Below are 56255 nucleotides of genomic sequence, written 5' to 3' on the forward strand. Positions count from 1 at the left end.
CGCGCGAGACGAGGTCGCCGGTGCGCCGCGCGTCGTACTCCTGCACCGGCAGGTGCAGGAGCTTCGCGATCAGACGTCGCCGGCTCGAGTAGACGACCGCGGTGCCGGTGCGCTGCAGGAGGTAGTGCTGGAACCCGCCGATGAGGGACGAGACGACCACGAGGCCCACGAGGACCCAGACGAGGATGCCGAGGGCCTGGCCGGCCTGCACGCGCCCGATGACGTCGCCGACGAGGAGCGGCTGCACGAGGGTGGCGACCGCCTCGAGGACGCTCAGGACGGCGACGACGACGAGGACGCCCTTGTGCTCGAGCAGGAACGGGAGGAGCTGGCGGAGGCTGGCGCGGGGGCCGTCGTCCTTCGAGGGGCGACGCAGACCGCGGCGGGGCGTGGACATCCCTCTATCTTCCCCCTCGCGGCTGAGGGGATGTCCGGTGCCGTCGGTAGGGTGGTGCGGTGCCAGAAGCCGTGATCCGCGCCGAGCGCCTCGTGAAGGCCTACAAGACCAAGGGCAAGCCCGACTTCGTCGCCGTCGACGGCCTGTCGTTCGAGGTCGCGCCGGGCGAGTCGTTCGGACTCCTCGGCCCCAACGGCGCGGGCAAGTCGACGACGATGAAGATGATCGGCGCCGTCTCGACCCGCACGAGCGGCGATCTCTCGATCCTCGGGCTCGATCCCGACCGGTACGGACCCGAGATCCGGTCCCGGCTCGGCGTGGTCCCGCAGCAGGACAACCTCGACGGTGAGCTCAACGCCCGCGAGAACCTCTACATCTACGGCCGGTACTTCGGGCTTCCCGGCAGGGTGTGTGCCGAGAAGGCCGACGAGCTGCTCGCCTTCGCGCAGCTCGAGGACAAAGCCAAGAGCAAGGTCGACCAGCTCTCCGGCGGCATGAAGCGTCGCCTCACGATCGCCCGCGGACTCATCAACGACCCCCGCATCCTGCTCCTCGACGAGCCGACGACGGGGCTCGACCCGCAGGCGCGGCACGTCCTGTGGGATCGCTTGTTCCGCCTCAAGGAGCGCGGGACGACCCTCGTCCTCACGACGCACTACATGGACGAGGCCGAGCAGCTCTGCGACCGGCTCGTCGTCGTCGACAAGGGGCGCATCATGGCCGAGGGAAGCCCGGCCTCCCTCATCCGCGAGCACTCCAGCCGCGAAGTCCTCGAGGTGCGCTTCGGGTCCGACCGCAACGAGCAGGTCGCGGCGCAGCTGCAGGGGGTCGGCGATCGCATCGAGGTGCTGCCCGACCGCATCCTCGTGTACGCGCACGACGGCGAGGCCGCGCTCGAGCGTGTCGCCACGGCGGGCCTGCAGCCTCTCACGAGCCTCGTGCGCCGCTCGAGTCTCGAGGACGTCTTCCTCCGTCTCACCGGACGGTCGCTGATCGAATGAGTGAGACGACCCCGTCGGTGCAGCCGACGCTCGACGAGTTGCGCGCCGAGGCCCTGGAGTGGGGCCGCAAGCCGCGCCGGCACGGCAGCTGGTACGTGACCGAGCACATGGTCCGCGCGATGCGCGCGTATGGCTGGACGATCGTCGTCGGCGCCCTCGGACAGCCGGTGCTGTATCTCCTGGGCCTCGCGGCGGGTCTCGCCGCCCTCATCCAGGCGCCCATCGACGACCGCGGCGTGCAGGTGGACTACCTCGTGTTCGTCGCCCCTGCTCTCCTCGTCACTGCGGCGATCTCGGTCGCCTCCGAGGAGATGACCTACCCCGTCATGGCCGGGTTCAAGTGGCGGCGCTACTTCTTCGGGTTCAACGCGTCCGCCCTGTCGAGCCCGCAGATCGCGAACGGCGTGGTCATCGGCGCCGCCGCGCGCATGGCGTTCGCGGTCGCGGCGTACTACCTCTTCATCTGGCTTCTGGGCGCCCTCGGCATCGGGTGGACGACCGTGCCCCATCCCGAGACCGGCTGGCTCGCGATCCCGGCGGGACTGCTCGCGGGCCTCGCCTTCGGCATCCCGCTCATGGCGTACGCGGGGTCGATCGAAGACGACAAGGGGCAGTTCGCGCTCGTGCAGCGGTTCATCTTCATGCCGATGTTCCTGTTCTCGGGCACCTTTTACCCGCTCGAGACCCTGCCGGTCTGGCTGCAGTGGATCGGCTGGGTCTCGCCCCTCTGGCACGGCGCCGAGCTCGGCCGACTGGCGACGTACGGTGCCGCCGTGCCGCCGGCGATGATCGCCGCCCACCTCGCGTACCTCGTCGTGCTCGCGGGCGTCGGCTACCTGTGGGGCCGCAAGGTCTTCGTCGAGAGGCTCGCGAAGTGAGCGCCGCGACCGTCGAGGCCACCGCGCGTCGCGGGGGAGTGCGGGCGCTGTGGGCGGGCAACCCCGGCGCGGTCGTGCAGCGCGGCTTCCTCGCCGCCCGGTCGTCGAGCTGGGCGGTCGTCCTCTCCGGCTTCTTCGAGCCGGTGTTCTACCTCGCGTCGATGGGGCTGGGGCTCGGCGCGCTCATCGGCGACGTCGAGACCTCCCAGGGAGTCCCGGTCAGCTACGCCGCATTCATCGCTCCCGCCCTTCTCGCCGTCTCGGCGATGAACGGCGCGATCTACGACTCCACCTGGAACGTCTTCTTCAAGCTCAACTACGGCAAGCTCTACGAGGGCATGCTGGCGACCTCGCTCGGTCCGCTCGACGTGGCCCTCGGCGAGATCCTCTACGCGCTCCTGCGCGGTCTGCTCTACGCGACCGGGTTCATGATCGTCATGCAGATCCTCGGGCTGAACCTGGCGTGGACGGCGATCCTCGCGATCCCGGCGGTGCTGCTCATCGCGTTCGGCTTCGCCAGTCTCGGCATGGCCGTCACGAGCTACATGAAGACGTTCCAGCACATGGACTGGATCAACTTCGTCCTGCTGCCCATGTTCTTGTTCTCGGCGACGTTCTACCCGATCACCGTTTACCCCGAGTGGGTGCAGTCGATCGTCATGGCGCTGCCGCTCTGGCACGGCGTCGAACTGATCCGCGGGCTGACCACCGGCATCCTGTCGGCGGGCATGCTGTGGCACGTCCTGTACTACGTCGTGATGATCGCGGTCGGACTCGTCTTCACGACGAAGCGCCTGCGCGCGCTGTTCCTCGACTGAGGGTCATCGTCCCGATTCCATGACCTCGCGCGCCTTGCGGATGGGGCGGGGGTTGACCGGATGCGTCGCGAGCACGACCTTGCCGCGCGAGTGCAGCTTCTGCAGGTCGTCGTATGCTTCGGCGACGTCGGCGAGCGGGTAGAAGCCCGACACGAGGACGTTGACCGCCCGCTTCTCGGCGAGCTCGACGACCTTGCGCAGCTGGTCGGTGCCATGGGCGACGGCCGCGGGGTCGTCCGACAGCAGGGCGACCTCGCGATCGCGACGGTCGGCGCTCGAGCGGAACTTGCTCGCGGGGACGCCGAGGGCTTCGGCGATCTCGTGTCCGTCCTGCCCGAAGTTGTCGATGTACGCGCTGACCCCGTCGGGGGCGAGGGCGCGGATCCGGTCGACGATCCCCTCGCCGTAGCGCACCGGCTTCACACCGAGCTGACGCAGGTAGTCGAAGTTGCGGTCGCCGCACGTCCCGATCACGCGAGCACCGCGGTGCATGGCGATCTGCGCCTCGACGCTGCCGACACCGCCCGCCGCGGCTGAGACGACCACCGTGTCGCCGGCGCCCACCTTGAGTTCGTCGAGGATGTCGAGGGCCGTCGTGCCGGCCAGGTACAGACCGCCCGCGGTCTCGAACGTGACGTTCTTGGGCTTGCGCACGAGCCGGTCGGTCGACACCGTGAGGTGGCTGGCCTGCGCTCCCGAGCGGACGTGACCGACGACGTCGCTGCCGACGGGGAAGCCCGCCGTGTCGGGGCCCACGGCGATCACGGTGCCGGCGAAGCAGCTGCCTGATCGGCGGGGGAACGGGTCGTCCCATTCCTTCTCGGCGCCCGAGCGGACGAAGCCGTCGATGTGGTTGAGGCCCATCGTCATGACCTCGACGGTCACCTCGCCCGGGCCGGGCTCCGGAAGCGGGCGGGTGACGAGGTGGAGCACCTCGGGTCCGCCGGTCTCGTCGTACTCGACGACCGATGCCTGTGTAACTTTCTTGCTGGCCATCGTCCACTCCTCACGTGCCTGTGGGGCCGACGATAGCCCTGCGCCCGCACGGAGGGGAGCTCTTGACAGACGGATGCCGCGACCCTCCCGGTGGGGTGGGGCGCGGCATCCGCTCGTCAGGGTCAGGTCAGCGTGCGCCGAGGTCGACGTGTCCGATGTTCGTCTCGTACTCGACGTCCTTCGTCTCCTTCGACAGCCACAGGGCGATGAAGGTGAGGACGGCCGAGCCCGACAGGTAAACGCCGACGAGCCACGGCGATCCGCCGGCGGCGGCCCAGAGGGCGGTCGCGACGATCGGGGCGAGCGCGGCGCCGAGGATCGACGACACGTTGTAGGAGATCGCCGACCCGGTGTACCGGACGTTCGTCGGGAACAGCTCGGGGAGCAGGGCACCCATCGGACCGAACGTCGCACCCATGAGCATGAACCCGAAGATCAGGAAGGCCTGCACGAGGGCGCCGCTGAACTTGGGGTCGAGCTGGGGCAGGAGGAAGACGTTGAAGAGCAGACCGAAGACGGCGATCGCCCCTGTGATCCACAGCAGCAGGCGGCGACGGCCGATCGTGTCGGCGACGGGGCCCGAGAGCAGCGTGAAAACGCCGAAGAAGACGACACCGACGATCTGCATGATGACGAAGTCGGTATACCCGAACCCGAGGCCCGGCACGTAGGTGGCCGCGTCGAACGCCGCGCCCGCAGCCTCTGCCGCGGCGGCGGCTCCCTCGGTCGTCGCCTTCGTGCCGTAGGCGAGGGTGAAGCTCGTCATCAGGTAGAAGAGCACGTACGTGGCGAGCATGATGAACGTACCGAGGATCAGCTGCTTCCAGTGGCGACGGACGACCTCGCCGAGGGGGAACTTGCGGATCGCGCCCGTCTTCTCGGCCTTGGCGAACGTCTCGGACTCGACGAGCTTGAGACGCACGTACAGGCCGACGATCACCATGACCGCCGAGAACAGGAACGGCACGCGCCAGCCCCAGGCGAGGAACTCCTCGCTGCGCTGCGCGGGGCCGTCGGGGTGCGGCAGCAGGAAGTAGATCACCAGGAACACCGTGTTGGCGATGATGAAGCCGATCGGCGCGCCGAGCTGCGGGAACGTGCCGTACCAGGCGCGCCTGCCCTTCGGGGCGTTCTCGGTCGCGACGAGTGCGGCACCCGACCACTCGCCGCCGAGGGCGAAGCCCTGCGCGAGGCGGAGGACGAGCAGCAGGATCGGGGCGAGCACGCCGACCTGGTCGAACGTCGGCAGGAGGCCGATGAGGAAGGTGGCGACACCCATCGTGAGCAGCGACCCGACGAGGGTCGCCTTGCGTCCGAACTTGTCGCCGAAGTGGCCGAAGACGACGGCGCCGACGGGGCGGGCGACCATGGCGGCGCCGAAGATGCTGAACGACAGCAGCAGGTTCGTGGTGTCGTTGCCGGCGGGGAAGAACAGGATGGGGAAGACGAGGACGGCGGCGGTCGCGTAGACGTAGAAGTCGTAGAACTCGATCGTGGTGCCGATGAGGCTCGCCGTGATGACGCGGGAGCGGGGATTGGCGGGTGCGGTGGATGCCGCGGGTGCTGCGGATGACATGCGGGGGACCTTCGGAACGAAGCGGTGGGTCCTCATGGGACGCGTCGGCGGCGGACGTCCTCGCAGGGGTGATGCGAGGGCGTCACAGCTCTGGGATCACCGAGGCGCCGACGGAGTCGCCGGCGCCAAAGCTCCACCCTACTCCCGCGTCATCCGGCGGGATCGGCCGGTCAGCGCCAGATGACCGCGAGCCCCGCGTTGAGGAGGGTGAGGATGCCGATGGGCCAGAAGATCCCGGCGGGCACCGACCCCGACTTCCGCAGGCGTCCCGCGCCGGCGCCGAGGAGGCCGCCGATGAGGACGAGGACGACGAGCTTGATGCCGATCTTGGCGTAGTTCAGGTCGTGGTCGAGACCCCACGGCGCCGAGAGCGCGAGGCCCGCGACGAGCGCGATGCCGAGGCCCCAGTGCATGATGCGCGTCACTCGGCGCTGTCCGACGAGTTCGACCACCCAGGCCCCGAAGAGCGTCGCGAAACCGACGAGGTGGACGAGGACGACGACGCTGCGCAGGATCTCCATGCCCTCAGGCTACCTGAAGGTCGAGACCCCCCGCAGCATCTCGCGATGGTGTGCGCGTCGCGCGTCAGCCGCGGAGGTCCCGCAGGGCGAGCGCGGTGCGGATGGCGGCATCCGCTGCTTCTGCGCCCTTGTCCTCCTTCGAGCCGTCGAGGCCTGCGCGGTCGAGGCCCTGCTGCTCGTCGTCCAGTGTGAGCACGCCGAAGCCGACGGGCTTGCCGGTGTCGAGGGCGACGCGGGTGAGTCCGTCCGTCGCGGCCGACGAGACGAAGTCGAAGTGCGGGGTGCCGCCGCGGATGATGACGCCCAGCGCGACGGCCGCGTCGGCGCCGGCGTCGAGCGCGGCCTTGGCGACGACGGGCAGCTCGAACGAGCCAGGAACGCGCACGAGGCGCCACGTGGCGCCCGAGGCGTCGAGGATGCGCTTCGCGCCCGCGATCAGGCCGTCGGTGATCGTGTCGTGCCACTGCCCCGCGATCACGACGACGGACAAGCCGCTCGCGTCGACCGCTTCGGCCCGGGGTGCTCCGTGTCCGCTCATGCGGTGTGCTCCTCACTGTGCGCGAGGGCCTCGCGCAGTTCGTCGGCGTCGATGATGTGGCCCATGCGGTCGGCCTTCGTCGCCAGGTACTGATGGTTGTTCGCGCCGACCCCGACCAGCAGGGGCACCTGGTCGACGATGGTGAGACCGAGGGCACGCAGCTGCGCGACCTTGTCGGTGTTGTTGGTCAGCAGACGGATCTGCTTCACGCCGAGGTCGGACAGGATGCCGCCGGCCGCCGCGTAGTCGCGGGCGTCGGCCGGCAGGCCGAGCGCGAGGTTCGCGTCGACGGTGTCGAGCCCCCGCTCCTGCAGGCTGTACGCGCGCAGCTTGTTGATGAGGCCGATGCCGCGGCCCTCGTGGCCGCGCATGTAGATGACGACGCCGCCGTCCTGCTCGATCGCGTCGAGCGCCGCCTCGAGCTGCGGTCCGCACTCGCACTTGAGCGAGCCGAACGCCTCACCCGTGAGGCACTCGGAGTGCACGCGCACGAGCGGTGCCTCCTCGGTGAGGTCGCCCGAGACGACGGCGATGTGGTCGGTGCCGGTGATCCGGTCCTTGTAGGCGAGGAAGCGGAACTGGCCGTGCGAGGTGGGGACCGTCGCCTCGGCGCGCAGGCTCACGCGGCGCTTGGCGGTGTGGTCGGCGTGGGCGGCGGTGCCGTCGCCGTCGGCCGCGCTGACGTGCGCGATGAGCTGCTCGATCGTGATGACGGGGATGCCTTCGCGCTCGCCCATCTCGAGGAGTCCCGGCATCCGCATCATGCTGCCGTCGTCGGCGACGACCTCGCCGATCACGGCGACCGGCTGCAGGCCCGCGAGCTGCATGAGCTCGACGGCGGCCTCGGTGTGGCCGGCGCGCTCGCGCACGCCGCCGTCGACGGCGCGCAAGGGGAGTACGTGCCCCGGGCGGATGAGTGAGGACGGCACCGAGTCCGGGTCGGCCAGCACGTTGGCCGTGCGGGCGCGGTCCGAGGCGCTGATGCCGGTCGTGACGCCCTCCGCGGCGTCGACGCTCACCGTGTACGCCGTGCTCCGAGCATCCTGGTTCTGCTCGACCATGGGAGGCAGGTCGAGGCGGTCGGCCCAGTCGGCCGGCATCGGGGCGCACAGGAACCCGCTGGACCAGCGGATGGTCCACGCGAGCCACTCCGGCGAGGCGAGCTCGGCGGACAGGACGATGTCGCCCTCGTTCTCGCGGCTCTCGTCGTCGGCGACCAGGATCGGTCGGCCTTCCTTGAGGGCTGCCAGGGCGTCGGGGATGGACGAAAGGCTCATCGGGAGCCTCCTTCTTCTGCGGACGGGATGCCGTCGGTTGAGGCGAATCGGAGCAGGCGCTGCACGTGCCGCGCCAGGATGTCGGTTTCGAGGTTGACGCGGTCGCCGGGGGCGAGCGTGCCGAGGGTGGTCACCTCGAGCGTCTCGGGGATGAGGGAGATCTCGAACCAGTGCGACGCGGCGTCGGGCTCGGACACGTCCGAGACGGTGAGCGAGACGCCCTGGACCGTGATGGACCCCTTGTCGACGACGAGCGGGGCGAGGTCGGCCGGCAGCGAGACGCGGATGACGCGCCACTGCTCGCCGGGGCGGACCTCGAGGACCTCGCCCGTGCCGTCGACGTGTCCCTGCACGATGTGCCCGCCGAGGCGCGTGTGCGCGGCGAGGGCACGCTCGACGTTCACTCGGGAGTCGACCCCGAGGGTGCCGAGCGTCGACATGTCGAGCGTCTGCTTCATGACGTCGGCCGTGAACCCCTCAGAGGTCTGGTCGGTGACCGTCAGGCAGACGCCGCTGATCGAGATCGAGTCGCCGCGCTGCGCGTCCGAGACGGCGAGGGGCGCGCGCACGGTGAGTCGCACGCCGTCGCCGGAGGGCTCGATCGCCGTGATGACGCCCTGTTCTTCGATGATGCCGGTGAACATCAGGCCTCCTGGGGGGTGAGGGTGACGAGGATGTCGTCGCCGAGTCGGTCGACGCCCGTGATGTCGAGGCGTCGCTGCTGGGAGATGGTCGCGACGCCGATGTCTCCGACCGCGAGGCGGTCGCCGCCGATCAGCGTCGGTGCGATGTAGACGAGGAGCTCGTCGACGAGCCCCTGGCGCAGGAAGGATGCCGCCAGTGTCGGGCCGCCTTCGATGAACACACGCTGGGCGCCGAGCTCGCGGAGGCGGTCCAGCAGGTCCCGCAGGTCCTCGCCCTCGTCCTGCATGAACGGCCGCGGGTGCTTGCGCAATCGCGCCTCCTGCGGCACGGCGCGGACGCCGACCACGACGGGTCGGGGCTGGTCTTCGTAGAGTCCGCCGTCCTCGCGCCGCGCGGTCAGTGCGGGATCGTCCGCGAGGACGGTTCCCGTCCCCACCACGATCGCGTCCGCCAGCGAGCGTCGGCGGTGCACGTCGGCGCGGGCCTCGGGTCCCGTGATCCACTGGCTGGTGCCGTCGGATGCCGCGGCCCGCCCGTCCAGCGACTGCGCCCACTTTAGCGTCACGTGGGGCCGCCCGAGACGCTGCACGGTCAGCCACGACGCGATGAGCGTCTCGCCCTCGTCGCGCAGCACGCCGCCCTCGACCTCGACGCCGGCGTCGCGGAGCCGCGCGGCGCCCCCGGAGGACACCTCGCCCGGGTCGTCGACGGCGTACACGACGCGGGCGACGCCGGCCTCGATGAGCGCGACCGCGCAGGGGCCGGTGCGCCCGGTGTGGTTGCACGGCTCGAGGGTCACGACGGCCGTCGCGCCGCGCGCGGCATCCGGTCCGAGCTTCGAGAGGGCGTCGATCTCGGCGTGCGGCGTCCCCGCGCCGTGATGCCAGCCCTCGGCGAGCACCTCACCCGCGGGGGAGAGGATGACCGCGCCGACCTGCGGGTTGACCCCCCGCGGTCCACGCTGAGCGAGCGCGAAAGCGTGGCGGAGCGCGGCGCGCTCTGCGTCGGTGGCACTCATCCGGATCCTCACGATGGGGTGCTCCGGGGTGCGGGCGCGTCAGGCGGTCCCGCAGGGTCGCTGCGGGCGCCCGTGCTGCCTCCCATCCGGACTAGCGACTCGCGTCGCATCACCGTCGGTTCCGGATTTCCACCGGATCAGCAGGACCTCGGGTCCCGCTCGCGGACTGTCACCGCCGGTTCGGATTCCCACCGACCCCGGAGCACGTTTCTTGCTCTCGAGTGTAGTCAACCGGCGGATCGTGGTTTCATTCCCACGGATCGGTACCGGGCGCAGCGCCGGCTGCTGAGCGCACCAGCATCCGTGCGGCGGACTCCTCGATGACGAGATCGGTGATGAGTTCGGCCGCGAGGGCGCCGCGGAGCGCCGCGAGCTTCGAGCCGCTCGAGATCACGCAGATGCGGTGCGCGGCCGCACGCAGCGTGTCGAACGAGGGACCGCTCGAACGCTCGTTGAGCGGGATGTCGTCGGTGGAGCCGTCGGCGCGGAAGAACACTGTGGCGCAGTCGCCCACGACGCCGTGTGTGCTGAGCTCCGCCAGGTCGCGCGGTGACAGGTACTCGCCGGAGTAGACGTGTGAGGGCACTTCGGCGCGGGGCGAGCCGAGCCCGAAAATGATGACGCTTGCGCGTGCTTGCACGTCCAGCACGGATCGCACGGCTCGCTCGCGCCACATCGCGCGCTTGGTCTGCGGGTCGTCGAACAGTGCGGGCACCGGGAAGAGGTCGGTAGTCGCGCCGAACGCTTCGGCGAACGCTTGCAGGATGCTGGATGAGTACGGCACGCCCGACGTCGATTCGTTCGCGGCCCCGTTCAGCTGCACGACACGGGTGCCGTGGAGTGGCTTCTTCGGCAGGTGCCGTGACACCGCCGAGAGTGTCGCGCCCCACGCGATCCCGATCACCGTGTTGGTTTCGGTGTGGAGCGCCACCAGCCGGGCAGCGCTCCGCGCCGTGCGGTCCAGGCGCTCGGCGGCGTTGACGTGACTCGGCGTCGGGACGATGTGCACGCGCACGCCGTAGGTGTGGGCGATGCGGCCGGCCACCTGGTCGCGGTCCTCCTGCGGTGAATGGACGGTGATCTCGACGAGCCCGCTGTCGCGCGCATACGCGAGCAGCCGCGACACGGAGGAGCGTGAGATGCGCATCTCGTCGGCGATCGCGGCCATGCCGGCGCCCTGCACGTAGTAGAGCTGTGCGGCTCGCAGCGCCTCGGCGGCTTTGTCCATGCGTACGCATCCGTTCAGTCCGGGTGGGCGGCGCGACGTCGCCGCTGTGGTTTTCGCACCGATTCTCGTCGAATCGTGCACATATGTGCAATCGGGTTGCGCATGCGTGCGTTCGCGCGTGAGCATGGGCGCACGTTCCAAGGAAGGACCCTCGTCACCATGAGCACACGGCAGCAGCACACCCGTCCGCAGGTCGAGGCATTGCGCGCACGTCCGCATGCCCAGGTGCTCGTGATCGGCGGCGGCATCAACGGCATCGCCACCTTCCGAGACCTCGCGCTGCAGGGCGTCGACGTGGCCCTCGTCGAGCGCGGCGACTACGTCTCCGGCGCGTCGTCGGCATCGAGCCACATGGTCCACGGCGGTGTGCGATACCTCGAGAATGGCGAGTTCCGACTCGTGCAGGAGGCCGTCACCGAGCGCAACGCGCTGCTGCGCACGGCGCCGCACTACGTCCGTCCGCTCGAGACCACCATCCCGATCTTCAAGACCTTCTCCGGCATCCTCACGGCGCCCTTCCGCTTGCTGTTCACGCACGGCACCGGCAAGCCCAACGAGCGCGGGGCGCTGCTGATCAAGGTCGGCCTCATGATCTACGACACCTTCTCGCGCGATGGCGGCTCGGTGCCGCGCCACGTCTTCCGCCGCGCCAAGCGCTCGCTCCAGGCCTTCCCGCAGATGAACAAGGACGTCGCCTACACCGCGAGCTACTACGACGCCTCGATGCACGACCCGGAGCGCCTCGCGCTCGACGTGCTCTTCGACGGCGTCCGTGCCGGCGGCGAGCAGGCCCGCCCCGCCAACTACCTCTCCGTCGACGGCGTCGACGGAGACCAGGTCACCCTGCTGGATGAGACCACGGGCGAGCGCTTCGGCTTCACGGCAGACGTCATCGTCAACACCAGCGGCCCCTGGACCGACCTCACGAACGACGCGCTCGGCCAGCCGACCACCTTCATGGGCGGCACCAAGGGCTCGCACATCGTGCTCGAGAACGACGAGCTCCTGGCCGCCACCGGCGGCAACGAGATCTTCTTCGAGCACTCCGACGGCCGCATCGTGCTCATCTACCCGCTCAAGGGCCGTGTCATGGTCGGCACCACCGACATCGACGCCGACCCGCGCGAGCGCACGGTGTGCACCGACGACGAGATCGACTACTTCTTCGACCTCATCGGTCATGTCTTCCCCGACATCACCGTCGATCGCGCGCAGATCCGCTACACGTTCTCCGGCATCCGCCCGCTGCCGCGCCACGACGACATGGCGCCGGGCTTCGTCTCCCGCGACTACCGCATCGAGCGCGGCGACGCCGCGGGCACGCCCGTGCTCAGCCTCGTCGGCGGCAAGTGGACCACCTTCCGCGCGGTCGCCGAGCACGTCGCCTCCGACACCCTCGCGCTGCTCGGCCGCGCCCGCACCGTCTCCACCGCCGATCTCGCGATCGGCGGCGGCGCCGACTACCCGCGCACACCCCGTGACCGCGCCCGGTGGATCGAGCAGCACCGGGGCGTGCACACCGCTGCACTGGCCGACCGGATGCTGGAGCGCTACGGCACGCGCGCAGGCGACGTGCTCGCCGCCGTCCCGGAGGGCGCCGAGGAGCTGGCCGCCGTGCCCGGCTACTTCGCCGAGGAGATCGCCCACCTCGCCCGCACCGAGGACGTCGTGACGCTCACCGACGTGCTGCTGCGGCGCACCTCCGTCGCCTTCGTCGGCGGCGCGACGATCGACGGCCTCCGTCAGCTCGCCGCCGCCGCCGCAGACGCGCTCGGCTGGGACGACGACGCGCAGGCGGCCCAGGTCGATGAGGCCGTCCGCGTGCTCCGCGAGCATCACCGGATCGCGGTCGACGAGGACCGGCACGCCGCGCTGGTCTGACACTTCGGCGCGCCCGGCGTCGAAGCACGCACATGCACCGGGCACCAACGAGTCGATGACGACGGTCGTCATCGAGCATGTATCGAAGGGTCAATGACGACACATGAACGACATCAACTTGTGGCTCTACTTCGTCTCCGAGACGGTCGGCACTGGGCTGCTGACCCTGCTCGGCTGCGGTGTGGTCGCCAATGTGCTCCTCGCGAAGTCCAAGGGCTTCGGCGGCGGCACGCTGATGATCAACTGGGGCTGGGGTCTGGCGGTGTTCATCGGTGTGCTCGGCTCCGCCTACTCGGGAGCGCAGCTCAACCCCGCCGTGTCGCTCGGGCTGCTGCTTGCCGGCGACCTCGAGGTGACCCTGTTTTTCGTCGCCGTGGCGGGTCAGTTCGTGGGCGCCTTCCTCGGTGCCGTGCTCTGCTGGCTCACCTACAAGCAGCACTTCGACGGTGAGGCCGACGCGGCCACCAAGCTCGGCGTGTTCTCCACGGGCCCGGCGATCCGCTCGTACGGCTGGAACCTCGTCACCGAGATCATCGGCACCTTCGTGCTCGTCTTCACGATCTTCGCGTTCGCGGATTACGGCGACATCGAGATCGGCACCCCCGGCGGTCTCGGCCCGCTGACCGCCCTACCCGTCGCGCTGCTCGTCGTCGGTATCGGCGCCTCGCTCGGCGGACCGACCGGCTACGCCATCAACCCGGCCCGCGACCTCGGTCCGCGTATCGCCCACGCCGTGCTCCCCATCAAGGGCAAGGGTGCGAGCGACTGGTCGTACGCGTGGGTCCCCGTCGTCGGTCCGCTCATCGGCGGCGCGATCGCCGCGGTCGCCGCCCCCGCACTGCTCTCGATGGTCTGACGACCAGCATCCGCGCGTTCAACAACACACGAAAGACGAGGAAGTCCCATGGCTGACTACATCATCGCAATCGATCAGGGCACCACATCCAGCCGCGCCATCATCTTCGACCACGGTGGCTCGATCATCGCCACCGGCCAGAAGGAGCACGAGCAGATCCTGCCGCGCGCCGGCTGGGTCGAGCACGACGCGATGGAGATCTGGCGGAACGTCCAGGAGGTGATCGGCGTGGCGCTCGCCAAGGCCGATCTCACCCGCCACGACATCGCCGCCGTCGGCATCACCAACCAGCGCGAGACCGCCGTCGTGTGGGACAAGCACACCGGTGAGCCCGTCTACAACGCCATCGTCTGGCAGGACACCCGCACGCAGTCCATCGTCGACCGCCTCGCCACCGAGGGGCTCGGCACCGAGCGATACAAGGGCATCGTCGGTCTGCCGCTGGCGACCTACTTCTCGGGCACGAAGATCGCCTGGATCCTCGAGAACGTCGACGGCGCCCGCGAGCGCGCGGAAGCCGGCGACCTCATCTTCGGCACCACCGACACCTGGGTGCTGTGGAACCTCACCGGCGGCACCGACGGCGGCGTCCACGTCACCGACGTCACCAACGCCTCGCGCACCCTCTTCATGGACCTCGAGACGCTCGAGTGGCGTGAGGACATCCTCCAGGACTTCGGCGTCCCGCTGTCGATGATGCCCGAGATCCGCTCCTCCTCCGAGGTGTACGGGTACGCGGAGGACTCGTCACTGCTGCGCGAGACCCCCGTCGCCGGCATCCTGGGCGACCAGCAGGCCGCCACGTTCGGCCAGGCCGCGTTCGAGAAGGGCGAGAGCAAGAACACCTACGGCACCGGCAACTTCCTGATCTTCCAGACCGGTGAAGAGATCGTTCACTCCCGCAACGGACTGCTGACGACCGTCGGCTACAAGCTCGGCGACCAGCCCACTCGGTACGCACTGGAAGGATCGATCGCCGTGACCGGATCGCTCATCCAGTGGTTGCGCGACCAGGTCGGCTTGATCTCATCGGCGCCCGAGGTTGAGAAGCTCGCGGCATCCGTCGAAGACAACGGCGGCGTCTACGTCGTTCCCGCGTTCTCGGGGCTGTTCGCGCCCTACTGGCGCCCCGAGGCGCGCGGCGCGATCGTCGGCCTCACCCGGTTCGCGAACCGCGGGCACATCGCCCGCGCCGCGCTCGAGGCGACCGCGTTCCAGACGCGTGAGGTTCTCGACGCCGTCAATGCGGACTCCGGCGTCGACCTCGAAGAGCTCAAGGTCGACGGCGGCATGACGGCCAACGACACCCTCATGCAGTTCCAGGCCGACATGCTCGGTGTGCCCGTCGTCCGCCCGGTCGTCGCGGAGACGACGGCACTCGGCGCCGCGTACGCTGCCGGTCTCGCCGTCGGCTTCTGGTCTGACCTCGATGAGTTGCGCGCCAACTGGCAGGAGGACGCTCGCTGGGAGCCCAGCGACGACGTCGCTGAGCGCGAGCGTCAGCTGCGGCTGTGGAAGAAGGCCGTCACCAAGTCGTTCGACTGGGTCGACGACGACGTCAACTGAGCCCACCCGCGAGCGAACGCCCCGCCGCCCGGTTTCGACCGGCGGTGGGGCGTCGCAGCGTCCGCCGCTACTTGAGCAGCCGCGACAGCCGGCGGTCGGCGAGGATCTTGCCGCCCGTCTGGCACGTCGGGCAGTACTCGAGGCTGTTGTCGGCGAAGAAGACCGACCGCACCTCGTCGCCGCACACCGGGCACGCCTCGCCGCGGCGGCCGTGGACGGCCATCCCGCGCCGTTTGGCGTCCTTGAGGTCGGCGGGCGGTTTGCCGGATGCCGCGGCCACCGCCTCGGCGAGCGTCTGCTGCATCGCCGCGTAGAGCCGATCGATCTCGGCATCCGTCAGCGTTGCCGCCAGGGCATAGGGAGACATCTTTGCGGCGTGGAGGATCTCGTCGGAGTAGGCGTTGCCGATGCCGGCGATGATCGACTGGTCGCGCAGGACGCCCTTGATCTGCGTCCGGCGTCCGGCGAGGAGCTGCGCGAGCGTGTCGCGGGTGAATCCGTCGTCGAGCGGATCGGCACCGAGGCGTGCGATCCCCGGAATGTCGGCGGGGGAGCGCGCCGCGTAGTACGCGAGCGACTTCTTGGTGCCGGCCTCCGTCAGGTCGAACCCGGAGCCGTCGTCGAAACCCACCCGCAGCGCGATCGGGGTCTTACCCGGCCGGATGACCGTCGCCGGCAGTTGGTCGTACCACCGCAACCAGCCCGCCTTGGCGAGATGGAAGATGAGGTGGGCACCGGCATCCGTCTCGACGTCGACGAACTTGCCGTGCCGCTGCGCACCCGTCACCGTCGTGCCCGTCATCGCGTCGATCGGAGGGTCGTACGTCTTCAGCGCGGCGATGTTCGCGACCGACACCTTCGTGACGGTCAGTCCCGTCGCGCGCTCGCGGAGGAAGTCGACCAGTCCCTGCACCTCGGGCATCTCAGGCATGCGGTCATCCTGCCACCCCGGTCCGACGGCGGTGAGGGGGTTGTCAGATCACCGGCCAGGGCACCGGTATGCGGTCGTCGGTCGGCAGGAGCCCTGCGATCCAGCCGTCGTGGCGTCCGCGGGGGTCGTTCAGATCCTGCCGGAGGAGGCCCTCGTACCGGAAGCCGAGCTTCTGAGCGACGCGCGCCGACGGGACGTTGCCGACGATCGCGCGCCACTGGATGCGCGCGAGCCGGAGCGGTTCGGCGAACCCCGCGTCGATCACGGCGGTCGCCGCCTCGGTGAGGTAGCCGTGGCCGCGGGCCGAGGCATCCATCCAGAACCCGATCTCGGCGGACCCCTGCTTCTCGAACCGGTGCAGCCCGATCATGCCGATCCAGCGGCCCTCGAGGCGGATGCCCCAGGTGAGTTCGGTCTCCTCGTCCCACCAGGCGGCCGCCTTGGCGATGAACTCCTCGGCGTGGTGACGCTCGTACGGCGCAGGGAGCGTCGTCCACCGCGGCACCTCGAGGTCCTGCGCCGCGGCGGTGATCGCGTCGACGTCGTCCGCCGTCGGCACCGACAGCTCGAGCCGTGCGGTCCGCAGGGTCACCGGTTCCATCCTCCGACCCTATCCACGCACGTGCCGTTCTCCGGAGGAAAAGGCGAACGCCACCTGCCGCGGCTCCTTGGACACACTCTCTCCGGAGTTCGGTTCGCGCTCACGGGGGCCGTCTGCTGACCGCGTCGACAGGGCTTCGCGACCGACGACGTGCCGTTCTCCGGAAGCATTCTCGGATCGCCTCAGCCGGAGCCGTGTCGGCGGCATCTTTCCGGAGAACCGTTCGGAACTCCTGCACATCGCTGACGGACGTCGTCGCATCCACAGGCCGTGGCCGAGGCCGCTGGGGCATTCTCCGATCGGCGAGGGTGGGCCCCATGTGGGAGAGCGAACGTCGCGCGTTCCAGCAGCGGGCGTCCGACATCATCGAGACTCCTGTATGGGCCGCGACCGAGCTGCGCGCCGCAGGCATGAGCAAGCGCCGCATCGCGGCCGCGGTGGGGGACGGAGAACTCATCCGAGCACGGCGCGACAGCTACCTCGCGGCTGGCACTCATCCGGAGTTGATCGCCGCGGTCGTCGCGGGTGGTGTCCTCACGTGCGTGAGCGCGCTTCGTCTTCTCGGCGTCTTCGTCCTCGAGCGATCGAAGCTCCACGTTCTCGTTCCGCCGCATGCGACTCGGTTGTCTCGTGATTCGAAAGACGTCGTCCGCCATTGGCAGGAACCGTTCGAGACGCCGACGACGCGACGCGCGTGTGCGCTCCCGGTGGACATGCTCGTGCACGCGGTGCGTTGCCAACTCCCGAGACCAGCGATCGCAACCTTGGACAGCGCGATCCACACCGGGCTCATCCGGGCCAGCGACATCCCCGCGGTCTTCCGGGCGCTGCCGAAACGCTACTCACGGCTGGAAGGCCTGGTCGACGGACGTGCGGAATCCGGGCCGGAGACTCTCGTGCGGCTGCTCCTGCGAGGTCTGTGCTCCGACGTGCAGGTGCAGGTGCGCATCGCCGGCGTCGGCAGGGTGGATCTCTTGGTGGACGGGTGGCTCGTGATCGAGTGCGACAGCGAGGCATACCACCTCGGACCAGAGGCGTACCGGATCGACCGTGCGCGAGACCTCGCGTTGGCAGAGCTCGGTTTCACGACCCTCCGGGTCTCGGCCGTCGACATCATGTGGCATCCCGAGCGCGTGGTGGCGGCCGTCCGCGGGCTGCTTCGAGCCCGGCGTCGTCGGGTATGACGTCGACGTCGTGCCGTTCTCCGGATGGATGGGCCCCAGGCCACGTTCGTGCATCCGGTGGTGGCGTCCACCCGGAGAACGGCACGCGACCGGTACGCGCAAGCCTCCTGCGGCGTCAGCCCTCGGGGTGCTGCTGGATCCAGACCGCCATCGCGGCCAGGTTCGCCAGCGGGGCCATGGCGCCGATCGCGGGGGCGTCGAACACCATCGAGGCGACGCCGGCCTCGGCGTAGGAGGCGACCCATCCGGCGGCATCCGGCAACGGCACGGCCAGCAGCCTGCCGGTCTCCTCGGGCGGGATGCCGAAGCCCGCCGCAGCGGCCTGTGCACGCTCCGGTGTCGAGAAGGCGAAGATCGCCGGACCTGCTCGGTCGAGGCGGCGAACGGCGTGGGCTCCTGGTCGGTGCCGCGGGCGATGAAGATCCACTTCTCGAGCGCGAACACCGCCCGCCACAGGCGTTCCTGTGCGGCGCGGTCGTCGGGCGCGGCCATGGACGGGCCGGCCGCCGCGTCGATCGCGGCGACGAGCTCCGGCGCGGGGCTGAGCCTCGGTTCCTCAGACACGTCGCAGCAGTCCGAGCTTGTCGTACACGTCGTTGAGGGTGCGGTCGGCGACCTCGTCGGCGCGCGCGGCGTTGGCGGCGAGCACCCGGTCGAGCTCCGCCGGGTCGTCGAGCAGTTCGAGCGCCCGCTCGCGCACGGGACCGAACTCCGACACCACGACCTCGGCGAGGCCCTTCTTGAAGTCGCCGTAGCCGCGGCCGGCGTACTCGTCCTCGATCGAGGGGATCTGCCGCCCCGTCAGGGCGGCGTAGATCACGAGCAGGTTCGACACGCCGGGCTTGGCCTCGCGGTCGTACCGGACGACACCCTCCGAGTCCGTGACGGCGCGCATGACCTTCTTCGCCGACTTCGACGGGTCGTCCAGGAGCCAGAGCACACCGGCATCCGATTCGGCGGACTTCGACATCTTGGACGTCGGGTTCTGCAGGTCGTAGATGCGGGCGGTGTCCTTCTGGATCACCGGCATCGGCACGCGGAACGCCTCGCCGTAGCGTCCGTTGAAGCGCTCCGCCAGCGTGCGGGTCAGTTCGACGTGCTGCTTCTGGTCGTCGCCGACGGGCACGATGTCGGTCTGGTACAGCAGGATGTCGGCGGCCATGAGGATCGGATAGGTGAACAGGCCGACGTTCGTGGCGTCGGTGCCGTAGCGGGCCGACTTGTCCTTGAACTGGGTCATCCGGTTCGCCTCGCCGAAGCCGGTGACGGTCGACAGAACCCAGGCGAGCTCGGCGTGCGCACGCACGTGCGACTGCACGTACAGGGTCGACTTCGACGGCTCGATGCCCGCGGCGATGTACTGCGCCGCGGTCCGCCGGGTCTTCTCCCGCAGCTCGGCGGGGTCGTTCGGCTGGGTAAGGGCGTGCAGGTCGACGACCGAGAAGAACGCGTCGTAGGACTCCTGCAGGTCCCGCCACTGCATGAGCGCCCCGATGTAGTTGCCGATCTGGAGGGAGTCGGCGGAGGGCTGCATTCCGGAGTACAGGCGGGGTTTGCTCACCCTACGATCCTAGGCGCGAACGGATGCCGCGCCCCTCGCCGCCGGCTTCAGCCGCCGAGCGCGTAGTCGGCCACGACGGGCGCGTGGTCGCTCCAGCGCGTGTCCCAGGAGGGCGCCCGGACGACGTGGTAATCGGTCGCGCGGGTCGCGAGTTCGGCGGTCGCGAGGTGGTAGTCGATGCGCCAGCCGGTGTCGTTGTCGAACGCCTTGCCGCGGTTCGACCACCACGTGTACGGCCCGTCGATCTCTCCGGCGAACGAGCGCCCGACGTCGACCCAGCCGAGGCCGCGACCGCTCTCGCCGTCCACGGTGGTGACGGTCTCGCCCGCGGGTGCGGTGAACCGGTCGAAGTACGCCCGCTCGCGGGGCAGGAACCCGGCCTTCTTGACGTTGCCCTTCCAGTTGCGGATGTCGAGCTCGCGATGGCCGACGTTGAGGTCGCCGGTGATGAGCGCGAGGTCGCCGAGGTGCGGCATCCGCTCTTCCATCGCGTCGAGGAACGCGTACTTGGCGTCCTGCTTCTCGGTGCCGGTCTCGCCGGTGAAGACGTAGGCGCTGACGACGGTGAGGGTCTCGCCCTCGACCTCGATGTCGGCTTCGACCCAGCGTCCCTTCGAGTCGAGCGTGTCGTCGCCCAGCTCGATGCGCCAGACGTCCAGCGGCTCGCGGGCGGCGATGGCGACGCCGGCGCGCCCCTTCGCGAGGGCTTCGTCGTTCACGATGTGCCAGCCGGGCAGGGCGGCGGCGAGATCGGATGCCTCGGCCCGCACCTCCTGCAGCGTGAGGATGTCGACCCCCGCCGTTTCGAGCCAGCCGTGCATGCCCTTCCGGGCGGCGGCGCGGATGCCGTTGACGTTGACGGAGGCGATGCGGACGGTTCGAGGCACGCCTTTCAGCCTAAGCGGGGCCGCCGACAGCGGTCGTGCTGCGGGTCCGCGCGAGCAGGTCCTCGGCGCGGCGCAGGTCCCGGCGCGCGCCGGGGCGCTCCCACCAGCTCGCGCGGGAGAGCGCCGACCGGGCCTCGCGCACGCCCGCCTCGGCGACGACCCGCAGCGCCTCGCGCTCTGCGGCGCGCTGCTGCTCGGCGGTCGGGGGCGCGAGGGGGATGTCGGCATCCCGAGCCGCGACTCCGATCCAGGATGCCGCGACGAGCATCACGATCCCGGCCAGACGCAGCCACAGCAGCAGACCGACGACGACGGAGAAGGTGGCGAGCAGGGGGTTGGTGGGGGAGTAGGCGGCGAGGAAACCGAAGCCCAGCTGCAGGAGCGCGAGCGTCGCGCCGCCGGCGGTCGCCCCGGGGATGATGGAGCGCCACGGCAGCGAGGTCCCGGTGAGGAAGCGGATCAGCAGCGTCAGAGCGGCGGAGTTGAGCGCGACGCTGACGACGACCGACCCGATCCGGCTGGCGAGTTCGGCGGCCGATGAGGGCACGTCGACCTCCAGCCACCGCAACGCCTGCGTCAGGACACCGCCGGCGACCAGCCCCAGGCCGGCGCCGAGGACGAGCGCGGCGCCGAACAGGATCGCCGCGACGAGGTCGCCGAGTTTCAGCAGCACGAAGCTGCGGGTGTCGAACGGCAGCCCGAAGATGTTGCGGACGGCCCGTCGGGTGAAGGTGACGAACCCGATGGCGGTCCACACGGCGACACCGAGGGCGATCGTTCCGGTGACGGCGAGCAGGCTGCCGCTGTCGCGGGCGATCGACGCCACGTCGTCGGGATCCACGGGCCCCGCCTCACCGATGAAGCCCGGGATGTAGGAGTTGACGACCCGGATGAGGCCGTCGATCGCCGCCTGCGACCCGCCGAGCCACAGGCCGACCACGGCGAACGCCGAGTACAGCGTCGCGAACAGCGCGAACAGGGACTGGTAGCTGATGGATGCCGCCAGCAGGAACCCGTTCCGACGCAGGAAGTGCCGCCACACCCGCACCGGGAACGACGCGACCGTCGCCCGGGTGAGCTGGGCGGCCCGCTCGATCGGCTGATCGAGGCGCTCACGAAGACGAGACGCCTCCCACCGCTCGCGCAGGGGAGGCGTCGTGTCGTCCGAGGTCACGCCTCGAGGGTATCGGGCGGTCAGCCGCGCAGGACCGCCTGCTTGACCTCGGCGATGGCCTTCGTGATCTCGATGCCGCGGGGGCAGGCCTCGGTGCAGTTGAAGGTCGTGCGGCAGCGCCACACGCCCTCCTTGTCGTTGAGGATGTCGAGGCGCACGTCGCCCGCGTCGTCGCGCGAGTCGAAGATGAAGCGGTGCGCGTTGACGATCGCGGCGGGGCCGAAGTACTGACCGTCGGTCCAGAACACGGGGCACGACGAGGTGCACGCGGCGCAGAGGATGCACTTGGTGGTGTCGTCGTAGACGGCGCGATCCTTGATGGACTGGATGCGCTCCTTGCCCGGCTCGGGCGCGGTGTTCGCCTGCAGGAAGGGCTGCACGTCGCGGAAGGACTCGAAGAACGGGTCCATGTCGACGATGAGGTCCTTCTCGAGCGGCAGGCCCTTGATCGCCTCGACGTAGATCGGCTTCGAGATGTCGAGGTCCTTGATCAGCGTCTTGCAGGCGAGGCGGTTGCGGCCGTTGATGCGCATGGCGTCCGAGCCGCAGATGCCGTGGGCGCACGAGCGACGGAAGCTCAGCGTGCCGTCGACGTCCCACTTGATCCGGTGCAGCGCGTCGAGCACTCGGTCGGTCGGGTACATCTCGACGTCGTAATCCACCCAGCGGGGCTCCGCATCCACTTCGGGGTCGAAGCGCCGGATGATGAAGGTGACCAGGTACGACTGGATGCCGGAGTCGGTGGACTCCTGCGTGCCGGTCGGAGCGTCGGAATCGACGATGGTCATCAGTACTTCCTCTCCATCGGCGGGTAGTTGTACTCGCCCTGCTCGTTCTTGGTGAACACGACCGGCTTCCAGTCCAGGCGGATGTGGTCCTCGGGGTTCGCGGAGTGCGGGTCGCCCGTGAGGTAGGCCATCGTGTGCTGCATGTACTTCTCGTCGTCGCGGTCGGGGTAGTCCTCGCGCATGTGACCGCCACGGCTCTCACGCCGGTTGCGGGCGGCGTAGGCGACGATCTCGGCGATGTCGAGCAGGAAGCCCAGCTCGACGGCCTCGAGCAGGTCGGTGTTGTACCGCTTGCCCTTGTCGTCGACGTGGACGTTCTTGTACCGCTCGCGCAGGTCGTTGATCGTGCCCATGACGTTGGTGAGCGTCTCCTCGGTGCGGAACACCTGGGCGTTGGCGTCCATCTCCTCCTGCAGCTTCTTGCGGAGGGTGGAGATGCGCTCGGTGCCGGCGTTGTTCCGCAGGCCCTCGATCATCTCGCGGACCTCCTTCGCGGGGTCCTCGGGGAGGGGCATGAACTCGGCCGTTTTCACGTACTCGACCGCGTTCTGACCCGAGCGCTTGCCGAAGACGTTGATGTCGAGCAGCGAGTTCGTGCCGAGGCGGTTCGCGCCGTGCACCGACACGCACGCGCACTCGCCGGCGGCGTAGAGGCCGGGGACGACGGTGTCGTTGTCGGCGAGCACCTCACCCTTGGTGTTGGTCGGGATGCCGCCCATCGCGTAGTGCGCGGTCGGCATGACCGGCACCGGCTCGACGACCGGGTCGACACCCAGGTAGGTGCGGGCGAACTCGGTGATGTCGGGGAGCTTTGTCTCGAGCACCTCTGCGCCGAGGTGGGTGCAGTCCAGGTAGACGTAGTCCTTGTTCGGGCCGGCGCCGCGGCCCTCGAGGACCTCCTTGACCATGCACCGGGCGACGATGTCGCGGGGGGCGAGGTCCTTGATGGTGGGGGCGTAGCGCTCCATGAAGCGCTCACCCGAGGCGTTGCGGAGGATCGCGCCCTCGCCGCGGGCACCCTCGGTGAGGAGGATGCCGAGGCCCGCCAGACCTGTCGGGTGGAACTGGAAGAACTCGATGTCCTCGAGCGGCAGACCCTTGCGCCACACGATGCCGACGCCGTCACCCGTCAGGGTGTGCGCGTTCGAGGTGGTCTTGAAGATCTTGCCGAAGCCGCCGGTGGCGAAGATGACGGCCTTCGCGTGGAAGACGTGCAGGTCGCCGGTGGCGAGCTCGTAGGCGACGACACCCGCGATGCCGGTGCGACCCACGGCATTCTTCACCGTGATCAGGTCGAGCGCGTAGAACTCGTTGAAGAAGTTGATGCCGAGCTTGACGCAGTTCTGGAACAGCGTCTGCAGGATCATGTGGCCGGTGCGGTCGGCGGCGTAGCAGGCGCGGCGGACCGGGTTCTTGCCGTGTTCGGCGGTGTGCCCGCCGAACCGGCGCTGGTCGATCTTGCCGTCGGGCGTGCGGTTGAAGGGCAGGCCCATGTTCTCGAGGTCGATGACCGCGTCGATGGCCTCCTTCGCGAGGATCTCGGCCGCGTCCTGGTCGACGAGGTAGTCGCCGCCCTTGACGGTGTCGAAGGTGTGCCACTCCCACGAGTCCTCTTCGACGTTCGCCAGCGCCGCAGCCATGCCACCCTGCGCCGCGCCGGTGTGGCTGCGCGTGGGGTAGAGCTTCGTGATGACGGCGGTCTTGGCCCCGGGACCCGCCTCGATCGCGGCGCGCATGCCCGCGCCGCCGGCGCCGACGATGACGACATCGAACTGGTGGTAGTGGACGCCGTCCTTGACGACGGAGTCCGCGGTCTGAGTGCTCACGTGACGATTGCCTCTGTTCTATCCGTATGCGGGCCGGTCGTACCGGCTCAGCCCTGCGCCTTGCAGACCTCGGCGACGATGCTGCCGTCGAGGTTCGGGATGCAGGGGTCGAAGGTGAAGACGACGAGGGTGCCCAGCAGGATCATGAATCCGGCGACGACCCACAGGCTGGTGACGAGCACCTTCCGCACCTTCGCGTTGGTGACGTAGTCGTTGACGATCGTCCGCATGCCATTCGTGCCGTGGATGAACGCGAGCCACAGCATCAGCACGTCCCAGATCTGCCAGAACGGGTTCGCGAACTTGCCCGCCACGAAGGCGAAGTCGAGCGCCGAGATGCCGTCGCCGACCATCAGGTTGACGAAGAGGTGGCCGAAGATGAGCACGATCAGCAGCACGCCCGAGACGCGCATGAAGACCCAGCCCCACTTCTCGAGGTTCGGTCCCTTCTTGCGGACGGCGGCCTTGCCCTGCGGGGTGCGGGGCGCGACGAGGGTGTCGGCGGTCATCAGCGCTCGCCTCCCATGTGCGAGAAGACGTTCGGAAGGTGGCGGGCGGAGAACCCGACGAGCGCGACGGCCCAGACGGCGAGGACACCCCACCACAGCTGACGCTGGTGGCGCGTGGCCCACGGCCACAGGTCGACCGCGATGATGCGGAGCCCGTTGAACGCGTGGTACACGATGGCCGCGACCAGCGCGACCTCGCCGAGACCCATGATCGGGTTCTTGTACGTGCCGATGACTGCGTTGTATGCGTCGGGGGAGACCCGGATGAGGGCCGTGTCGAGCACATGCACGAGCAGGAAGAAGAAGATGGCGATGCCGGTGATGCGGTGCAGCACCCACGACCACATGCCCTCGTTGCCGCGGTACAGCGTGCCGCGCGGGGTTTTGGACGTGGTCTCAGCTACCGACGGCGTGACGCGTGCTGGTGCAGACACGGTCGTCCTCCCTTGGGTGAGATGGGTCGCGCTGCGCGGCGAGGTCACGGCATCCCGAGGGAATGTCGCCCATCGTCGCAAGCGGGCGCAGCGTCCATCCTAAGCGGCCCTGAAGGTGCCGGGCGAGGAAGGGGAGCCTTAGAACATATTGGTCACGGGCGCGGCCTCGGCCGACCGTCGTCGTCATGCGTCCGGAACGGGGGCGTCACGGGCGGCCGGTAGGGTTCGGAGCATGGCTGAACACATCGAGGACTTCTACGCCGTGATCCCCGCCGGAGGCGTCGGTTCGCGGCTGTGGCCGCTCTCACGGGCGGATGCGCCGAAGTTCCTCCACGACCTCACCGGATCCGGGCATTCGCTGCTGCGCGACACCTGGAACCGGCTCGAGCCCCTCGCCGGCCCCGACCGGATCGCCGTCGTCACCGGGCGCGCCCACCGTGCCGCGGTCGAGGCGCAACTGCCGGGCATCCCCGACAAGAACGTCATCCTCGAGTCCGAGCCGCGGGACTCGGCCGCGGCGATCGGTCTCGCAGCGGCGATCCTGCACCGCCGGCATCCCGACGTCGTCATCGGCTCCTTCGCCGCCGACCACGTCATCCGCGGATCTCGCGTCTTCGAGTTCGCGGTACGCGACGCCGTCGAGGTGGCCCGCGAGGGGTACATCTGCACGATCGGCATCCAGCCCTCCGAGCCCGCTGTGGGCTTCGGCTACATCAAGAGGGGCGGCGAGTTGATCGTCGACGGCGCCCGGGATGCCTCGCTGGTCGAGCGCTTCGTCGAGAAGCCCGATCTCGAGACCGCCAAGGCCTACGTCGCCGACCGCTCCTACCTCTGGAACGCGGGCATGTTCATCTCGCGGGCCGACGTGCTGCTCGCCGAAATCGAGGCCAACAACCCCGCCCTGCACGCGGGGCTCATCGAGCTGGCGGAGGCCTGGGACGACCGCGACCGGCGCGGTCCCGCCGTCGACCGGATCTGGCCCACGCTCGAGAAGATCGCCATCGACTACGTCGTCGCCGAGCCCGCCGCCGAGAAGGGCAAGCTCGCCGTCGTGCCCGGACATTTCGACTGGGACGACGTGGGGGACTTCGCGAGCCTCGCGAAACTCAACTCGGCCGGCCGCAGCGACCTCGCGATCCTCGGCCAGAACGCCCGCGTGCTCTCCGACGCGGCGAGCGGGATCGTGGTCTCGCAGACGAGCCGGGTGATCAGCATCATCGGCGTGAAGGACATCGTCGTCGTCGACACCGACGACGCGCTGCTCGTCACCACCGCCGAGCACGCCCAGCGCGTCAAGAGCGTCGTCGACGCCCTGAAGGTCACCGGGCGCGGCGACGTGCTCTGATCGGCGTCATCCGGGATTCGCAATTGTGCAGGATGCCGCTCCCGTGACGGGATGATTGCGGCTTTGTAACCATTCCGGCGTACGGCCTGATCACGCTGCGTCCTCGGCGTCACAGTAGGTAACTTCAGTTGAGCCGCCGCGAAGTCCGCGGCGCCTTCAATGTGGAGGCTGCATTGACTCTCTCGACCCCCAAGAAGCTCGTCGGCATCTCCGCCGCAGCGGGCCTTCTCGTCGCCCTCGCCGGATGTGGGACCGCACCCGAAGCCACCCCCTCCGGCAGCGCCGGCGCTGAGCCCGGCGGAGCCGTCGACGGCTTCCTGCCCTGCATGGTGTCCGACTTCGGCGGCTTCGACGACAAGTCGTTCAACCAGCTCGGTTTCGAGGGCCTGCAGAAGGCCTCCGAGGCGCTCGGCGTCGAGCCGATCACGGTCCAGTCCGACAGCGAGACCGACTTCGCCCCCAACCTGCAGAACCTGGTCGACCAGAACTGCACCATGATCATCACGGTCGGCTTCGCCCTGGCATCCGCCGCGGGTGAGTCCGCGAAGGCCAACCCCGACATCGAGTACGTCTCGATCGACGACCCGGTGGACAACGACTTCGACGGCAAGACCGACGCCCCGAACATCAAGCCGCTGCTGTTCGACACCTCGCAGGCCGCGTTCCTCGCCGGTTACGCCGCGGCGTCGTACTCGGAGGCCGACAAGGTCGGCACCTTCGGCGGCCAGCCCTACCCGACCGTCACGGTCTTCATGGACGGTTTCCGTCAGGGCGTCGAGTACTGGAACGAGCAGAAGGGCGAGAACGTCGAGGTTCTCGGCTGGGACGGCAAGGACGGTGTCTTCACTGGTGGCTTCACCGCCAACCAGGACGCCATCAACGCCGCCCAGGGTCTCGTCGACCAGGGCGTGGACGTGCTGCTGCCCGTCGGCGGCCCGATCTACCAGTCCGCGGCATCCGTCATCCGTGACTCCGGCCGCGACATCGCCCTCATCGGTGTCGACGCGGACGTCTACGAGACCGACCCGAGCGTCGCCGAGCTGCTGCTGACCTCGATCCGCAAGCTGATCGACGTCGGTGTCGAGGACGCCGTCACCGCCGCGGGCAAGGGCGAGTTCGACGCCGCCCCGTTCATCGGAACGCTCGAGAACGACGGTGTCGGCCTCGCGCCGTTCCACGACTTCGAGTCGAAGGTCTCGCCCGACCTGCAGGGTGAGCTCGACACGATCAAGGCGGGCATCGTGGACGGGTCGATCACGGTCGACTCCTACCTCGCCCAGTAATCCCCTTCGGACGTGGGGGGCCGGAGTTCCGGCCCCCCACGTTCTTTGCGTCCGGTGCGCTCTGCGCGCCCCTCTCTTAGGATCGGCTCTATGAAGCTCGAGCTCCGCGGCATCACCAAGCGGTTCGGATCACTCGTCGCCAACGACCACATCGACCTCGTCGTCCAGCCCGGTGAGATCCACTGTCTCCTCGGTGAGAACGGCGCCGGCAAGTCGACGCTGATGAACGTCCTCTACGGCCTGTACCAGGCGGACGAGGGGGCGATCCTCCTCGACGACCAGGTGCAGAACTTCACCGGCCCCGGCGATGCGATGCACGCCGGCATCGGCATGGTGCACCAGCACTTCATGCTCATCCCCGTCTTCACCGTCGCCGAGAACGTCATGCTCGGCCACGAGTCCACCAAAGCCGGTGGATTCCTCGACCTGGCCGCTGCGCGCGAGAAGGTCCGCGAGATCTCCGCACGATTCGGGTTCGATGTCGATCCCGACGCCCTCGTCGAGGACCTGCCCGTCGGCGTGCAGCAGCGCGTCGAGATCATCAAGGCGCTGTCCCGCGACGCGCGCATCCTCGTCTTCGACGAGCCGACCGCCGTCCTCACGCCGCAGGAGACCGATGAGCTCATCGCGATCATGCGTCAGCTGAAGGATGCCGGGACCTCGATCGTCTTCATCACCCACAAGCTCCGCGAGGTCCGCGAGGTCGCGGACCGCATCACGGTCATCCGCCTGGGCAAGGTCGTCGGCGAGGCGTCGCCGACCGCGTCCAACGCCGAGCTCGCCTCGTTGATGGTCGGCCGTGCCGTCGAGCTGACCGTGCAGAAGGAGGCGCCGAAGCTCAACGACGCCGCCCTCGTCGTCGAGAACCTCACGGTCGTCGACCCGTTCGGCCACGTCGTCGTCAGCGACGTCAGCTTCACCGTCCGCGGTGGTGAGGTCCTCGCCATCGCCGGTGTGCAGGGCAACGGTCAGACCGAGCTCACCGAGGCGCTCCTCGGCCTCCAGCCGCAGACTCGCGGTTCGATCTCCCTCAACGGCAAGGAGCTCGTGGGACGCAGCGTCCGTCGCATCCTCGACGAGGGTGTCGGTTTCGTCCCCGAGGACCGCACCGAGGACGGCCTCGTGGGTGCGTTCACGATCGCTGAGAACCTCATGCTCGACCGGGCCGACGGCGAGCCGTTCGTCCGCGGCGGCGCCGTCCAGCGCGGGGCGCTCGAGGCGTTCGCGCAGGAGAAGTTCGCCGAGTTCGACGTGCGGGCCCCCGGCATCCACACTCCGGTCGGCCGTCTCTCGGGCGGCAACCAGCAGAAGGTCGTCCTCGCCCGCGAGCTCAGCCGCGACCTGTCGCTCTTCGTCGCCGCCCAGCCCACCCGCGGCGTCGACGTCGGGTCGATCGAGTTCATCCACAAGCGGATCGTCGACACGCGGGATGCCGGGGTGCCGGTCATCGTCGTCTCGACCGAGCTCGACGAGGTCACCGCCCTCGCCGACCGCATCATGGTCATGTACCGCGGACGCATCGTCGGGATCGTCCCGGGAGACACGGAACGTGAGGTCCTCGGCCTCATGATGGCGGGCGAGAGCGCCCCCGGAGAGGGGGTCGCGGCGTGAGCGTCGCCACCGAACCCGCGCGCACCGACGCGCCCCAGCCGTCCAAGTGGCACACGATGCTCCTGCAGATCACGCAGGGCAGCGCGATCATCTCGGTCCTGGCCGTCGTCCTCGCCCTCATCGCCGGCGGCGTCATGATCGCGGCGACCGACGACGGCGTCCAGGCGGCATCCGGCTACTTCTTCGCCCGCCCGGGTGACACGTTCGTCGCCATCTGGCAGGCGGTGTCGGGAGCGTACGGCGCCCTCTTCCAAGGCTCGATCTTCAACTTCGGTGCGCCGACCTTCGCCCGCGCGATCCGTCCGCTCACCGAGACGCTCACCTTCGCCACGCCGCTCATCGCGGCCGGCCTCGGCGTCGCGCTCGCGTTCCGGATCGGCATGTTCAACATCGGCGGTCGCGGTCAGATGCTGATGGCGTCGGCCGCCGCCGGGTGGGTCGCGTTCGGTCTCGACCTGCCGCCCGTCATCCACATGCTGGTGGCGCTGCTGGCCGGCATCATGGCGGGCTCGCTCTGGGCGGGCATCGCCGGGTTCCTCAAGGCCCGCACCGGTGCCCACGAGGTGATCGTCACGATCATGCTCAACTACGTCGCGTTCTACCTCGTGTCGTGGATGCTGCGCACCCCGGGCCTGCTGCAGGCACCGGGCTCCAGCAACCCGAAGACGCCCGCGATGAAGGAGACGGCGATCCTGCCGGACCTCCTCGGACCGCAGTTCAATCTGCACCTCGGCTTCGTCCTCGTCATCATCGCCACGGTCGTCGTCTGGTGGATCCTCAACCGCTCGAGCCTCGGCTTCCAATTCCGGGCCGTGGGCGAGAACCCCGCCGCCGCGCGCGTCGCGGGCATCAGCGTGCCGCGCATGTACGTCTACGGCATGCTCCTGGCCGGTGGTCTCGTGGGCCTCGCCGGCGTGAACCAGGTGCTCGGCACCGTGACGACGGGCTTCTCGTCCGACATCGACGCGGGCATCGGCTTCGACGCCATCACCGTCGCCCTGCTCGGACGGTCGACCCCGTGGGGCACGTTCGCCGCCGGCATCCTCTTCGGCGCCTTCAAGGCGGGCGGATTCTCGATGCAGGCGGCCGAGCAGGTCCCGATCGAGATCGTGACCGTCGTCCAGGCGCTCATCGTCCTCTTCATCGCGGCGCCGCCGCTCGTCCGCACGATCTTCGGCCTGCCCTCGCCCGAGCGCGACCGGCGCCGCGCCGAGAAGGCGCGCCGCAAGGAGCTCAAGGCGCAGTCCGACAAGTCGCAGGAGGTGGCCGCGTGAGCGCCCCCGTGGTTCAGACCTCGACGGCCGACGTGCTGCCCGAGACCACCATCATCCGCAGCTGGAAGGCTCCGATCGCCCTCGCGGTGTTCACAGTCCTCTACGCGCTGCTCGTGCTCGTCGCCGCCCGCGGCGGCGAGAGCACCTTCCGCCTGTCGACCCAGACCGATGTGATCAAGCTGGCCGATCTGGTGGTCCCGGTCGGCGCGACGACCACCGGCATCCTGGTGCTGCTGGTCCTGCTCACCGCCGGGTCGGCGTACCTCGTCCGCAGTTCGGGACGCTCGCCGCTGTGGGTCACAGTCACGTACGTCCTCCTCGTGGTCGTGGGGTTCCTGACCTGGGCCGCTGCCGGCGCCGCGATCCCCGTCGTGGGTCTGCTGGCGGGCTCCCTCACCCTCGCCGTGCCGCTCATCTACGGCGCGCTCGGCGGCGTCATCGGCGAGCGGGTGGGCGTCGTCAACATCGCGATCGAGGGTCAGCTGCTCGCCGGCGCCTTCACGGCAGCCGTGGTCAGCACCGTCACCGGTCAGCCCCTGCTGGGTCTCGTGGCGGCGATGGTCGCCGGTGTGCTCGTGGCGGCGATCCTCGCCGTGTTCGCGATCCGCTACCTCGTCGACCAGGTCATCGTCGGTGTCGTGCTCAACGTCCTCGTCACGGGCCTCACGAGCTTCCTGTTCTCGCAGGTGCTCCAGCCCAACGCGGCGACGCTGAACCAGCCGCCGCGATTCGACCGCATCCCGATCCCGCTGCTGAGCGACATCCCCGTCCTCGGACCGGTGCTGTTCCGTCAGACGATCATCGTGTACGTCATGTACATCGTCGTCGCGGCGGTGTTCTTCGGGATGTTCCGCACCCGGTGGGGACTGCGACTGCGTGCCGTCGGCGAGCACCCGCAGGCCGCCGACACGGTCGGCATCAAGGTCAACGCGACCCGGTTCTGGAACGTCCTGCTCGCCGGCGCCATCGCGGGCCTCGGCGGCACGGTCTTCACGATCGGCAACGGCATCGCGTTCAACAAGGAGATGACCGCCGGCGCCGGCTTCATCGCCCTCGCCGCCGTCATCTTCGGCCAGTGGAACCCCATCCGCGCCACCCTCGCCGCGCTGCTGTTCGGCTTCGCGTCGAACCTGCAGAACACGCTCAGCGTGATCGGCGCGCCCGTGCCCAGCGAATTCATGCTGATGGTGCCCTACGTCGTGACGATCTTCGTCGTGGCCGGTGTCGTCGGCAAGTCGCGGGCACCCGCCGCGTCAGGCAAGCCCTACATCAAGGGCTGACCGGGATGCCGCGAGCCGCGGCATCCGCCAGAACTACGAAGGAAGAGTCGTGACCGACATCGATTGGGACGAGCTGCGCACCGCGGCCGTCGAGGCCATGGAGAAGGCGTACGCGCCCTACTCCCGTTACCGCGTGGGCGCTGCGGCGCTCGTGAGCGACGGACGGATCGTGACCGGCTGCAACGTCGAGAACGCGTCGTACGGCGTCGGCCTGTGCGCCGAGTGCGGCCTGGTCGGGAACCTGCACATGACCGGCGGCGGCGAGCTCGTCGCGTTCGTCTGCGTCAACAACGACGGCGAGACGATCATGCCGTGCGGGCGGTGCCGGCAGCTGCTCAACGAGTTCGCGATCCCCGGGATGCTGCTCGAGACCGTGTCGGGAATCCGCACGATCGACGAGGTCCTGCCCGACGCCTTCGGTCCGCGCGATCTGGAGGCCGCCCGGTGAGCGGGGTCGAGGCGTTCGACGCCGTCGACGTCATCCGCATCAAGCGCGACGGGGGAGCGGTCCCCGAGGACGCCCTGCGCTGGATGATCGACGCCTACACGCGCGAATACGTCGCGGACTCGCAGATGGCGGCCTTCGCCATGGCGGTGCTGCTGAACGGCATGAGCCGCGACGAGATCCGCGTCATGACCGACGCGATGATCGCCTCCGGTGAGCGGATGAGCTTCGCCGGTCTCGGCAAGCCGACCGTCGACAAGCACTCCACCGGCGGTGTCGGCGACAAGATCACCCTGCCGCTGGCCCCCCTCGTCGCCTCGTTCGGTGTCGCGGTGCCGCAGCTCTCGGGCCGCGGCCTCGGCCACACCGGCGGTACGCTCGACAAGCTCGAGGCCATCCCCGGCTGGCGAGCAGCCCTCAGCAACGACGAGATGATCGCGCAGATGCAGGGCGTCGGCGCCGTCATCTGTGCGGCCGGATCGGGTCTCGCCCCCGCCGACAAGCGCCTGTACGCGCTGCGCGACGTCACCGGAACCGTCGAGGCGATCCCGCTCATCGCCTCGAGCATCATGTCCAAGAAGATCGCCGAGGGCACCGACTCGCTCGTCCTGGACGTGAAGTTCGGCTCCGGCGCGTTCATGCAGGACGTCGACAAGGCGCGCGAGCTCGCCCGCACGATGGTCGCGCTCGGCACCGACTCGGGTGTCGCCACGACGGCCCTCCTGACCGACATGAACACGCCGCTCGGCCTCGCCATCGGCAACGCGAACGAGGTCCGCGAATCGGTCGAGGTGCTCGCCGGCGGCGGCCCCGCCGACATCGTCGAACTCACCGTGGCCCTCGCCCGCGAGATGCTCGCCCTCGCCGGTCAGCCCGATGCCGACGTCGAGGCCGCCCTGAAGGACGGCCGCGCCATGGATTCCTGGCGCCGCATGATCCAGGCGCAGGACGGTGACCCGGATGCCGCGCTCCCGACCGCGCGCGAGACGCACACCGTCACGGCGACCGAGTCCGGCGTGATCACGCGGCTCGAGGCCCTGCCGTTCGGGATCGCCGCGTGGCGTCTCGGGGCGGGCCGGGCACGTGCGCAGGACCCCGTCATCCACGCCGCCGGCATCGACCTGCACGTGAAGCCGGGCGACACCGTGACGGCCGGACAGCCGCTGTTCACCCTGCTGGCCGACGATGAGAACCGCTTCGCGCGGGCCACCGAGGCGCTCGAGGGCGCCTGGGAGATCGGTGCCGAGGCACCGGCATCCACTCCGCTCGTCCTCGAGCGCATCACCGCCTGACCCCCTCACGACAGGACTGCACCCATGGCCATCGACCAGCACGGCGACGCGAAGCTCGAGGGCGTCTCGATCCGCTCGCTCCCCAAGGTCTCGCTGCACGACCACCTCGACGGCGCGCTGCGCCCGCAGACGATCATCGAGATCGCCGACGAGGTCGGGGTCGACGTCCCCGAGGCGGCCGCCGACGACCTCGCCGACTGGTTCGAGGACCAGTCCGACAGCGGCTCGCTCGTCGAGTATCTGAAGACCTTCGATCTCACGATCGCCGTGATGCAGACCCGCGACGGCCTGCGCCGTGTCGCGAAGGAGTTCGTCGAGGATCTCGCCGCCGACGGCGTGATCTACGGCGAGGTCCGCTGGGCTCCCGAGCAGCATCTGCAGGGCGGTCTGAGCCTCGACGAGGTCGTGGAGGCCGTGCAGGAGGGCATCGAAGAGGGTGAGGACGCCGTCGAGGCGTCGGGCCGCGACATCCGGGTCGGCCAGCTCATCAGCGCGATGCGCCACACCGACCGGTCGCTCGAGATCGCCGAGCTCGCCGTCCGCCACCGTGGGCGCGGCGCGGTCGGATTCGACATCGCCGGTCCCGAGGCCGGGTTCCCGCCGTCGAACCTGCGCCCGGCGTTCGACTACCTGGCATCCGCCTTCTTCCCCGCCACGGTGCACGCGGGTGAGGCAGCAGGTCTGGACTCGATCCGCTCGGCCCTCATCGACGGCCGCGCCCTGCGCCTCGGGCACGGCGTGCGCATCGCCGAGGACCTCGACGTCGTCGAGCAGAAGGGCGAGGAGGTGCAGGTGCGCTTCGGCGACCTCGCCCGCTGGGTGCGCGACCGTGAGATCCCGCTGGAGCTCTCGCCGTCGTCGAACCTGCAGACCGGCGCGATCGCCGCGTGGGGGACGCAGCTCGAGGACCACCCCTTCGACCTGCTCTACCAGCTCGGGTTCGCCGTCACGGTGAACGTCGACAACCGTACGATGAGCCGCACGTCGCTCACGCGCGAACTCTCGCTGCTCGCCGACGCGTTCGAGTACACGCTCGAGGACCTCGAGGCGTTCCAGCTGAATGCGGCCGCGGCCGCCTTCCTCACGATCGAGGAGCGCGAGGAGCTCATCGAGCTCATCGGCGAGGGCTTCTCGGCCTGACGGCTGCTGCACCGGCGCGCCGGCTCACCGGCACTGTCCGCGGAGTTCTCCGGGTCCTGGCCCGCAATTCGGTCCGGAGCGGGGACGCACCCTCCGATTCTCCGCGGTCAGTGCCGGGCGAGGGCACAACTGATCGACGTTCGGACGCGATCACGGTGGTACTGGATGTCCTCCGCGAGCGGGCGCACCGTGGCGTAGCCGAGCGCGGCGGCCGCGAGGTCCCGTCTGCGGTCGCGCTTCTGCGCCTCCCACCCCTCGTGGTGGGCGCGGCTGTCGCATTCGATGATCAGCCATCCCTCCACGACGAAGTCGACCCGCCCGACGGTCGGGATCCTGACCTGCGTCTCGAATCGGCAACCCAGCGAGCGGAGGATCAGTCGCATCAGGGTCTCCGGTCCGGACTCTGCCGATGGGTCCATGAGGGATCTGAGGCTGCGATGCCTCTGGGGGAGCCGGCGGAAGGCCTCCGCGATGGCGGTCTCGTCGATGAGACCCAGGTGCCAGGCGCTGTCGAGGGTCGCGACGGCGGCTCGAGGTTCCTGGCACCGGACGGCAGCCACGACCGCGCTGACGATGTCGACGGCCGTCGCGCTTGTCGGCAGCGATGCGGGCCGCCAGTGTCGGACGACGTCGGGCTCAGCCGGCGCGAGGCTGCTGCGGTGCGGCGTCACCTGGACGTGCAATCGCGTATCCGAGAGGACGTACACGCCGAGCGTCCGCAGCAGCGATACGCAGTCCAAGCGGTCACCCGATCGAGCAGCGCGAAGCAGGTCGGGATGCGCGTTCCCCGGGAGGTATCGGTCCCGACGTACGCGTACGAGTCGGCCGGCGGCCACGGCGTCGTCAATGTCCCGACGTCGCATGCCGGCGTCGCGGAGCTCCCGCCGAGAAAGGGCGTGGGTGGGGAGTGTGTGAGCAGACATGCGCCCCAGGGTGACGGTTCCGGCGGAGACGCTTGCCGCGGCGGGACCGACCTGGGGAGCAGCGCCTCGATCCCGCGTCCGGGGAGGAGCCGGCGTCGACCCTGTGCGCGGAGTTCTGGGCCCGTACCGGGTTACCTGCGCCCCGCGCGGTATCGGCCGTGTTGCGCCATCCGAGGAGTCTTGTCGCCGGGCGGCCGCTCAGGTCCGCGATCGACGGGACCGAGGGAGATTTCTCCGCGATTGGAGCTCGCGGAAAGGTCGGAGTGAGGCGGCAGTCGGAAGTGGAGACGAGAGTTTTTCCGCGGCTGTGGCCGGAGGTCCGGTGAGGGCCGGTTCCGCGGCTGTCGCCGGGCGTGCGGCTACCCGGCCGGAGTGGGACCTCGGCGGCGCTCAGCGGCGGGGGAGGAGCTCCGCGACGGATGCCGTGATCTCGGCCGTCATGTCGGCGTCGTCGATCGTGGGGGTGCCGTCACCGGCCTGGGGGCCGTAGTCCCCGAAGGAGGCGTGCGCGGCTCCCGCGATCTCCACGAACGCGGCGTCGGCGGGCAGCATCCCGCGGGCGTCCTGGATCTTCTCGGGCGTCGACAGGCCGTCTTCCGCGCCGGAGATGCTCAGCACCGGCAGGCCGGAAACCGACAGGTCGTTCGCGCAGTACGAGCCGAAGAGGACGAGCCCGTCGGCATCCGGTCCGAGCTGGCACGCGCGCACGCCGCCCAGGGAGTGGCCGCCCACGAGCCAGGCGTCCACATCCGGTGCGGCGGACGTGAAGTCCGACAGCGGCCGCGGGTCGAAGAACGCGAGGTTCAGCCAGGGACGGGTGATGACGACCGTCATCCCGTCTTCGGCGACGAGACCCGACAGCTTCGCCTCGTAGGCCTCGGCCTGGACCTTGGCTCCCGGGATGAAGACGAGACCGACCGTGCTCTCGCCGGACGCCGGCGACATCACGACGTTCCCGCCGGTGTCGGCGGCGAAGATCCGGTCGTCCTCGCGGACCGAGGCGAGCGGGCCGGCCTCGGCATCCATCACCCCGACCTGGCTCCAGACCACGATGCCCACGACGCCGGCGACGAGCAGCCCCGCCAGCGACAGCGCGACGATCGTGATGACGCGTCGTGCGCGCGACCGGGGCCGCTTCGCCGCGCTCACGCGCGGTAGACGCCGAGCTCGGTCTGCCGCTGCGCGACCTGCTCGAGCACGCGCGCGAAGAGCGGATGCTCCGCGTCGAGGCCCGTGACGGAGGTGGTGAAGGCCGCGGCATCCTCGGTCCGGATGCGCTCCTGCAACTCGACCGCTTGCGGATCCGCGGCGTCCTCGAAGCGCAGAGCGGCGGCGATCGCGGCGACGAGACCGTCCACCGGGAGTCCGCGCTCGGCGGCAGCAGCTGCCGGTCCGATGAAACGTTCGTGGCGCGAGAGCTTGCGCAGCGGCTGCCGGCCGACGCGCTGGACGGTGTCGGGGAGCGCCTCGTTCGAGAACCGGTCGAGAATGGTCGCGCGGTAGTCGGCGAGCTCGCCGGCATCGAGGCCGTGGGTGGCCGACAGGAAGGCGGACGTCTCCTCGAGGGCCCGCTCGACCTCGGTGCGGATGCCGGGGTCGGCGAGGGCGTCCGAGATGCGCGTGATCCCGGCGACGTACCCGAAGTAGGCGGTCGCAGCGTGGCCGGTGTTGACCGTGAAGAGCTTGCGCTCGATGTAGGGAGCGAGGTCGTCGACGAAGTGCGCGCCGGGGATGTTCGGCAGGTCGTCGCCGAAGGGACCGCGCTCGATCGCCCACTCGAAGAACGGCTCGACGGTGACGTCGACGCCGGCGCCCTCGGGCTGGCCGGGAACGATGCGGTCGACGGCGGTATTGGCGAACACGGCGCGCGTGGAGAGGTCGCCCCAGGCATCGCCGGCGAGCTTCTCGATCTCGGCGCGGAGGGTGTCGGTCGCGCCGATCGCGTTCTCGCACGCCATGACCTGTAGGGGCTTCGCGTCCGCCGCTCGACGGGCGAGCCCTTCGAGGATGTGCGGCGCGACGAAGGGCAGGATGTTGGGCCCGACCGCCGTCGTCACGACGTCCGCCGTCGCGATCTCGTCGGCGACCGCGTCGGGGTCGGCCCGGCTGTCGAGGGCGCGGAAACCGGTGACCGTCTTGTCGCCGCCGCCCGGTCCGACCTCGTGGACGGTGTAGGCGGATGCCGCGTTGATCGTCTCGACGAGGGTGGGGGCGACGTCGGAGAAGACGAGGTCGTACCCGCCCTCGTGAAGCAGCAGGCCGACGAAGCCGCGACCGATGTTGCCGGCGCCGAAGTGGACGGCTTTCATGCGTTGTTCACCGTCGCGAGCAGCTGGTAGAGCTCCTCGGGGGTCTGCGCGGCCTTCAGCTTCGCGACCTCGTCGTCCTCGGAGAACAGCAGGGCGATCTGCGACAGGATCTCGAGGTGCTCGTCGCCCTTGCCGGCGATGCCGACGACGAACGAGACGTGCTCGCCGCCCCAGTCGACGCCGCCGTCGTAGCGGACGAAGGACAGCGCCGAGTCGAGGATCGCGTCCTTCATCTCGTTCGTCCCGTGGGGGATGGCGAGTTCGTTGCCCATGTAGGTCGAGACCGCGACCTCGCGCTGCTGCATGGCGTCGAAGTAGGCGCCGGTGACGGCGCCGGCGGCCTCGAGGATGTCGGCCGCCTCCTTCATCGCCTGCTCCTGGCTGACGGAGCCGGAGTGGATGCGGATCTGACCGAGGGTGAGGACGTCGCGAGCCATGACTTTCTCCTTCTGGGGACTGTGTGTGGGAAAAAAGCGCTGCGGGCCCGGGACCATTGTCTCCGACCCCGCAGCGGACCGCATCAGGCGTCGCCGCGCTGGCGGCGCACCATCTCCACGACCTCGTCGTACTTCGGCGAGTTCATGAAGTTGTCGACCGAGACGTGCACCGAGCCGGGGGTGACCCCGCGGGCACGATCGGTCAACTGTGCCTGGGTGATGACCAGGTCGGCGGACGGGTCGAGGTTGGCGATCGCCTTGTTGGTGACCGTGACGCCCTCGACGCCCGCCTTCTTGAACTTGTTGCGCAGGACGCTCGCACCCATGGCGGACGACCCCATGCCGGCGTCGCACGCGAACACGATGTTCGAGATCTCGCGGTCGGCCACGGCCGTGCCGGCCGGAGCGGATGCCGCAGCTGCCGCCGTGCCGGAGCCGCGGAGCGCGTCCATCGCCGAGGACGACTTGCCCTTGTTCGCCTCGGTCTGCGCGATCGCGGCGCCGAACGTGTCGCCCTCGGCGGCGAGGTCCCGCTTGCGGGAGGCCCGCAGGATGACCGCGGTGATGAGGAACGTCACGACGGCCGCGACGATCACCGAGAGGTACACGACGAGCAGGTTCGGCACACCCGCGCCGACCGCGGCCGCGGTGACCGCGATGATGCTGCCGGGGGCGGCCGGGAACTGGAGTCCGCCGTTGAAGAGCATGTTGACGGTCACGCCGCTCGCACCACCCGCAATGAGGGCGAGGATCGTAGCCGGCTTGCTCAGGGCGTACGGGAAGTAGATCTCGTGGATGCCGCCGAGGAACTGGATGATCGCCGCACCGGGGGCGGAGGCCTTGGCCTGACCGACACCGAAGAAGGTGAAGGCCATCAGCAGGCCCAGGCCGGGGCCGGGGTTGGCCTCGATGAGGAACAGGATCGACTTGCCGGTGTCCTCCACCTGCTGCAGGGCCAGCGGGGTGAACACGCCGTGGTTGATGGCGTTGTTGAGGAAGAGCACCTTCGCGGGTTCGACGAAGATCGACAGCAGCGGGAGCAGGCTGAGCGAGACGAGCCAGTCGACGATGCCGCCGAGGAACGCGCTGACGCCGAGCATGATCGGGCCGAACGCGAAGAACCCGATGATCGCGAGGATCATGCCGAGGATGCCGGCGGAGAAGTTGTTGACGAGCATCTCGAAGCCGGGCTTGATCTTGCCGTCCCACAGCTTGTCCATCTGCTTGGTGATCCAGGCCGCCAGCGGACCCATGATCATCGCGCCGAGGAACATCGGGATGTCGGTGCCGACGATGACACCCATGACCGCGATCGTCGCCACGACGCCACCGCGGGCGTCGTAGACCATGCGACCTGCCGTGTTGGCGATGAGCAGCGGCAGGAGGTACGTCACCATCGCGCCGACGAGGCCGATGTACCCGGTGTAGGTCCCGGCGTCACCTTCGGTGAGCGCGGTGCGGGCACCCTGCCACCCGATCTGGGCCACATCTCCGCCGCCGCCGAGGATCTCGGCGACGGGGAACCAGTGCCAGCCGAACGGGCTGCGGGCGCCGAAGAAGCCGTCGGGGATGAAGAGCATGGTGATGAATCCCCATGCGATGAACGCCGCGATGTTCGGCATGATCATGCCGGACAGGAACGTCCCGAATCGCTGCACACCGACGCGTGCGCGGCTCGGTGCGCGGGTGGCTGTTGTCGCCGTTGACATGTGCTGGTTCTCCTTTGGTGTGCCGCGGGTCATGCGGCGGTGTGCTGTGCTGCGGCTTCCTGGGCCGCGGCTCGGGCGGATGCCGCATCGGATGCGGCGAGGGCTGCTTCGGCGATGCGCTTCGCGTCGTCGAGGCTGTGGTGCAAGAGAGTGGCGCGCACGTCTGCGAGCGCCGTCGGTGCCATGGACAGGGTGGTGGCGCCGAGGCCGACGAGGACGACCGCGAGCAGCGGGTCGGCGGCGGCCTCGCCGCAGATGCCGACCGGCTTGCCGTGGGCACGGCCGCCGTCGCCCGTCGCCTTGACGAGCTGCAGGACGGCGGGATGCCACGGGTCCTGGAACGAGGCGACCGAACCGAGCAGGCGGTCGGCCGCGAGCGTGTACTGGGTGAGGTCGTTGGTGCCGATCGAGGCGAAGTCGGCGTGGGCGAGCACCCGGTCGGCGAGGAGGGCCGACGAGGGGACCTCGACCATGACGCCGGCCGTCTTGATTCCGTACTCCTTCGCGAGGGTGACGAAGTACTCCGTCTCCTCGACGGTCGACACCATGGGGGCCATGACCCACAGGTCGGCGTCGGTGGCGGCATCCGCGTTCGCAAGGGCGGTCAGCTGCTCGCGCAGGATGTCCTCGCTCGCGCGCAGCGCGCGGAGCCCGCGGAGACCGAGGGCCGGGTTCTCCTCGTGCGCGTCGTTCAGGAAGGCGAGCGGCTTGTCGGCGCCGGCATCCAGGGCGCGGACGACCACCTTCTTGCCGGGGAACGCCTGCAGCAGCTCGGTGTACGCCGTCGTCTGCTCCTCGACGGTGGGGGCCTGCGACGAACTGAGGAAGAGGAACTCGGTGCGGAAGAGCCCGACACCCTCTGCGCCCAGCTCGACGGCCTTGGCGGCGTCGGCGGGCTTGCCGAGGTTCGCGAGCAGCGGCACCGTCGTGCCGTCCGCCAGCGCGCCGGGCGTGATCGGCGCGTCCGCTGCGGCGGCGCGGTCGGCCTCGCGGCGCTCGGCCTGCGCGATCTCGTCGTCGGTGGGCTGGGTCGTGACGATGCCGGCGGCGGCGTCCACGATCACCGTCTCGCCCTCGGTCAGACCCGAGGCGCTGTGCACGCCCACGACGGCGACGATCGACTTCTCGCGGGCGAGGATCGCCGTGTGCGAGGTCGGGCCGCCTTCGGTCGTGACGAGGGCGAGCACCTTGTCGAGGTCCAGCAGGGCGGTGTCGGCCGGGGCGAGATCCTTCGCGACGAGGACGAACGGATGCCCGGGGTCGGGAACGCCCGGTGCCGGCACCCCGCGCAGGTGGGCGATGACCCGCTGCGCGACATCGTCGAGGTCCGCGGCGCGCTCGCCGAGGTAACCGCCCATGGCGGCGAGGGAGTCACGGAACGAGGCGAACGCGTCGAAGACGGCGAACTCGCCGGTCGCGCCGGCGGCGAGACGGGTGGCGACCTCGTCCTCGAGGGCGGGGTCCTCGGCCATCATGGCCTGCGCCTCGAGCACCTCCTGCGCGGCTCCGCCGGCGGTGGCGCCGCGCTGCTCGAGCTCGCGGGCGACCGCCTCGATCGCCGCGGCGACGCGGGCCTTCTCCTCCTCGGCGCTGAGCGTGCTCTTCTCATCCTTCGGCGCGGGCAGCGGCTCGGCCATCCGCGCGACGGGCCCGTGGCTCACGCCCAGGCCGATTCCTACTCCTCGAAGCTCAGTCATGTGTCCCTCAGGCGTCGTGGTCGGTGGTCAGAAGTTCGGTCAGGGTGTCGAGGACGTCCTCCGCGCCCGGCCCGTCCGCGGTGAGCGTGACGTAATCGCCGCTCTCCGCGCCGAGCGAGATGACGCTCAGGATGCTCGCCGCGTTGACCGCGCCGCCGGCCCCCTTCGAGATGGTGACCGGGATGCCGGCATCCTTCGACGCCTGCGCGAAGAGCTTCGCGGGGCGGGCGTGCAGGCCGTGGGAGGAACCGATCCTCACCGTCCGGCTGGCCGGTGCGCTCATCGCGGGGTCCTTTCGATGCGGTCGGCGGCGGTCGCGGTGGTGACGAGGGCGAGCGTGCGGGTTCCGTCACGATCGTCGAAGACGTCCTCCGGGAGCAGAACGACACGCGCCTGTCGGGTGGCGGCATCCCGCTGGATGTCGGGGAGGGCGGAGGCAAGATGCGGACCCACGAGCACCACGTCGCCGGCCTCCGTCCCCGTGGCAACCATGCCGGGGACACCCGCGTGGACGAGCAGTTCCCTGCCTTCGCGCTGTGCGGCCTGCCGCAGACGCTGGGCGACGAACGTGCTCGACGCGCCGGCGCCGCAGACGACGAGGATCTTCATCGATCCGCCTCCTTGTCTCCCGGCAATTCTCATCCGACTCCCAGGAAGCGACAACCAGGCCTTCTTCCGCGGGGGAGGAAACCCCGGTGGTCCGGCGGATGGTTGACTGGATCCGTGAGTCGGACGAGGCAGGATCGCGTCATGGCGCTCCTGGCGAGGGATGCCGGGTGGCGTACCGCCGGCGAGCTCGCCGACCTCGTCGGGGTGACGCCCCGCAGCATCCGTTCGTACGTGGCCGCCCTCAACGCGCGGGTGCCCGGCGGCGACGCCGTCGAGTCAGGTCCGTCCGGCTACCGCGCGGGTGCAGGAGCGGCCGGCGCGCTGCAGCCGGCATCCGAGGAAACTCCTCGCGACCGGTTGCACCGGCTCGTGCGCGACATCCTCGACGCTCCCGACGGCATCGACGTCTATGCAGCGGCGCAGCGCTTCCACGTGAGCGACGCCACCCTCGAAGCCGACCTCGGGCGCGTGCGCGCACTGCTGAGCGGCACGCAGCTGACCCTCGAGCGCTCCGCTGAGCGCGTGCGGTTGGTGGGGACGGAGATGGCCCAGCGGCGCCTGCTCAGCCGACTGGCGCACGACGAGATGGAGCAGGGTGCGTTCGACCTGCGCGCCCTGCGGCGCGCCCTCGGCGAGAGCACCGCCGAGACATCCGCGCTCGCGGCGTTCAAGGACGACCTGGTGGCGGGCCTCGGCGACCTGGGATACCTCGTCAACGAGTTCGGCATCGGCGACGTCATGATGCACATCGCGATCGCCGCCGACCGGGTGGGGCGCGGACGCGGACTCGACGGCCCTCCGGTCGACGACGCGCCCGCGCGTGGGCGCATCGCCGCCCTGCTCGACCGCCTCGCCGTGAGTCACCTCGGCGTCCGGCTGGGCGACGGCGACCGCGACCACCTGGCCGCGCTCGTGCAGACCCGTGTTGTGGCGCCGGGCGCGGCCGAACCCGACACCGTCATCCGGGGCCGGCTCGATGCGGACGTCGAGACCGCCGTGCGCGGGATCGTCGCGCAGGCGGCATCCGAGTTCCTCGTCGACATCGATCACGACGACTTCATCCTGCGCCTCGCCCTCCACGTCCAGAACCTGCGTCAGCGCGCGCAGGACCAGGCCTGGTCGCGCAACGCGCTCACCCGTTCGCTCAAGTCCAGCTACCCGATGATCTTCGAGGTCGCCGTCTTCATCGCCGAGCAGCTGCGCGACGTCGTCGGCGCACCTCTGTACGAGGACGAGATCGCCTACATCGCAATGCACGTCGGCGGCCGGCTCGAGCGGTCCCGCCAGTCGGCTCGTCTGCTGACGGCGACGCTCGTGTGCCCGGGGTACTACGAGATGCACGAGCTGCTGCGGGCGAGCATCGACCGCGCGCTCGGTCGCGAGATCGAGGTCGTCGCCGTCGAGACGCGCGTCGACCCCGACTGGGCGGGGCTCGACACGGATCTCGTCCTCACGACGATCGATCCGCCCGCGCCGTCCGACCGCATCGTCCGGGTGCAGCCCTTCCTCACCGAACCCGACGTCGAGCGCGTCCAGGGCGCGGCGGCCCGCGCCCGCCGCGCGCGACGCCTGGCGGGCCTGCGCGCGGAGCTCGAGCGGTACTTCTCCGCCGAGGCCTTCGTGCCCCGCCTGCCCGCCGATGCGGACGAGGAGACCGTCATCCGCGGGCTCGGCGGACTGCTGGCGGCCCAGGGCGTCATCACCGAGGACTACGTCACCCGCACGCTCGAGCGGGAGCGGATCTCGTCGACCGCTTTCACCGACGCGCTCGCCGTCCCGCACGCCATCGGGATGACCGCGACCCGCACCGCGATCGCCGTGGGCCTGGCCGACCCGTCGATCCGCTGGGGCGACGGTCGGGTGCAGGTCGTGACGATGGTCGCGTTCTCGGAGTCCGACCGCGAGGCCTTCCAGACGGTGTTCGAGCAGCTCGTCGAGGTGTTCAGCGAACGCGACAGCGTGCAGCGGATCCTGCGCCGCGGCACGACGTTCGCCGCGTTCCTCGACGAGCTCGTCGCCGTCGTCGACGGCTGATCAGCGCGCCAGGCGCGCCTCGAGCCCCATCTTCACCCCGGGCCACTCGTGGGGGAGGATCGAGTACACGACGGTGTCGCGCAGCGTGCCGCCGGGGCCGATGCGGTGGTTGCGCAGGACGCCGTCTCGGCGCGCGCCGAGCCGTTCGATCGCGGCCTGCGACTGCCGGTTGTGCCAGGACGTGCGGAACTCCACCGCGATCGCTTCGCACGCCTCGAACGCGTGCCCGAGCAGCAGCAGCTTCGCGGTCGTGTTGACGTCGGTCCGCTGCGCGCTCGGCGACAACCACGTGTAGCCGATCTCGACCCGGCGGTTGACCTGGTCGATGCCGCAGAAGGTCGTCATCCCGCTCGGGGTGCCGTCGACGAGGACCGCGAACGGGTTCATCCGCCCGGCTGCGTGCTCGGCGCGCCGCCAGCTGATCTCGTCGGGGACGGATGCCGGGATGGCGGTGTACCAGGCGTACTCGAGCCCCTCGCGGGCCGCCGCGAGGTCGTCGGCGTGCGCGGCGTCGAGCGGGACCAGGTGCACACGACCTCGGCTCAGGACGACCGGCTCCGTCAGCGGGGTCGCCGTCACGTCTGCGCCGCGGCGAGGATCTCCCGGACGCCGGCGTCCACCGCCGCCAGCCGGGCCGCCGCATCCTCCGCCGAGTCGCCGCGGACGTCGAGATAGGCCTTGAGCTTCGGTTCGGTCCCGCTCGGGCGCACGATGACGCGCGATCCGTCGGTCAGCCACACCCGCAGTACGTCGCCGCGCGGCGAGCCCTCGGGTGCAGTGAGCAGGTCCTCGATGCGCTCGACGGCGACCGTACCGACGGATGCCGGGGGCGCCGCCCGCAGCGCGCTCATGATGCGCCCGATCACCGACACGTTGTCGACGCGGAGGGACACCTGCCCGCTCGCGAAGTGCCCGAAGGTCGCGGCCGACTCGTCGAGCAGGTCGCCGAGCGTCCGGCCCTCCTCGCGCGCCTCGGCGACGAGGCCCAGCACGGCGACCGCGGCCGAGATGCCGTCCTTGTCGCGCACGGTGTCGGGGTTCACGAGGTAGCCGAGCGCCTCCTCGAAGCCGTAGACGAGGCCGGGGGCGCGCGAGATCCACTTGAAGCCGGTCAGCGTGGCGGCGAAGTCGAGGCCGTAGTGCTCGGCGATCGCCTGCAGGCCGGGCGACGAGACGATCGAGCACGCGAGGGTGCCCGCCGTCGCGGTGCGTGCGGCGCGCCAGCCGAGGAGCAGCCCGACCTCGTTGCCGGTGAGCCGACGCCAGCCGCCGGAGGCTGCGGCATCCGGGATCGCGACGGCGAGCCGGTCGGCGTCGGGATCGTTGGCGAGGATCAGCTCCGCGCCGGCGGCGCGGGCCGCCTCGAACGAGAGGTCCATCGCGCCGGGCTCTTCCGGGTTGGGGAAGGCGACCGTCGGGAACCGCCCGTCGGGCTCGATCTGGTCGGCGACCACCGTCGGCGCCGGGTACCCCGCGGTCTCGAGGATGCGCGAGAGGGTCTCGTGACCCACGCCGTGCATCGCGGTGTAGACCCAGTTCAGACCGGCCGCACCGGCCGGGGCGGGGGCGACGAGCGCCGTCGCGCGTACGTAGGCGTCCACGACGTCCTCGCCGGCGGTCTCGTAGTCCGCCGAGCGGGGGATCGCGCCGAGGTCTGCCCGGGCGGCGACCTCGTCGATGTGCGCCGCGATCTCGGCATCCGCCGGTGAGACGATCTGTGCGCCGTCATCGGCACCGCCGAGGTACACCTTGTAGCCGTTGTCGTCCGGCGGGTTGTGGGATGCCGTCACCATGACCCCGGCGGAGGCGCCCAGGTGCCGGACGGCGAACGCGAGCACCGGTGTCGGCAGCAGGCGGGGAAGGAGGATGGCGCGCAGGCCCGCGCCGGCGAAGATCTCTGCGCTGTCACGGGCGAACACGTCGGAGTTGCGACGACCGTCGTAGCCGACGACGACCGACGGGATCTCGTCGGTCGCGCGCTCGCGCAGGTACGCGGCGAACCCGGCGGCCGCCTGTCCGACGAGGACCCGGTTCATGCGGTTCGACCCGGCGCCCAGGGCTCCGCGCAGCCCCGCGGTCCCGAAGGCCAGCCGGGTGTCGAACCGGCCGTGCAGGTCGTCGACCGCCGCCGCGTCACCGGCCTCGGCCCGCTCGATCAGCGCGCGCAGCTCGTCGCTCGTCTGCGGGTCGGGGTCCTGCGCGAGCCACCCGCGGGCGACGTCGAGGACGCCCTCGCTCACAGGACGCCGATCACGCGGGCGAGCAGGTCGGAGATGACCGGCTCGGCCTCGCGGCCCGCCTCGATGACCTCCTGGTGGCTCAGCGGGGTGGTCTGGATGCCGGCGGCGAGGTTCGTGATGAGCGAGAAGCCCAGGATCTCCATGCCGGCCTGGCGCGCGGCGATCGCCTCGAGGGCCGTCGACATGCCGACGATGTGCCCGCCGATCGCCTTCGCCATCTGCACCTCGGCGGGCGTCTCGTAGTGCGGTCCGCGGAACTGGCAGTACACGCCTTCGTCGAGCGACGGGTCGACGGTGCGGGCGAGGTCGCGCAGGCGCCGCGAGTAGAGGTCGGTGAGGTCGATGAAGGTCGCGCCCTCGAGGGGGGAGTCGGCCGTCAGGTTGATGTGGTCGCTGATGAGCACGGGCTGCCCCGGCGTCCACGACGTCTTGATGCCGCCCGCGCCGTTGGTGAGGACCATCGTCTTCGCGCCGGTCGCGGCGGCCGTGCGCACACTGTGCACGACACGACGCACGCCGTGCCCCTCGTAGTAGTGCGTGCGCGCGCCGATCACGAGCACGCGCTTGCCGTCCGGGGTGAGGATGCTGCGGATCGATCCGACGTGCCCTTCGAGGGCGGGCTTGCTGAACCCGGTGACATCGGTCGCGGCCAAGGTCGCCGTGGTCTCGCCGATCAGCTCGGCGGCCTTGCCCCAGCCGCTCCCGAGTGTCAGGGCGACGTCGTGGTGGTCGACGCCGGTGAGGCGGGCGATATCGTCGGCGGCGGTCCGTGCGACCTCGAACGGGTCGGCGGTGGGGTCGTCGAGCGGGTGGGTCTCCTCGTGCATGCTCCCACTCTAGGAACCCGGGGACGGCTCGGCCACACGGCGCGCATCGCGTCGCGGCGCACGAGGACCCCGCGGGCTGGAAGAATGGTGCGCATGTCTGTGAGCTTCGAGACCACCCAGAGCGTCGCGATCATCGGCGGCGGCCCCGGCGGATACGAGGCGGCTCTCGCAGCGGCCCAGCTGGGCGCCGAGGTGACGCTCGTCGAGCGCGCGGGCATCGGGGGATCCGCGGTCATCACGGATGTCGTCCCCTCCAAGACCCTCATCGCCACCGCCGACGCCGCCGTCGCCATCCGCGGCGCCTCCGATCTCGGGGTGCAGCTGTTCGCCCGGGGCGACAGCGGCAAGCCGCTCAAGCCCGAGATCGCCATCAACCTCGGGGCGGTCAACAAGCGGCTCCTGTCCCTGGCGCGTCAGCAGTCCGACGACCAGCGCGCGCAGCTGGTGGATGCCGGGGTCCGCATCATCTCCGGCCATGGCCGCCTCGACGGGACGCACGCCGTCGTCGTCTCGACCGGCCCCGGCGGCACCGACTTCGACCGGATCGAAGCCGACACGCTCGTGGTCTCGGTGGGCGCCTCGCCGCGGGAGCTCGACAGCGCGAAGCCCGACGGGGAGCGCATCCTGACCTGGACGCAGCTCTACAACATGTCGTCGCTGCCCGAGCACCTGATCGTCGTGGGGTCCGGCGTCACGGGCGCGGAGTTCGCCGGCGCCTACATGAACCTCGGGTCGAAGGTGACGCTGATCTCGAGCCGCGACCAGGTCCTCCCCGGTGAGGACTCCGACGCGGCGGCCGTCATCGAGAAGGTGTTCACCCGCGGCGGCATGGAGGTGCTGTCGAAGTCTCGCGCCGAGAAGGTGGAGCGCACGAAGGACGGCGTGGTCGCGACGCTGTCCGACGGCCGCACCGTCGAGGGCAGCCACTGCCTCATGGCCGTCGGTTCGATCCCGAACACCGCCGGTATCGGACTGGAGGATGCCGGGGTCCAGCTCACCGGCTCGGGTCACATCCAGGTCAACCGCGTCGCGCGAACGTCGGTGCCGAACATCTACGCCGCGGGCGACTGCACGACGTTCCTCCCGCTCGCCTCGGTCGCCGCCATGCAGGGGCGCATGGCGGTCTTCCACGCGCTCGGCGACACCGTCATCCCGCTCGAGAAGCACCGCGTCACGGCGAACATCTTCACGGCGCCCGAGATCGCGACCGTCGGACGCCAGGAGCGCGACATCGAGTCCGGCGCGATCAACGGCACGGTCCACAAGCTCCCGCTGGCCGCCAACGCGCGCGCGAAGATGATGGGCGTCAAGGACGGGTTCGTGAAGATCATCGCCCGAGAGGGGTCGGGCACCGTCATCGGCGGCGTCATCGTCGCCCCGCGCGCCTCCGAGCTGATCTACCCGATCGCCATCGCCGTCGAGCGGCGCCTCACGGTCGATCAGCTCTCCCGCGTGTTCGCCGTGTTCCCGTCGCTCGCGGGCAGCATCACCGACGCGACCCGCGCGATGCACCAGGTCGCCCGGGACGAGGACACCTACAGCTGATCCGCGCGCCTCAGCCGACGGCGATCGCGGTCACATACAGGTAGGTCGGCACCGGCGCGGTCCCCGACGCCGAGACGGCCCGCGCCGACGAGCCATTGAACGGGATGCGGTGCGGCTCGGTGTCGCAGACGATCTGATTCGTGATCGTCATCTGCCCGCCGTCCGCGGTCATCACGTTCACCGTGACGTCGGCGGTCACGTCGTCGCCGCCGTAGCACCGGGCATCCGCTCCGATGATCCCCACCGATGTCGTGAAGTCCGCCCTCACTTCGCCCGAGCTCCCCGGGCCGACCTTCATCCCCAGGCTGGCAGCGCCGTCGGCGAGGGGATCATCGCCGACGGCGTCCAACCACGCACCCGCGGCGTCGACGTCGACGGTCGGCGTGGCGGAGCATCCGGTGAGGAGGAGCGCGAGTGCGGAGACCGCGATCACCGGCGCACGCAGAGTCCTCATGCCCACACCCTAGGGGGCGCTCCGTTTCGCCCGACAGGATCAGGAGATCGTGAGCAGCTGATGCCCTGCCGACACGGTCGTGCCGGCCTGCGCGTTGATCGCGCCGACCACGCCGTCCTTGTGCGCCTGAATGGGCTGCTCCATCTTCATCGCCTCGAGGACGACGACGAGGTCGCCCTTGACGACCTGCTGCCCCTCCTCGACGGTGATCTTGACGACGGTGGCCTGCATGGGCGACGCGACGGCGTCGCCGCTCGCGCCCGAGACAGCACTCGCGGCGTGCGAGCGGCGCGACGGGGGCACGGCGACGGGGCGTCCGACGGCGGCGGGTGCGTGGGTCAGTCGGTCCGGCAGGCTCACCTCGAGGCGCTTGCCCGACACCTCCACGACGACGGTGTGGCGGCCCTCGGGTTCGGCGGCGGGACCCGCCTCGCCGTCCCATGCGGGGATGTCGTTGTGGAACTCGGTCTCGATCCAGCGGGTGAAGACGCCGAACGTGCCGTCCTCGGCCGTGAAGGCGGGGTCGCGGACGACCTTCCGGTGGAAGGGCAGCACCGTCGGCATCCCGGCCACCTCGAACTCGTCGAGGGCGCGGCGCGACCGCTCGAGGGCCTCATCGCGCGTGCGTCCCGTGACGATGAGCTTGCCCAGGAGCGAGTCGAAGGCGCCCGAGACGCTATCGCCGGCGGTGACACCGGAGTCCAGGCGCACGCCCGGTCCGCCGAAGGTCTTGAACACGTGGATGTCGCCGGGGGCGGGCAGGAAGCCGCGGCCCGGGTCCTCGCCGTTGATGCGGAACTCGAACGAGTGCCCGACCGGCTCGGGGTCGGCGTAGTCGAGCGTGCCGCCCTCGGCGATGCGGAACTGCTCACGGACGAGGTCGATGCCGGTGACCTCCTCCGAGACCGGGTGCTCGACCTGCAGACGGGTGTTCACTTCGAGGAACGAGATCGTCCCGTCGGCGCCGATGAGGAACTCGCACGTGCCGGCCCCGACGTAGCCGACCTCCGTGAGGATGGCCTTCGACGCGGAGTACAAGGTCTCGTTCTGCTCGGCGGTGAGGAACGGCGCGGGAGCCTCTTCGACGAGCTTCTGGTGCCGGCGCTGCAGCGAGCAGTCGCGGGTCGAGACCACGACGACGTTGCCCGCGGCATCCGCGAGGCACTGCGTCTCGACGTGGCGCGGCTTGTCGAGGTACTTCTCGACGAAGCACTCGCCGCGACCGAACGCCGCGATCGCCTCGCGGGTCGCCGATTCGAAGAGCTCCTCGACCTCGTCGAACTCGCGCGCGACCTTGAGGCCGCGTCCGCCGCCGCCGTACGCGGCCTTGATCGCGATGGGAAGGCCGAACTCGCGCGCGAAGGCGACGACCTCGTCGGCGCCCTCGACCGGCCCCGGCGTGCCCGGGGCGAGCGGGGCGCCGACCTTCTCGGCGACGTGGCGGGCGGTGACCTTGTCTCCGAGCGCCTCGATGGCCTCGGGGGAGGGGCCGATCCAGACGAGCCCCGCGCCGATCACGGCGCGGGCGAAGTCGGCGTTCTCGGCGAGGAAGCCGTAGCCCGGGTGGACGGCGTCGGCGCCCGAGCGGCGCGCGACCGAGAGGATCTTCTCGATGGAGAGGTAGGTGTCGGCGCTCGTCGAGCCGCCGAGGCCGTACGCCTCATCAGCCAGCCGCGCGTGCATCGCATCGCGGTCCTGGTCGGCGTAGACCGCCACCGACGACTTCCCCGAGTCGCGTGCGGCGCGGATGATGCGCACCGCGATCTCGCCTCGGTTGGCGATCAGCACTTTCGAGATTCCGGTGGTCACGCTCTCAGGCATGGCTTCGAGCCTACCCACGAGTGAGGCCGCTCCTTTGGATCACTCGCACAAGATCATCGGGGTTTCGTGTCGCGGATCCCACTAAGCGGATGCCGCGGTGCCGCCGCCCGCGGAGTTCCACAGCGTCGTCCACTCGACCCCGAGCTCGCGGACGAGTCGGCGCAGGGTCGACAACGACATCCCGACCACCGTCGACGGATCGCCTTCGACCCGCTCGATGAACGCGCCGCCGAGGCTGTCGACGGTGAAGGCGCCCGCCACCAGCAGGGGCTCACCGGTCGCCACGTACGCGTCGATCTCGGCATCCGTCACATCCGCCGCGAAGGTCACGGACGCGGCGGCCACCGCATGGGCCTCGACGGGGTCAGCGCCCGGGCGGACGAGGAACACGCTGTGCCCCGAGTGAAGCACGCCGGTGCGGCCCCGCATGGACTGCCACCGGGCGCGCGCCGCCTCGGGTGTGTAGGGCTTGCCGAGGATCTCGCCGTCGAGTTCGAACATCGAGTCGCCGCCGACGACGAGGCCCTCGAAACCTTCCGCGGCGACGGTCGCCGCGACGTCGGCCGCCTTGCGTCGGGCGAGGAGGAGCACGTGTTCCTCCGACGGCAGCGTGCGGGCCTGCGCCGCCTCGACCGCCGCGATCACGGCCTCCTCGTCGACCTGCGGTGAGCGGGTGGTCGGCTCGATGCCGACCTGGCGCAGCAGCATCAGACGGGCGGGGGAGGTGGAGGCGAGGCACACGCGCATACCGACCACGGTAGCCGCGCGGGCGGGAGTCGATGACGGTCCGCGGCGACCCGGTGTGACAGCATCGGAGCATGCAACCGGGAGACCTCCTCGACCTCGAGATCACCGCCGTCGCGCACGGCGGTGTGTTCGTCGCCCGGCACGAGAACCGTGTCGTGTTCGTCTCGGACGCGATCCCCGGCGAGCGGGTGCGCGTCGCACTCACCGACACGCGCAAGGCGTCGTTCTGGCGGGGCGACACGGTGGAGGTGTTGGATGCCTCGCCCCACCGCCGTCCGCATGTGTGGGCGCCCGCCGATGTCAGCATGCCTCCCGACGCCCGGCCCGGCGGTGCGGACTTCGGTCACATCGCCCTCGCCCATCAGCGCGAACTGAAGGCGGATGTGCTTCGCGACGCGCTGTCCCGCTTCGCCGGGTCGACCGCTCCCGTCACGATCGAGCCGCCCCTCCCGCAGATGCGCGGCGACCGTCTCGTCGAGGAATCCTCCGATGGCACGGGATGGCGCACCCGGGTCAGCCTGCACGTCGACGACGAGGGACGCATCGGCCCGTTCGCGGCCCGCAGCCACCGCGTCATCCCCGTCGACGACCTGCCACTCGCGACCGCGGGCATCGCACGCGCGGCGAGCCGTCGGCGCGGCGGCTCCGCCGGCCGCCTCGACCTCGTGCAGCCCGGCGACGGACGCGTGCGCGTCATCCCGCGTGCCGAGCCCGGCCGTTCCCGGCGCCCGGCGCCGGTCGACCCCGCGGCCCGGGAGGTCGTGGTCGAGACCGTCGGCGACCGGGAGTTCCGCGTCGATGCGGGCGGCTTCTGGCAGGTCCACCGCCTCGCCGCCGGCACCCTGCACGACGCGGTCGCCGACGCCGTCGCGGATGCCGTCGACCCCGACGGATGGCACCTCGATCTCTACGGCGGGGTCGGGCTGCTCGCCGCATCCGTCGCCGATGTCGGCGGTCCCGCCACCCGGATCACCTCGGTGGAGTCCGACGCCCGCGCGACCGAGCACGCGGGGGTGAACCTCGCCGCGTGGATCGGAGCCCGCGCGGAGACCGGCCGGGTCGACCGGTGGCTCGGAAACCTCGTCCAGACGGCCACCCCCGCGCAGCGCGCCCGGCTCGCGCGCGGCACCGTGGTCCTCGACCCGCCCCGCGCCGGCGCCGGACGCGACGTCGTCGAACAGCTCGTCGACCTCTCACCGGCGCGCATCGTCTACGTCGCGTGCGACCCCGTCGCCCTCGCCCGCGACCTCGGCACCTTCGCCGCGCACCGATACACGACGCCCGCGGTGCGGGCCTTCGACCTCTTCCCGCACTCGCACCACGTCGAGGCGATCGCCGTGTTGACGCGGTGACGGCTAGGGTGAGCGCATGATCCGCGTCGCCTTGATCGACGACCACGAATCCGTGCGTCTCGGCCTCGAGGCCGCGTGCAGCCGCACGGACCACCTGCGCGTCGTCTTCTCGGGCGACAGCGTGGCCGCCTACCTCGATTGGCGGACGCTCACGCAGGAGAACCCCGCGGACGTCGTCGTCCTCGACCTCATGCTCGGGGACGGGGCCACCGTGACCGAGAACGTGACCCGCCTCGTCCACGACGGCTCGCCGGTCATCATCCACAGCGTGGCCGATCGCCCGGCCGCCGTCCGCGAGGCGCTGGTCGCGGGGGCTGCGGGCGTGGTGAGCAAGGCGTCGCGCATCGACGACGTCATCGCGGCGATCGACACGGTCGCCCGCGGTCATGCGCTCGACAACGTCGAGTGGGCGTCCGCCGTCGACGGCGACCGGGCCTTCGCCGACGCGCAGCTCTCCTCGCGCGAGCGCGACGTGCTGCGTCTGTACGCCGCCGGTCTGCCCCTCAAGACGGTCGCCGAGCGACTCGGGGTGGCCTACTCGACGGCGAAGGAGAACATCACCCGCGTCCGCGTGAAGTACGTGGAGGTCGGTCGGCCCGCCCCCACCAAGGTGGATCTGCTGCGGCGCGCGATGGAGGACGGCCTGGTCGCGGAGGAACCCGGTGGCAGCTGAGGTCGCACCGGCGGGAACGCTGACGATCCCGCCCGACTCGACCTTCTTCTCCCGCGAGAGGGTCGAGCGCATCCTCGCGCTCGTCGTCTCGGTGGGATGCGCCATCCTGGGCTTCCAGTCCCTGTTCCACGCGATCGGTTCCACGCAGGAGACGCCGACGTGGAACCTCGTGCTCAGCGTCGTCACCTTCGGCCCGCTGGCGCTCATGATCGCCGCCGGCGTCGCCGGACGCTTCTACCGGGCGCCCGCCGCCGTCTTCGCGATCGTGTTCCCGCTCGTCCTGGTCGTCTGGCCGCTCGCGACCGCGGGGCGGGAGGGCGGCGCGGCGGCGGAGCCCTGGATCTGGTACCTCCTCAACGTCGCGACGGTGGCGACCGCCCTCGTCTTCCCGCTGTGGTTGCAGTACGTGTGGTGCGGCCTCGTCCCGGTCCTCTACGGGGTCGTCCGACTGATCCAGATCGGGGTCGACGGCGCGAGCGTCATCCTCGTCTCGCGTCAGGTGGTCTACGCGATCATCCTCGCCGTCGTCATGATCATGATCGGGTGGATGCTGCGCCTGCTCGCCGAGCGCCTCGATCGCACCCGCGAGGAAGCGGTCCGTTCGTACGCGGCGGCGGCCGCCGCCGACGCGGTGGAGCAGGAGCGGATCTCGGTCGCCGCCCTCATGCACGACAGCGTGCTCGCCGCGCTCATCGCCGCCGAGCGCGCCTCGACGCCGCGCGAGCGCGATCTCGCCGTGGGCATGGCACGTGACGCGCTCACCCGCCTCGCGAACGCCGACCGGGAAGCCGAGGAGGGCCCGGACGAGCCGGTCGACCCGGCGTTCATCGTCGACGGGTTGCGCCGGGCGGCCGCGGAACACGATCTCGACCTCGACCTGCGCGTCACCGTCGATCCGCGGGCTCCGCGGCTTCCGGGACGGGTCGCACGCGCCCTCGTCCTCGCTGCCGATCAGGCGATCGTCAACGCCGTCGAACACGCCGACGCGGTCGGACTGTACGTCGACGTGAGCGCCGACGACCGTCGGGTCATCGTCCGGGTCGTCGACGCGGGCACGGGCTTCGACGTCCAAGCCGTCCCCGAGGACCGCCTGGGCATCAGCGGCTCGATCGTCGCCCGCACCGCGGCGGTGGGCGGGCAGGCGCTCGTGCGCAGCTCGCGCCGGGGCACCGTGGCCGAACTGCGCTGGGAGTACCCGCGATGAACGTGCGCGTCCAGACGGGACTCTCGATCGTCGCGGTCGTCTTCACCGCCTACCTCGCCGTCGGCGGACTCGTGTGGACCGCGCCGGTGGCGCAGCCGGCGCTGTTCATCGCCGCCCTGTCGCTGTACCTCGTCACCACCTGGCTCTGCGTGTTCTGGGGCTTCACGCCGCGGTCGGCTCCGACGGCGACGGCTCCGGTCGCGGCGGACGCGGACGGCCTTCCGCGCGGTGCCTCGCTGCCGCTGTGGCTGTGCCTGCTGGTCCTCGGCACAGCGGTCGTCGTGCCGTTCGCGACCTGGGCGGCGGTCGGCGAGGACCTCCGTCGCGCGACCTTCGCCACGTGGAGCCTCGGCGGCATCGGGGCGCTCCTGACGGTCGTCGTCGTCCGGCGCCGACCGCTCGTGGCGTGGATCGGTGTGGTCCTGCTCGGGGTGTCGTCGTCGTTCTGGATCGGCATCTTCGATTCCCTCGCCCTCGGACTCGTCGGCGCCGCCGTCTGGGTCGTCGCCGCGCAGCTCCTGACGCGATTGGTCGACCGGGCGGCCGTCGACACGGCGGAACTCACCGGCATCCAGCGCCGCTCCTTCGAGTGGCTCGCGAGCCAGGAGGGCCGTCGACGGGAGCGTCGCGTCCGCGTGCAGCAGGCACTCGCCGTCGCCGGCCCCATCCTCATCCGCACGATCGAGTCCGACGGCGACCTCGAGCCCGACGAGCGCGAGCGGGCGCGGCTGGCGGAGGGATCCCTGCGTGACGAGCTGCGCGGGCCGCGCCTGCTCGACGAGGCCGTGCGTGCGCGGCTGCAGGAGGCGCGGCTGCGCGGCAGCACCGTCACCGTCCTCGATGAGGGGGGATTGGATGCCGCCGGCCCGGCCGCGCTCGATCGCATCCGGGCCGAGCTCGCCGACGCCCTCCG

The 56255-nt window shown here is 70.3% G+C and carries 54 protein-coding genes (2 of these 54 cut by a window edge); 21 read left to right on the plus strand and 33 right to left on the minus strand.

Features of this window, described 5'->3' with window-relative positions:
* Positions 1-397: the start of an ABC transporter ATP-binding protein gene (locus AB0P29_RS06410; RefSeq protein ID WP_363379120.1), read on the minus strand. Its footprint begins 1478 nt before the window's first position; only the first 397 of its 1875 coding nucleotides appear in the window; its start codon is at positions 395-397; the stop codon falls past the left edge of the window.
* A 59-nt stretch (positions 398-456) separates the two neighbouring features.
* Here AB0P29_RS06410 and AB0P29_RS06415 point away from each other — a divergent pair, with 59 nt between their 5' ends.
* The 3 genes from AB0P29_RS06415 to AB0P29_RS06425 are packed head-to-tail and all read left to right on the plus strand — an operon-like array spanning position 457 to position 3094.
* Positions 457-1398 (plus strand): ABC transporter ATP-binding protein, encoded by a 942-nt coding sequence (locus AB0P29_RS06415; RefSeq protein WP_363379121.1) that lies wholly within the window; start codon positions 457-459, stop codon positions 1396-1398.
* On the plus strand, positions 1395-2276 hold the full coding sequence (locus AB0P29_RS06420) for an ABC transporter permease (protein WP_363379122.1): 882 nt from the start codon (positions 1395-1397) through the stop codon (positions 2274-2276). Before AB0P29_RS06415 ends, AB0P29_RS06420 begins: the two co-directional genes overlap by 4 nt.
* Complete coding sequence (locus AB0P29_RS06425) at positions 2273-3094, plus strand: ABC transporter permease (protein WP_363379123.1); 822 nt, start codon at positions 2273-2275, stop codon at positions 3092-3094. Before AB0P29_RS06420 ends, AB0P29_RS06425 begins: the two co-directional genes overlap by 4 nt.
* A gap of 3 nt (positions 3095-3097) precedes the next feature.
* Here AB0P29_RS06425 and AB0P29_RS06430 read toward each other — a convergent pair whose 3' ends face one another.
* The 8 genes from AB0P29_RS06430 to AB0P29_RS06465 all read right to left on the minus strand — a co-directional run bounded on the left by AB0P29_RS06430 (position 3098) and on the right by AB0P29_RS06465 (position 10893).
* Complete coding sequence (locus AB0P29_RS06430; protein ID WP_363379124.1) at positions 3098-4090, minus strand: NADP-dependent oxidoreductase; 993 nt, start codon at positions 4088-4090, stop codon at positions 3098-3100.
* A gap of 127 nt (positions 4091-4217) precedes the next feature.
* On the minus strand, positions 4218-5666 hold the full coding sequence (locus AB0P29_RS06435; RefSeq protein WP_363379125.1) for an MFS transporter: 1449 nt from the start codon (positions 5664-5666) through the stop codon (positions 4218-4220).
* Between the two features lie 170 nt (positions 5667-5836).
* Positions 5837-6187, minus strand: a complete 351-nt coding sequence (locus AB0P29_RS06440) for a Fe-S protein (protein ID WP_363379126.1) — start codon at positions 6185-6187, stop codon at positions 5837-5839.
* A gap of 64 nt (positions 6188-6251) precedes the next feature.
* The gene (gene ribH, locus AB0P29_RS06445; protein ID WP_363379127.1) at positions 6252-6725 is read right to left on the minus strand and encodes a 6,7-dimethyl-8-ribityllumazine synthase; all 474 of its coding nucleotides are present in this window, start codon (positions 6723-6725) and stop codon (positions 6252-6254) included.
* The gene (ribA, locus tag AB0P29_RS06450; RefSeq protein WP_363379128.1) at positions 6722-8002 is read right to left on the minus strand and encodes a GTP cyclohydrolase II; all 1281 of its coding nucleotides are present in this window, start codon (positions 8000-8002) and stop codon (positions 6722-6724) included. The genes ribH and ribA overlap by 4 nt, the downstream gene beginning before the upstream one ends.
* Positions 7999-8646 (minus strand): riboflavin synthase, encoded by a 648-nt coding sequence (locus tag AB0P29_RS06455; protein ID WP_217531042.1) that lies wholly within the window; start codon positions 8644-8646, stop codon positions 7999-8001. The genes ribA and AB0P29_RS06455 overlap by 4 nt, the downstream gene beginning before the upstream one ends.
* Positions 8646-9665 carry a bifunctional diaminohydroxyphosphoribosylaminopyrimidine deaminase/5-amino-6-(5-phosphoribosylamino)uracil reductase RibD gene (ribD, locus tag AB0P29_RS06460; protein ID WP_363379129.1) on the minus strand — a complete coding sequence of 340 codons (1020 nt, stop codon included), beginning with the start codon at positions 9663-9665 and terminating at the stop codon, positions 8646-8648. Before ribD ends, AB0P29_RS06455 begins: the two co-directional genes overlap by 1 nt.
* Positions 9666-9912: 247 nt before the next feature.
* Positions 9913-10893 (minus strand): sugar-binding domain-containing protein, encoded by a 981-nt coding sequence (locus tag AB0P29_RS06465; protein ID WP_363379130.1) that lies wholly within the window; start codon positions 10891-10893, stop codon positions 9913-9915.
* Positions 10894-11052: 159 nt separating this feature from the next.
* Here AB0P29_RS06465 and AB0P29_RS06470 point away from each other — a divergent pair, with 159 nt between their 5' ends.
* From AB0P29_RS06470 to glpK, 3 genes are all read left to right on the plus strand, one after another.
* Complete coding sequence (locus tag AB0P29_RS06470) at positions 11053-12774, plus strand: glycerol-3-phosphate dehydrogenase/oxidase (RefSeq protein WP_363379131.1); 1722 nt, start codon at positions 11053-11055, stop codon at positions 12772-12774.
* A 103-nt stretch (positions 12775-12877) separates the two neighbouring features.
* Complete coding sequence (locus AB0P29_RS06475; RefSeq protein ID WP_363379132.1) at positions 12878-13630, plus strand: MIP/aquaporin family protein; 753 nt, start codon at positions 12878-12880, stop codon at positions 13628-13630.
* Positions 13631-13678: 48 nt separating this feature from the next.
* Positions 13679-15196 carry a glycerol kinase GlpK gene (gene glpK, locus AB0P29_RS06480; RefSeq protein WP_363379133.1) on the plus strand — a complete coding sequence of 506 codons (1518 nt, stop codon included), beginning with the start codon at positions 13679-13681 and terminating at the stop codon, positions 15194-15196.
* A gap of 67 nt (positions 15197-15263) precedes the next feature.
* On the opposite strand, the gene AB0P29_RS06485 is transcribed toward glpK, so the two are convergent.
* Together AB0P29_RS06485 and AB0P29_RS06490 are read right to left on the minus strand one after the other, a co-directional pair.
* Positions 15264-16127 carry a DNA-formamidopyrimidine glycosylase family protein gene (locus AB0P29_RS06485; RefSeq protein ID WP_363379134.1) on the minus strand — a complete coding sequence of 288 codons (864 nt, stop codon included), beginning with the start codon at positions 16125-16127 and terminating at the stop codon, positions 15264-15266.
* Positions 16128-16170: 43 nt separating this feature from the next.
* Positions 16171-16728 (minus strand): GNAT family N-acetyltransferase, encoded by a 558-nt coding sequence (locus AB0P29_RS06490; protein ID WP_363379135.1) that lies wholly within the window; start codon positions 16726-16728, stop codon positions 16171-16173.
* 317 nt (positions 16729-17045) lie between these two features.
* On the opposite strand from AB0P29_RS06490, the gene AB0P29_RS06495 reads away from it, so the two are divergent.
* Positions 17046-17912, plus strand: a complete 867-nt coding sequence (locus AB0P29_RS06495; protein ID WP_363379136.1) for a hypothetical protein — start codon at positions 17046-17048, stop codon at positions 17910-17912.
* A 115-nt stretch (positions 17913-18027) separates the two neighbouring features.
* Here the strand turns inward: AB0P29_RS06495 and AB0P29_RS06500 are convergent, their stop codons facing one another.
* The 8 genes from AB0P29_RS06500 to sdhC form a co-directional block, all read right to left on the minus strand.
* Positions 18028-18339: a hypothetical protein gene (locus tag AB0P29_RS06500; RefSeq protein WP_363379137.1), complete on the minus strand. Its 312-nt coding sequence runs from the start codon at positions 18337-18339 to the stop codon at positions 18028-18030.
* A gap of 129 nt (positions 18340-18468) precedes the next feature.
* The gene (gene trpS, locus AB0P29_RS06505; RefSeq protein WP_082886045.1) at positions 18469-19473 is read right to left on the minus strand and encodes a tryptophan--tRNA ligase; all 1005 of its coding nucleotides are present in this window, start codon (positions 19471-19473) and stop codon (positions 18469-18471) included.
* A gap of 47 nt (positions 19474-19520) precedes the next feature.
* A complete protein-coding gene (locus tag AB0P29_RS06510; protein WP_363379138.1) occupies positions 19521-20360 on the minus strand; it encodes an exodeoxyribonuclease III in 840 nt (279 codons plus the stop codon).
* Between the two features lie 10 nt (positions 20361-20370).
* On the minus strand, positions 20371-21534 hold the full coding sequence (locus tag AB0P29_RS06515; protein WP_363379139.1) for a YihY/virulence factor BrkB family protein: 1164 nt from the start codon (positions 21532-21534) through the stop codon (positions 20371-20373).
* Positions 21535-21554: 20 nt separating this feature from the next.
* Positions 21555-22322: a succinate dehydrogenase iron-sulfur subunit gene (locus AB0P29_RS06520; protein ID WP_064001349.1), complete on the minus strand. Its 768-nt coding sequence runs from the start codon at positions 22320-22322 to the stop codon at positions 21555-21557.
* Complete coding sequence (gene sdhA, locus AB0P29_RS06525; RefSeq protein ID WP_363379140.1) at positions 22322-24148, minus strand: succinate dehydrogenase flavoprotein subunit; 1827 nt, start codon at positions 24146-24148, stop codon at positions 22322-22324. The genes AB0P29_RS06520 and sdhA overlap by 1 nt, the downstream gene beginning before the upstream one ends.
* 47 nt (positions 24149-24195) lie before the next feature.
* Complete coding sequence (gene sdhD, locus AB0P29_RS06530) at positions 24196-24657, minus strand: succinate dehydrogenase, hydrophobic membrane anchor protein (RefSeq protein WP_311284340.1); 462 nt, start codon at positions 24655-24657, stop codon at positions 24196-24198.
* Entirely contained in the window at positions 24657-25091 is a 435-nt protein-coding gene (sdhC, locus tag AB0P29_RS06535; protein ID WP_311284339.1) for a succinate dehydrogenase, cytochrome b556 subunit, read from the minus strand. The genes sdhD and sdhC overlap by 1 nt, the downstream gene beginning before the upstream one ends.
* Before the next feature lie 232 nt (positions 25092-25323).
* Between sdhC and AB0P29_RS06540 the strand changes: the two genes are divergently transcribed.
* The 8 genes from AB0P29_RS06540 to AB0P29_RS06575 all read left to right on the plus strand — a co-directional run bounded on the left by AB0P29_RS06540 (position 25324) and on the right by AB0P29_RS06575 (position 34761).
* Complete coding sequence (locus AB0P29_RS06540) at positions 25324-26436, plus strand: mannose-1-phosphate guanylyltransferase (RefSeq protein WP_363379141.1); 1113 nt, start codon at positions 25324-25326, stop codon at positions 26434-26436.
* A 173-nt stretch (positions 26437-26609) separates the two neighbouring features.
* The gene (locus tag AB0P29_RS06545) at positions 26610-27719 is read left to right on the plus strand and encodes a BMP family ABC transporter substrate-binding protein (RefSeq protein ID WP_359918305.1); all 1110 of its coding nucleotides are present in this window, start codon (positions 26610-26612) and stop codon (positions 27717-27719) included.
* A 90-nt stretch (positions 27720-27809) separates the two neighbouring features.
* A complete protein-coding gene (locus AB0P29_RS06550; RefSeq protein WP_363379142.1) occupies positions 27810-29330 on the plus strand; it encodes an ABC transporter ATP-binding protein in 1521 nt (506 codons plus the stop codon).
* Positions 29331-29386: 56 nt separating this feature from the next.
* A complete protein-coding gene (locus AB0P29_RS06555; protein ID WP_363379292.1) occupies positions 29387-30604 on the plus strand; it encodes an ABC transporter permease in 1218 nt (405 codons plus the stop codon).
* A 35-nt stretch (positions 30605-30639) separates the two neighbouring features.
* Positions 30640-31884 carry an ABC transporter permease gene (locus tag AB0P29_RS06560; RefSeq protein ID WP_359918301.1) on the plus strand — a complete coding sequence of 415 codons (1245 nt, stop codon included), beginning with the start codon at positions 30640-30642 and terminating at the stop codon, positions 31882-31884.
* A 49-nt stretch (positions 31885-31933) separates the two neighbouring features.
* Positions 31934-32332 (plus strand): cytidine deaminase, encoded by a 399-nt coding sequence (locus tag AB0P29_RS06565; RefSeq protein WP_251583153.1) that lies wholly within the window; start codon positions 31934-31936, stop codon positions 32330-32332.
* Positions 32329-33621 carry a thymidine phosphorylase gene (locus AB0P29_RS06570; RefSeq protein WP_217531059.1) on the plus strand — a complete coding sequence of 431 codons (1293 nt, stop codon included), beginning with the start codon at positions 32329-32331 and terminating at the stop codon, positions 33619-33621. Before AB0P29_RS06565 ends, AB0P29_RS06570 begins: the two co-directional genes overlap by 4 nt.
* A 24-nt stretch (positions 33622-33645) precedes the next feature.
* Positions 33646-34761 (plus strand): adenosine deaminase, encoded by a 1116-nt coding sequence (locus AB0P29_RS06575; protein ID WP_363379143.1) that lies wholly within the window; start codon positions 33646-33648, stop codon positions 34759-34761.
* Positions 34762-34868: 107 nt separating this feature from the next.
* Here AB0P29_RS06575 and AB0P29_RS06580 read toward each other — a convergent pair whose 3' ends face one another.
* From AB0P29_RS06580 to AB0P29_RS06615, 8 genes are all read right to left on the minus strand, one after another.
* Positions 34869-35501, minus strand: a complete 633-nt coding sequence (locus AB0P29_RS06580; protein WP_311862972.1) for a DUF559 domain-containing protein — start codon at positions 35499-35501, stop codon at positions 34869-34871.
* A 573-nt stretch (positions 35502-36074) separates the two neighbouring features.
* A complete protein-coding gene (locus AB0P29_RS06585; protein ID WP_363379144.1) occupies positions 36075-36833 on the minus strand; it encodes an alpha/beta hydrolase in 759 nt (252 codons plus the stop codon).
* Positions 36830-37993, minus strand: coding sequence for a mannitol-1-phosphate 5-dehydrogenase (locus AB0P29_RS06590; RefSeq protein ID WP_363379145.1), 1164 nt, complete (start codon positions 37991-37993; stop codon positions 36830-36832). The genes AB0P29_RS06585 and AB0P29_RS06590 overlap by 4 nt, the downstream gene beginning before the upstream one ends.
* Positions 37990-38430, minus strand: coding sequence for a PTS sugar transporter subunit IIA (locus AB0P29_RS06595; RefSeq protein WP_363379146.1), 441 nt, complete (start codon positions 38428-38430; stop codon positions 37990-37992). Before AB0P29_RS06595 ends, AB0P29_RS06590 begins: the two co-directional genes overlap by 4 nt.
* An 83-nt stretch (positions 38431-38513) precedes the next feature.
* Entirely contained in the window at positions 38514-40139 is a 1626-nt protein-coding gene (locus AB0P29_RS06600; RefSeq protein WP_253035481.1) for a PTS mannitol transporter subunit IICB, read from the minus strand.
* Positions 40140-40168: 29 nt separating this feature from the next.
* Complete coding sequence (gene ptsP, locus AB0P29_RS06605) at positions 40169-41836, minus strand: phosphoenolpyruvate--protein phosphotransferase (RefSeq protein ID WP_363379147.1); 1668 nt, start codon at positions 41834-41836, stop codon at positions 40169-40171.
* A gap of 7 nt (positions 41837-41843) precedes the next feature.
* Complete coding sequence (locus AB0P29_RS06610; protein WP_363379148.1) at positions 41844-42119, minus strand: HPr family phosphocarrier protein; 276 nt, start codon at positions 42117-42119, stop codon at positions 41844-41846.
* On the minus strand, positions 42116-42445 hold the full coding sequence (locus AB0P29_RS06615) for a PTS sugar transporter (RefSeq protein ID WP_363379149.1): 330 nt from the start codon (positions 42443-42445) through the stop codon (positions 42116-42118). Before AB0P29_RS06615 ends, AB0P29_RS06610 begins: the two co-directional genes overlap by 4 nt.
* Before the next feature lie 141 nt (positions 42446-42586).
* On the opposite strand from AB0P29_RS06615, the gene AB0P29_RS06620 reads away from it, so the two are divergent.
* Entirely contained in the window at positions 42587-44479 is a 1893-nt protein-coding gene (locus AB0P29_RS06620; RefSeq protein WP_363379150.1) for a PTS sugar transporter subunit IIA, read from the plus strand.
* Here AB0P29_RS06620 and AB0P29_RS06625 read toward each other — a convergent pair whose 3' ends face one another.
* Genes AB0P29_RS06625 through AB0P29_RS06635 form a run of 3 tightly spaced genes read right to left on the minus strand, consistent with a single transcriptional unit; the run spans position 44480 to position 47546 of the window.
* Complete coding sequence (locus AB0P29_RS06625; RefSeq protein WP_311284325.1) at positions 44480-45058, minus strand: GNAT family protein; 579 nt, start codon at positions 45056-45058, stop codon at positions 44480-44482.
* On the minus strand, positions 45055-46719 hold the full coding sequence (locus tag AB0P29_RS06630; RefSeq protein WP_363379151.1) for a phospho-sugar mutase: 1665 nt from the start codon (positions 46717-46719) through the stop codon (positions 45055-45057). Before AB0P29_RS06630 ends, AB0P29_RS06625 begins: the two co-directional genes overlap by 4 nt.
* On the minus strand, positions 46716-47546 hold the full coding sequence (locus AB0P29_RS06635) for a purine-nucleoside phosphorylase (RefSeq protein ID WP_217531069.1): 831 nt from the start codon (positions 47544-47546) through the stop codon (positions 46716-46718). The genes AB0P29_RS06630 and AB0P29_RS06635 overlap by 4 nt, the downstream gene beginning before the upstream one ends.
* Before the next feature lie 93 nt (positions 47547-47639).
* Here AB0P29_RS06635 and AB0P29_RS06640 point away from each other — a divergent pair, with 93 nt between their 5' ends.
* Complete coding sequence (locus tag AB0P29_RS06640; protein WP_217531070.1) at positions 47640-49091, plus strand: NAD(P)H-quinone dehydrogenase; 1452 nt, start codon at positions 47640-47642, stop codon at positions 49089-49091.
* Positions 49092-49101: 10 nt separating this feature from the next.
* Here AB0P29_RS06640 and AB0P29_RS06645 read toward each other — a convergent pair whose 3' ends face one another.
* The 3 genes from AB0P29_RS06645 to AB0P29_RS06655 form a co-directional block, all read right to left on the minus strand.
* Positions 49102-49545 carry a hypothetical protein gene (locus tag AB0P29_RS06645; protein WP_363379152.1) on the minus strand — a complete coding sequence of 148 codons (444 nt, stop codon included), beginning with the start codon at positions 49543-49545 and terminating at the stop codon, positions 49102-49104.
* Positions 49546-49584: 39 nt separating this feature from the next.
* Positions 49585-51366: a biotin carboxylase N-terminal domain-containing protein gene (locus tag AB0P29_RS06650; RefSeq protein WP_363379153.1), complete on the minus strand. Its 1782-nt coding sequence runs from the start codon at positions 51364-51366 to the stop codon at positions 49585-49587.
* An 81-nt stretch (positions 51367-51447) separates the two neighbouring features.
* Positions 51448-52113 (minus strand): Maf family protein, encoded by a 666-nt coding sequence (locus tag AB0P29_RS06655; RefSeq protein WP_363379154.1) that lies wholly within the window; start codon positions 52111-52113, stop codon positions 51448-51450.
* A gap of 71 nt (positions 52114-52184) precedes the next feature.
* On the opposite strand from AB0P29_RS06655, the gene AB0P29_RS06660 reads away from it, so the two are divergent.
* The 4 genes in view from AB0P29_RS06660 to AB0P29_RS06675 are tightly spaced (at most 16 nt apart) and all read left to right on the plus strand, a layout consistent with a single transcriptional unit that may run on beyond the window.
* Positions 52185-53465, plus strand: a complete 1281-nt coding sequence (locus AB0P29_RS06660) for a TRAM domain-containing protein (RefSeq protein WP_363379155.1) — start codon at positions 52185-52187, stop codon at positions 53463-53465.
* Between the two features lie 16 nt (positions 53466-53481).
* Positions 53482-54138: a response regulator transcription factor gene (locus tag AB0P29_RS06665; RefSeq protein ID WP_363379156.1), complete on the plus strand. Its 657-nt coding sequence runs from the start codon at positions 53482-53484 to the stop codon at positions 54136-54138.
* Positions 54128-55342, plus strand: a complete 1215-nt coding sequence (locus AB0P29_RS06670) for an ATP-binding protein (RefSeq protein ID WP_253036100.1) — start codon at positions 54128-54130, stop codon at positions 55340-55342. The genes AB0P29_RS06665 and AB0P29_RS06670 overlap by 11 nt, the downstream gene beginning before the upstream one ends.
* On the plus strand, positions 55339-56255 hold the 5' portion of the coding sequence (locus AB0P29_RS06675; RefSeq protein WP_311284317.1) for a hypothetical protein. It continues 169 nt past the right edge of the window; 917 of the gene's 1086 nt are visible here — the first part of the coding sequence; its start codon is at positions 55339-55341; its stop codon lies off the right edge, out of view. The genes AB0P29_RS06670 and AB0P29_RS06675 overlap by 4 nt, the downstream gene beginning before the upstream one ends.

It is taken from the genome of Microbacterium sp. NPDC080220 (assembly GCF_040686395.1).
GTDB lineage: Bacteria > Actinomycetota > Actinomycetes > Actinomycetales > Microbacteriaceae > Microbacterium > Microbacterium gawkjiense.

Excerpts from the sequence above, each read along its gene's own strand:
- AB0P29_RS06420 (WP_363379122.1), top strand. The coding sequence starts at position 1,395 with ATGAGTGAGACGACCCCGTCGGTGCAGCCGACGCTCGACGAGTTGCGC.
- AB0P29_RS06430 (WP_363379124.1), bottom strand. The coding sequence starts at position 4,090 with ATGGCCAGCAAGAAAGTTACACAGGCATCGGTCGTCGAGTACGACGAG.
- AB0P29_RS06435 (WP_363379125.1), bottom strand. The coding sequence starts at position 5,666 with ATGTCATCCGCAGCACCCGCGGCATCCACCGCACCCGCCAATCCCCGC.
- AB0P29_RS06440 (WP_363379126.1), bottom strand. The coding sequence starts at position 6,187 with ATGGAGATCCTGCGCAGCGTCGTCGTCCTCGTCCACCTCGTCGGTTTC.
- ribH (WP_363379127.1), bottom strand. The coding sequence starts at position 6,725 with ATGAGCGGACACGGAGCACCCCGGGCCGAAGCGGTCGACGCGAGCGGC.
- ribA (WP_363379128.1), bottom strand. The coding sequence starts at position 8,002 with ATGAGCCTTTCGTCCATCCCCGACGCCCTGGCAGCCCTCAAGGAAGGC.
- AB0P29_RS06455 (WP_217531042.1), bottom strand. The coding sequence starts at position 8,646 with ATGTTCACCGGCATCATCGAAGAACAGGGCGTCATCACGGCGATCGAG.
- ribD (WP_363379129.1), bottom strand. The coding sequence starts at position 9,665 with ATGAGTGCCACCGACGCAGAGCGCGCCGCGCTCCGCCACGCTTTCGCG.
- AB0P29_RS06465 (WP_363379130.1), bottom strand. The coding sequence starts at position 10,893 with ATGGACAAAGCCGCCGAGGCGCTGCGAGCCGCACAGCTCTACTACGTG.
- AB0P29_RS06470 (WP_363379131.1), top strand. The coding sequence starts at position 11,053 with ATGAGCACACGGCAGCAGCACACCCGTCCGCAGGTCGAGGCATTGCGC.
- AB0P29_RS06475 (WP_363379132.1), top strand. The coding sequence starts at position 12,878 with ATGAACGACATCAACTTGTGGCTCTACTTCGTCTCCGAGACGGTCGGC.
- glpK (WP_363379133.1), top strand. The coding sequence starts at position 13,679 with ATGGCTGACTACATCATCGCAATCGATCAGGGCACCACATCCAGCCGC.
- AB0P29_RS06485 (WP_363379134.1), bottom strand. The coding sequence starts at position 16,127 with ATGCCTGAGATGCCCGAGGTGCAGGGACTGGTCGACTTCCTCCGCGAG.
- AB0P29_RS06490 (WP_363379135.1), bottom strand. The coding sequence starts at position 16,728 with ATGGAACCGGTGACCCTGCGGACCGCACGGCTCGAGCTGTCGGTGCCG.
- AB0P29_RS06495 (WP_363379136.1), top strand. The coding sequence starts at position 17,046 with ATGTGGGAGAGCGAACGTCGCGCGTTCCAGCAGCGGGCGTCCGACATC.
- AB0P29_RS06520 (WP_064001349.1), bottom strand. The coding sequence starts at position 22,322 with ATGACCATCGTCGATTCCGACGCTCCGACCGGCACGCAGGAGTCCACC.
- sdhD (WP_311284340.1), bottom strand. The coding sequence starts at position 24,657 with ATGACCGCCGACACCCTCGTCGCGCCCCGCACCCCGCAGGGCAAGGCC.
- AB0P29_RS06540 (WP_363379141.1), top strand. The coding sequence starts at position 25,324 with ATGGCTGAACACATCGAGGACTTCTACGCCGTGATCCCCGCCGGAGGC.
- AB0P29_RS06550 (WP_363379142.1), top strand. The coding sequence starts at position 27,810 with ATGAAGCTCGAGCTCCGCGGCATCACCAAGCGGTTCGGATCACTCGTC.
- AB0P29_RS06555 (WP_363379292.1), top strand. The coding sequence starts at position 29,387 with ATGCTCCTGCAGATCACGCAGGGCAGCGCGATCATCTCGGTCCTGGCC.
- AB0P29_RS06575 (WP_363379143.1), top strand. The coding sequence starts at position 33,646 with ATGGCCATCGACCAGCACGGCGACGCGAAGCTCGAGGGCGTCTCGATC.
- AB0P29_RS06590 (WP_363379145.1), bottom strand. The coding sequence starts at position 37,993 with ATGAAAGCCGTCCACTTCGGCGCCGGCAACATCGGTCGCGGCTTCGTC.
- AB0P29_RS06595 (WP_363379146.1), bottom strand. The coding sequence starts at position 38,430 with ATGGCTCGCGACGTCCTCACCCTCGGTCAGATCCGCATCCACTCCGGC.
- AB0P29_RS06600 (WP_253035481.1), bottom strand. The coding sequence starts at position 40,139 with ATGTCAACGGCGACAACAGCCACCCGCGCACCGAGCCGCGCACGCGTC.
- ptsP (WP_363379147.1), bottom strand. The coding sequence starts at position 41,836 with ATGACTGAGCTTCGAGGAGTAGGAATCGGCCTGGGCGTGAGCCACGGG.
- AB0P29_RS06610 (WP_363379148.1), bottom strand. The coding sequence starts at position 42,119 with ATGAGCGCACCGGCCAGCCGGACGGTGAGGATCGGTTCCTCCCACGGC.
- AB0P29_RS06615 (WP_363379149.1), bottom strand. The coding sequence starts at position 42,445 with ATGAAGATCCTCGTCGTCTGCGGCGCCGGCGCGTCGAGCACGTTCGTC.
- AB0P29_RS06620 (WP_363379150.1), top strand. The coding sequence starts at position 42,587 with ATGGCGCTCCTGGCGAGGGATGCCGGGTGGCGTACCGCCGGCGAGCTC.
- AB0P29_RS06635 (WP_217531069.1), bottom strand. The coding sequence starts at position 47,546 with ATGCACGAGGAGACCCACCCGCTCGACGACCCCACCGCCGACCCGTTC.
- AB0P29_RS06640 (WP_217531070.1), top strand. The coding sequence starts at position 47,640 with ATGTCTGTGAGCTTCGAGACCACCCAGAGCGTCGCGATCATCGGCGGC.
- AB0P29_RS06645 (WP_363379152.1), bottom strand. The coding sequence starts at position 49,545 with ATGAGGACTCTGCGTGCGCCGGTGATCGCGGTCTCCGCACTCGCGCTC.
- AB0P29_RS06650 (WP_363379153.1), bottom strand. The coding sequence starts at position 51,366 with ATGCCTGAGAGCGTGACCACCGGAATCTCGAAAGTGCTGATCGCCAAC.
- AB0P29_RS06655 (WP_363379154.1), bottom strand. The coding sequence starts at position 52,113 with ATGCGCGTGTGCCTCGCCTCCACCTCCCCCGCCCGTCTGATGCTGCTG.
- AB0P29_RS06660 (WP_363379155.1), top strand. The coding sequence starts at position 52,185 with ATGCAACCGGGAGACCTCCTCGACCTCGAGATCACCGCCGTCGCGCAC.
- AB0P29_RS06665 (WP_363379156.1), top strand. The coding sequence starts at position 53,482 with ATGATCCGCGTCGCCTTGATCGACGACCACGAATCCGTGCGTCTCGGC.